Origin of the sequence: Ancylobacter sp. 3268, assembly GCF_031456575.1 — a bacterium.
GTDB lineage: Bacteria > Pseudomonadota > Alphaproteobacteria > Rhizobiales > Xanthobacteraceae > Ancylobacter.
In genome coordinates, this window is sequence record NZ_JAVDUX010000003.1 from 277,077 (window position 1) to 333,326 (window position 56,250).

Sequence of the window (56,250 nt, forward strand, 5' to 3'; positions counted from 1 at the left end):
TGCGCCTTGGCAAGGCCGGCCGGCACGGTGCCGTGGCCGGGCATGCGGATGGCCACCACCGCCCAGCCGGCCTCGGCATAGAGCCGGGCGATATGGCGCAGACTGTAGGGCGAATCGGTGAGGCCGTGCAGCAGCACCACCGCGCCCCTGGCCTCGCCCGGCGGGACGATCTCATAGGAGCGGTTGAAGTCGCGCGTCAGCCGCGGCGGGTAGACGACGCTGCCGGAGAAGTAGCGGTTGGAGGGGATGCGCTCCTCTTCCGGCAGCGTCTGCACGACGTTTTCCCACACCTCGTCGAAGGCGCGGTTCTCGGCCGCGAGGAAGCCGGCCCAGTCGGCGCGGTCCATCTCGCCGACCGTGAGCTCGCGCGGGGCGAAGGTGTGCCAGGGCTCCAGCGGCGCGCCGCGCTGCGAAAACCAGATGCGCGTGGCGAGGAAAGTCGCCAGCATCAGCGCGAGCGTGACGAGCAGCCAGAGGGTGAGGCGCTTGATGCGGCGAATGGCCATGGAAGACGCTTTCCTTCGATGTCGGCGGCGTCACGCGTCCGGCGCGCGCCCGGACAGGAGCCGGGCGACCCAGCCGGCGGAGGTGGTGTGGGCGCACAGGGTCAGTGCGGCGATGACGAGCGGCACGCCGATGAAGGCACCGGCCAGCCCCCAGAGGAAGGCGAAGAAGAACACCGCCAGCAGCACCAGGAAGGGCGACATGGCGAGCGCCTTGCCGGCGATGCGCGGCTCGACATAGGAGCCGAGGATGAACTGGATGACGTTCATGCCGGCGAACACCGCCACCGCCATCTGCCAGCTCTCGAACTGGGCGACGGCAAACAGGGTGGGCAGCAGCGTCGCCACCAGCGGGCCGATGAAGGGAATGTAGTTGAGCGCGAAGGCGATGACGCCCCAGGCGAAGGCGAGGTCCAGCCCGGCCACGGCGGCGAACGCCCAGACGGCGAGGCCGGTGGCGATGCTCATCGCCGTGCGCACCAGCATGTAGCGGCGGAACTTGTCGGCGATGTCGGCGCCGGCGGCGAGCAGCACCCGCCCGCCTTCGCCCGCCTCGCCGGCGGCGAGCTTGCGGCGGACGATGTCGACCTCGAGCAGGCCGAGCAGCACGAAGATGAGGGTGACGACGGCGAAGCCGACCATGCCGTTGAGCCGCGTCGCCACGCCCTGGAAGAAGCGGATCAGCCAGGAGACGTTGAAGGTCTCCATGAAGGTGCCGGCGGCATAGAGGCCGTGGCCCTCCAGCCATTCGGCGCCGGAAAGGTAGAGCGCCTGGAAGCGGCCGGCATTGGCGACCAGCCACTGCGCGGCGCGGCCGAAGCCCCATATGGTCATCGAGGTGAGCGCGAACAGCACCACGAGGCTGATCGCCAGGCTGAGGAACAGCGCCAGGAGCCGCGGCAGGCGCCGTGCCAGCAGCTGCTGCAGCGGCCAGACCAGGGCGATGAAGAACAGCGCGAAGGCCACCGGCGCGACGATCGAGGCGGCGAGATAGGCCGCGGCGCAGATCAGGATCGCGGCGATGATGCCGAGAAGGATGAGAATACCGCGCCCGTTCATGTCCCGCTCGCCAAAAGCTGCCCCATGCCGGATAAAGCCTCGCCCGATCCGCGACAAGGCCGTTGCGAATTCGGTGGGACGGCATGTGCGCTGCCTCCGGTTTTGGAAAAATCAGCCTATTGTGATCGCAGGACTATTCGTCATAGTGTGCTGTATAATAGTATCATTGGTCGTGACGGCCCAAAGGAGTGGTGAAGTGGTGAAGCTCGGCTACAAGGCCTCCGCGGAGCAGTTCGACGCGCGCCAGCTCGTCGATTTCTCGGTGCTCGCGGAACGCAAGGGATTCGATTCCGTCTTCATCAGCGACCATTTCCAGCCCTGGCGCCACACCGGCGGCCATGCGCCGGCCGCGATCGCCTTTCTCGGCGCGCTCGGCTCGGCGACCGCGCGGATCACCATGGGCACCAGCGTGCTCACCCCGACCTTCCGCCATCACCCCTCGATGGTGGCGCAGGCCTTCGGCACGCTCGGCCAGCTGTTCCCCGGCCGGGTGATCCTCGGCGTCGGCTCGGGCGAGGGGCTCAACGAGGTGCCGGCGACCGGCGCCCCGTGGCCGGAGCTGAAGGAGCGCTTCGCCCGGCTGCGCGAGGCGGTGCGCCTCATCCGCACGCTGTGGAGCGAGGAGCGCGTCAGCTTCGAGGGCGAGTTCTACAAGACCGAGAACGCCACTATCTATGATCGCCCCGAAACACCGGTGCCGATCTACATCGCCGGTGCCGGGCCGCAGGTGGCGAAGTTCGCCGGCCGCGCCGGCGACGGCTTCATCTGCACCTCCGGCAAGAAATGGGACCTCTATACCGAGACGCTGCTGCCGAATGTGGCGGTCGGGCTGGAGGGCTCCGACATGCCCGGCCGCCGCTATGAGCGGATGATCGAGATGAAGGTCTCCTTCGACACCGACCGGGCGCGGGCCATGGCCGATACGCGGCACTGGGCGGCACTGGCGCTCTCGCCGGAGGAGAAGCACTCGGTGGAGGACCCGCTGGAGATGGAGAAGCTGGCCGATGCGCTGCCGGTAGAGCGCGCGGCCTCGCGGTGGATCGTCTCCACCGATCCGGAGGAGCATGTGGAGAAGATCGCCTCCTATGTCGCTGTTGGTTTCGACCATCTGGTGTTCCACGCGCCGGGCGAGGACCAGCCGCGCTTCCTCGAACTCTATGCCGAGCAGGTGCTGCCGCGCCTGCGCGCCCGCTTCGGCTGAGCCATGGTCCAATCCGCCTCCCGGCCTGCCGCCCGGCTGGAGATTTTCGCGCTGCCCGACTTCCCGCTGGTGGAGGCCGGCGACGACCTCGCCGGGCTCATCCTCGACGGGGTGGCCCGGCTGGGGTTGGGGCTGGCGCCGCAGGACGTGGTGGTGCTGGCGCAGAAGGTGGTTTCCAAGGCCGAGGGGCGGCTGGTCCGCCTCGCCGAGGTGACGCCCTCGGCGCGGGCGACGGCCTTGGCGCAGGAGGTGCGCAAGGATGCGCGGCTGGTCGAGCTGATCCTCTCCGAGAGCGTGCGGGTGGTGCGCACCCGCCCGGACGTGCTGATCGTCGAGCACCGGCTGGGGCTGGTGATGGCCAATGCCGGCATCGACCAGTCCAATATCCGCCACGACGGCGGCGAGGCGGCGCTGCTGCTGCCGCTCGACCCGGATGCCAGCGCCGACCGCCTGCGCGCCGCCATCGAGCGGCGTACCGGCGTGGCGCCGGGCGTCGTCATCAATGACAGCTTCGGCCGGCCGTGGCGGCGCGGCACCACCGGCATCGCCATCGGCGCCGCCGGCCTGCCGTCGATGATCGACCGGCGCGGCGAGACCGACCTGTTCGGCCGCACGCTGCGGGCGACGATGATCGCCCATGCCGATGAGATCGCCGCCGCGGCGTCGCTGGTGATGGGACAGAGCACCGAGGCGACGCCGGTGGTGCTGGTGCGCGGGCTGGCGTGGAGCGCGGCCGACAATCCGGCGGCGACGCTGATCCGCACGCCGGAGGAGGACCTGTTCCGGTGACCGCGGAGCGGGGAGCCGGCGGCATCTGGGCGGTGGTGCCGGTAAAGCCGTTCGACCTCGCCAAGCAGCGGCTGGCGGCGACGCTGGCGCCGCCGGCGCGCGCCAGGCTGGCACGGGCGATGCTGGAGGACGTGCTGGCGGCGTTGCGGCAGGCCGAATCGCGGCCCGGCGGCACGCCCGATGGAGCTGGTGGGTCTGGTGGGCTCGCCGGCACGCTGATCGTCTCGGCGGAGCCGGCGGTTGCCGAACTGGCGCCGGCCTACGGGGCGGAATGGCTGGCGGAGCCGGCGGTGGCCGGGCTCAACGCGGCACTGGCGCGGACGGCGCGGCATCTGGCGGCGCGGCGGGCGGCCGGGCTGATGGTGCTGCCCGGCGACCTGCCGGGGCTGGCCGCCGCCGAGGTGGCGCAGGTGATCGCCGCGCATCCCGCCGGCGGGGTGAGTCTGGTGGCGGCCCATGACGGGCAGGGCACCAATGGGCTGCTGGCGACGCCGCCGGAGGTGATCGGCTTTGCCTTCGGGCCGGGCAGCCTGGCGGCGCATCGCGCCGCGGCGCAGGCGGCCGGGGTGCCGGTGCGGGTGCATGCGGCGGCGGCGCTGCCGGGGCTCGGCTTCGATGTCGACGCGCCCGGCGATCTCGCGCGGCTGGCCCGGCTGCCGGCGGAATCCCGCACGCGGCAGGCGCTCGCCGCCGAAGGCGTTTCGGTGGATCGGACCTAAGCTCGACAGGGGAGGGGCGGCATGGCGAATTTCGTTCTGGTGCACGGATCGTTTCACGGCGCCTGGTGCTGGCAGAAGCTGGTGCCGCTGCTGGAGGCGCGCGGCCACACCGTGCTGGCGCCGGACCTGCCGGGCAGCGGCGACGACCCGGCGCCGCCCGAGACCGCCGATCTCGACAGCTATGCCACGCGCGTGTGCTGGGCGATCGACCAGCTGCCCGACGACGTGGTGCTGGTCGGCCATTCCATGGGCGGCATCGTCAGCGCGCAGGCGAGCGAGCGCCGCCCCCACCGGCTGGCGGCAACCGTCTATGTCAACGGGCTGCTGCTCACCCATGGCGCCAGCCTCGTCAGCTTCCTCGACGCGCATGCCGGGCTCGGGGTCGAGGATCTGGTGCTGAAGAACATGCAGGTGGCGGCGGACGGGCAGACCGCGACCTTCCCGGCGGCGGCGGCGGGCGAGGTGTTCTACAACAGCTGCGCGCCGGAAGACGCGGCCTGGGCCGCCGCGCGGCTGACGCCGCAGCGGATGAAGATCTATGCCGACCGGCTCGATCTCAGCGCGGCGGGCTTCGGCCGGGTGCGGCGCTTCTATGTCGAGGGTACGCGCGACAAGGCGGTGTCGCTCGCCTATCAGCGGGCCATGACGACGGAGACGCCGTGCGAGGCGGTGTTCACCTTCGAGGGCGATCATTCGCCCTTCCTCTCGGCGCCGGCGGCGCTCGCCGGGCTGCTCGACACGGTGGCGGCGCAGGCGGGCGCCTAGGCGTGCCGGAGCGCACATTCTGACGGCACGAGGTGCCTTCCGGCTGCTTTTTTAAGCAGATGTTCAATGACGGGATCGGGTTTGCAGTCCCTATTAGCTAAAGTGTCTATACACCAGCACACTTTGGCACAGAACTTGGATTGTTCATCGGCATAGCCATTGGAGTGCCGGATGTCGTCCATCGCCTTTGAGTCGGTCTTCAAGCGTTACGGGGAGGTTGATGCCGTCAGGGAACTCAACCTCGCCTGCGCTGCCGGCGAGATGCTCGCCCTGCTGGGGCCCTCGGGCTGCGGCAAGTCGACCACATTGAAGATGGCCGCCGGCATCGAGAGCGTGTCGTCGGGCGAGATCTGGTTCGGCGACAAGCCGGTGTCGCGCCTCGCGCCCGGCGAGCGCAACATCGCCATGGTGTTCGAGGATTACGCGCTCTACCCGAACATGACGGTGTGGGAGAATGTCGGCTTCCCGCTGAAGGTGCGCGGCATCACCGGCCAGCCGGCCTCGCAGCGCATCGGCGAGGTGCTGCAACTGCTCGGCCTGCGGCAGATGGCGGACCAGCCGGTGCGCGGCCTGTCGGGCGGGGCGATGCAGCGCGTGTCGATCGGCCGGGCGCTGGTGCGCGACCCGGAGGTGATCCTGTTCGACGAGCCGCTGTCGCATCTCGACGCCGACCAGAAGGTGCAGCTGCGCGCCGAGATCAAGCGGTTGCAGAAGCTGCGGCAGGTGACCTCGATCCTCGTCACCCACGACCAGACCGAGGCGATCGCCATGGCCGACCGGGTGGCGGTGATGAACCATGGCGTGCTCCAGCAGGTGGGCGCGCCGCAGGACCTCTATGAGCGCCCGGCCAACCTGTTCGTCGCCAATTTCATCGGCGAGCCGCCGATGAACCTGATGAAGGCCGCCTATGCCGGCAACCGCATCGTCGGCGAGGGCTGGGAGGTGACGCTGGGCACCGCGCGGCGGGCGAGGCTGGCCGACGGCGCCATCGTCGCCGGCATCCGGCCGGAACATGTGAAGGTGCTGCCGCCGGATGGCGCGGGCGATGCGGGAGGGGCGGCGCGGGGCGTCATCACCTATCGCGAGCCGCGCGGCGATGCCGACGTGCTCACCGTGGCGCTCGACGCCGCCGGCGGGACCGGCGGCAGGCTGGTGGCGGAGATCGCCGGCCCGACGTCCTGGCGGGCGGGCGACAAGGTGTCGGTCGGGCTCGATGTCGACCGGCTGCTGGTCTTCGATGCCGTGAGCGAGAAGAACCTGGAGGTGGCGCCGTGAACGCTCCCATGAAAGCTCCCTCGCGCCTGTCCACCCATGCCGGGCTGATCGCCCGCGGCATTTCCAAGAGCTTTTCCTCCAAGGGCCAGCCGCACAAGGTGCTGGCGGAGATCGGCATCGAGGTGAAGCCGGGCGAGCTGCTGGCGCTCACCGGTCCTTCCGGCGCCGGCAAGTCCACCTTCTGCCGCATCCTCGCCGGGCTGGAGCGCCCGGATGCCGGCTCGGTCGAGCTCGGCGGCCGGGCCCTGGCCGAGGTGCCGGCCGGCCAGCGCGGCGTGGCGCTGATGTTCGAGAGCTACGCGCTCTATCCGCACCTCACCGTGCGCGGCAATGCGCTGTCGCCGTTGCAGGCGCCGGGCGGCCGGCTCGCACCCGCCGAGGCCAACAGGCGCGTCGACGAGGTGCTGGAGCTGCTGGAGATCCGCCATCTGCACGAGCGGCTGCCGGGCGCGCTGTCCGGCGGGCAGAAGCAGCGCGTGGCGCTGGCGCGCCTGCTGGTGCAGTCGCCGGCGCTCTATCTGCTCGACGAGCCGATCTCGCATCTCGACGCCAAGCTGCGTCACAAGCTGCGCGGCGAGATCCGCCGCCGGCTCTCCGGGCTGACCGTGCCGACCATCTGGGCGACGCCGGACGGGATGGAGGCACTGTCGGTGGGCGACCGGGTGGCGGTGATCGACCAGGGCCGCCTCGAGCAGATCGGCACGCCGGAAGAAATCTGGCTGCGCCCGGCGAGCGCGCGGGTGGCCAAGCTACTCGGCGATCCGCCGATGAACCTGATCGACGGCGAGCTGACCCGCGAGGACGGCGCCATCGTGTTCGTGCGCCGGGACGTGAGTCTGACGCTGACCGGCGCGCTGGCGCGGGCGGCCGAGCGCGCCAGCGGCGCGGCGGCCACGCTGGGCGTGCGGCCGGATGCCATCGGCTTCGTGGCGCCGGATGCGGTGGGGAAGGCATCCGGGGCTGTGCCGGCCGAGGTCTATTCCAACGAGCCGTTCGGCAAGCACGCCATCGTCACCATCGATCTCGGCAACCTGCTCGCCAAGGTGAAGACCTCGATGGCGGGGGCGGCGGCGCTGGGCGCGGATGGCGGCATCGGCCGCGGCATCGGCTTCACATTTCCCGGCGAAGGGATGGTGCTCTTCGACGGTGCGACGGGCCGGGCGCTTTCCGGCGACTGACGACTGACAGGCATAAGCCGCTAACGGCAAAACACAGAGGGAAAGAGCGATGAAGCGTAAGATTTGGTGTTTCGCCGCCGCCTTGGCGGCAACCACGGCACTCCCCGTGCCGATGGTGGTCTCCGGCGTGCAGCCGGTGCTGGCGCAGGATGCGGGCTTCTATGCCAAGGCGGCGGCGCCCTATAAGGGCACCACCATCCGCGTGCTCGACGAGATCACGCCGCTGCAGGAGACGCTCTCCAAGATCGTACCGGACTTCGAGAAGGAGACCGGCATCAAGGTGGAATGGGAACTGCTCAACCACTTCGAGGTGATCAACAAGGGCCAGGCCGACATGCTGTCCGGCCGCGGCCATTACGACGCCATCATGCTGCACGGCGCCCAGCTCGGCCCGATGCTCTCGGCCGGCGTGATCATGCCGCTCGACAAGTTCGTCGCCGATCCCAAGCTGTCGGATCCCGGCCTCAACGCCGCCGACTTCATCCAGGCGCCGTACAAGACCACCGCCTTCAGCGACGGCAAGCAGTACGGCTTCATCAACTGGAACTACAACCACGTCTACTGGGCGCGCGCCGACCTGCTGAACAATCCGGAGGAGAAGGCGGCGTTCAAGGCGAAGTACGGCTACGACCTCGCCCCGGCCAAGACCATCGAGCAGATGCGCGACATCGCCGAATTCTTCACCCGCAAGAAGGGCGAGAAGCTGGCCGGCGTGCCGCTGACCAGCGATTTCTACGGCATCGTGCTGGAAGGCATCAAGGGCGGCTCGACCTTCTCCAATCTCTGGGTGAACTTCATCCAGAACTATGGCGGCAACCTGATCGACAAGGACGGCAAGCCGGTGTTCGACAGCCCGCAGACCGTGGCGGCGCTGAAGATGTGGCGCGAGCTGTGGACCTTCGCCCCGCCCGGCATCGCCGAATACTCGCTCGTCGACGTGCCGACCGTGATGGGCAACGGCATCGCCGCGCAGTCGCTGGCCTGGTCGGACTTCGTGCTCGGCATCGACAAGCCGGGCGTCTCTCCCTATGCCGGCAAGTTCGTCTACGCCCCGATCCCGGCCAAGGCCGGCAACGAGGCGCATCGCCATGCCGATGCCGAGCCTTCTGTGACGGTGATCAGCGAGGCCTCGAAAAATCCCGAGGCGACCTTCCTGTTCCTGCAGTGGCTGGCCGACAAGAAGCAGCAGGACAAGCTGATCGAGATGGGCCAGGGAGGCGTGCCGATCCGCGAGAGCTCCTGGGCGGCGCCGGCGATCACCGGCAGCACCAACCCGACGCTGTTCGCTGCGATGAAGTCCTCGCTCGACGTCGCCACCGCGCGGCCGAAGATGGAAAAATATCCGGAGATGTTCGATGCCATGAGCGGCATCGCCCAGCAGGTCGGCCTCGGCAAGATGACCCCCGAACAGGGCGCCAAGGAAGGCCAGGCCGTCCTGGAGAAGCTCTGCGGCGGCAAGTCCTGCACGCTGTGACTTCCGGAGACGCCGTGACGTTCCGCACGCCCGCGCGGTGACGTAACGCTCCATGCACCGGGAGCCTCGCGTTTCTGTGCCCGATATGGCCGGCGCCCACCCGATCCGCCGGTCACCTGCCGGGACGCGTCCCCTCGCGTCCCGGCTCCTTCTTCCCGGTAGATGACCACGCAGCGAGACGGACAGGCAGAATGGCCAGCGCAAGCGAGACGATGACGGCGGCCGAGCCGCAAGCGGCGGGAATGCGCGAGCGGGCCTGGTATCCCTACCTGCTCATCGCCCCCTCGATGATCACCCTGGTGGTGGTGTCGCTGGCGCCGTTCATCTACGCCATCTATCTGAGCTTCCACGAGGCGAAGTTCGGCCGGGTGCGCGACTTCATCGGCTTCGACAACTACATCACGCTCTTGTCGGACCCGCGCTTCTGGAACTCCATCGGGGTGGCGGCCACCTTCGTGTTCATCGCGGTGCCGATCGAGTTCATGCTCGGGCTGATCGGCGCGCTGGTGCTGAACCAGAATGTGCGCGGGCGCTCGATCCTGATCCCGCTGCTGTTCATGCCGACCATGATGGCGCCGATCGTCGTCGGGCTGCTGTGGAAGATCATGCTCGCCGGATCGTGGGGGTTCTTCTCCTACAACGTGCTGGAGCGCTTCAACATTCTCGGCGAGACCTCGATCTTCGCCTCGCCGGAGCTGGCGCTCTACGCGCTGATCTTCGTCGATATCTGGCAGTGGACGCCGTTCATGATGCTGGCGTTCTTCGCCGGCCTGCAGGCGCTGCCGCTCGGGCCCTATCGCGCCGCCGCGGTGGACGGGGCCAACCCGGTGCAGATGTTCTTCCACATCACCCTGCCGATGATGACGCCGCTGCTCGCCGTGATCGGGCTGTTGCGCTTCATCGACGCCTTCAAGGTGTTCGACACCATCTACATCCTCACCAATGGCGGGCCGGGCATCTCGACCGAGACCCCCTCCATCCTCGCCAACAAGATGACCTTCGAGTTCTGGAACATCGGCGAGGCCTCGGCGCTGGCGGTGCTGGTGTGGATCGCCTTCTTCGCCTTCTGCTCGATTTTCTACCAGGTCGCCAAGAAGCGCCTGAACGCGTTCTGAGGCCTTATCGTCCCTCTCCCCGCCCGTATCCGGCTGGTGCCGGACACGGTTTCGGCGAGGTCGAAGCCGGAAATGTCCGGCTTCGACGGAGAGGTGGCCCGCGCAGCGGGTCGATGAGGGGGGACTAGATGGGGAAGCGAAGAAGGCCCCTCACCCCAGCCCTCTCCCCGACGGGGAGAGGGAGGCAGACCCTTCCTAACGGAAGGGAGAATTGAAGATCCGGTCTCCGGAACGAACGAGGAAAAAATGGCCGAAGCTTCAAGCCGCCCCGAAGGATCGCGTGGTCTGTTCTGGACCGCGATCGTCGTCGTCTATGCCGCCATCATGCTGTTCCCGATCTTCTGGATGGCCTCGATGATGGTGAAGCCCAACGACGCCATGTTCGCGCGGCCCACCCAGTGGCTGTTCGTGCCGACGCTCGACCACTTCTCCTATGTGATCGAGCAGGGCTTCCACTGGGCGCTGCTCACCTCGTTCCTGCTGTGCACCGTCTCGACCGCGCTGGTGGTGATCATCGGCACGCCGGCCGCCTATGCGTTCGCGCGCTTCGAGATGAAGGGCAAGGACGATTTGTTCCTGTTCATCCTCGGCTCGCGCATGGCGCCGCCGGTGTGCCTCGTCATCCCGTTCTACCTGATCTACGCCAAGGTCGGGCTGCTCGACAGCTTCCTCGGGCTGACGCTCGCCTACATGACCTTCAACCTGTCCTTCTATGTCTGGGTGCTGCGCTCCTTCTGCCGCGACCTGCCGGTGGAACTGGAGGAGGCGGCGGCGCTGGAGGGCTGGTCGAAGCTGCAGATCTTCCGCCGCGTGGTGTTCCCGCTGCTGCGCAACGGCATCGTCGCCACCAGCGTGCTGTGCTTCATCTTCGCGTGGAACGAGTTCCTGTTCGCCTTCATGCTCGGCGGCAAGGCGATGACCACGCTGCCGGTTTCCATTCCGAAGCTGATCACCAGCCAGGGCGTGCGCTGGGGCGAGATGGCGGTCGTCGGCATGACCGCCCTGCTGCCGGTGCTCGCCGTGGTGTTCGTGCTGCAACGTCACATCGTGCGCGGGCTGACGCTCGGCGCCGTGAAGGGCTGAGGACAAGGGCTGGGGGCTGAGGGACAAACGATGGCGGAGCATTATCTGCCGGCACGGCCGGACACGGTGAACTGGGGCAAATGGGACGCCGCCCTGCCGCCGGCGCTGACCATCAAATCCGGCGACCGGGTGGTGATCGACACCCTGTCCGGCGAGCCGGAGGACCTGCCGGACTTCGCCGCCACCGGCTTCACCCCGGTGCCGGGGCATGCCGAGGTGATGGCCAGCATCCATCGTGGGCCGGGGCCGCATCTGCTCACCGGGCCGGTCTTCGTAGAGGGGGCCGAGCCGGGCGACGTGCTGGAAGTGCGGATGCTCGACATCAAATTCCGCGCCGACTGGGGCTGGAACATCCAGCTGCCCTTCCTCGGCACGCTGCCGGAGGATTTCCCGGAGCTGCGGCGCATCCACATCCCGCTGGACCGCGAGAGGCTGATCGCCACCATGCCCTGGGGGCAGGAACTGCCGCTGGAGCCGTTCTTCGGCAATTTCGGCGTGGCGCCGAAGCCGGAATGGGGCCGGCTCTCCTCCACCGAGCCGCGGGTGTTCGGCGGCAACATGGACAATAAGGAGCTCGGGGTCGGCACCACCACCTATTTCCCGGTCTTCGCGCCCGGCGCGCTGTTCTCGGTCGGCGACGGCCATGGGCGGCAGGGCGACGGCGAGGTGTGCATCACCGCCATCGAGGCGGCGCTTACCGGCACGTTCGAGTTCCACGTTCGCAAGGACATGAAGCTGACCACGCCGCGCGCGGAGAAGCCCGACGAGTGGATCACCATGGGCTTCGATCCCGATCTCGACGACGCGGTGAAGGAAGCGCTGCGCGACATGATCGTGCTGATCCGCGAGCGGTCCGGCCTCTCGGCGCAGGATGCCTACACGCTGTGCTCGCTCTGCGCCGACCTGCGGGTCACCCAGACGGTGGACGGCAACAAGGGCATCCACTGCGTGCTGCCCAAGCGCTTCCTTCCGGTCCGGTGAGGGGGAGAGGATGAGAAAGACCCGCTTCGGCATCTTCATGCCGCCCTGGAACTCCCCGCCGACGCAGAACATCACCACCTCGCTCCAGCGCAACGTCGAGACCATCCAATGGATCGACGCGCTGGGCTATGAGGAGGCGTGGGTCGGCGAGCACCATTCCGCCGGCAGCGAGATCATCGCCGACCCCATGGTGTTCCTCGCCCATGTCGGCGCGCTGACGAAGAGCATCAAGCTCGGCACCGGCATCGTGCCGCTGCCCTATCACAACCCCTACCATGTCGCCGACCGGATGATACTGATGGACCACATGCTGCGCGGCCGCTTCATGGCCGGCTTCGGCCCCGGCGGGCTGCCGAGCGACGCGGCGATGTTCGGGCTCGATCCGCGCCAGCTGCGTCCCGCGCTCGACCACGATCTCGGCGTGCTGATGAAGCTGCTCACCTCGCTCGATCCGGTGAGCGTGAAGACCGACCGCTACGAGCTGGTCGACGCCTTCTGCCAGGTGGCGCCGTATTCCGACCCGATGTTTGACGTCTGCGTCGCCGCCACCCGCTCGGAGGCCGGGCCGCGCATCGCCGGCAAGCACGGGCTCGGCCTGCTCTCCACCGGCGTCGTGTCGCCGAAGGAAGGCATGCCGGCGCCGCCGCTGCATTGGGACGTCTATGCGCAGGAGGCGATCAAGCATGGCCATGTGCCCGATCCGTCGCGCTGGCGCCTTGTGGTGAACGTCCATGTCGCCGAGACCCGCGAGCAGGCGATCGCCGATATGCGGCACGGCTTCGACGCCTTCTGCGAGTACACCCAGAAGACCATCGCCATGCCCTCGATCACCGCGGTCGGCGAGACCTTCGAGGAGCGAATCGCCTGGATGAACGAGACCGGCATCGGCGTCATCGGCACGCCGGACGACGCGGTCGCCTTCCTCAAGCGGCTCGCGGCGCGGGCCGGAGATTTCGGCTGCTTCCTGATGCTGGCGCATGACTGGGCGAACCGCGAGGCGACTTTGCGCCATTACGAGCTGTTCGCCCGCCATGTCATCCCGCATTTCCAGCCGACGCGGCAAAGGCTGCTGATCGCCGAGGAGCGCTCGCGCGCCAGCCACGCCGCCGACCTGGTGAAGAACGCCGCCGCCATCAATGCCTGGCTGCCGCCAGGCGAACAATTGCCCTCGACGAACTGAGGAACGTGCCGATGACCGAAACGCCGATGCCCACCGCCTACAAGGACCCGAAGCTGCCGCCGCCGGTGGCCCTGCCGGAAGGGCCGGACTGGGTGGGCGTTTTGAAGGTGTTCGACGCCCACGTCGCCGAGACGCTGGTGTTGGCGGCACGCACGCTCTATCCGCACCAGGGCCTGCCGGAGCGGGTCTATCGCCGCACCATCGTCGCCTTTGACGGGCTGGCGTCGAAGCTGCCGGCGGTGGCGCAGGGCTTCGCCGAGTTCGTCGATCTCGTCGACGACGCCATGCCGGTGCCGTTCCGCGAGCTGTCGGAGAGCTACCGCGTCAACGGGCTGAAGGCGATCGAGGGCACCGCCGCCTTCCGGCTGGTGCAACGCACCACCGTGCGCTTCCTCTATGACGATATCGAGGTGTGGCAGGCCTTCGGCTATGAGGGCGCCTCGGTGCATCTCGGCGGCTATGTGAACCGCGGCTTCAACGATCTCGACTGGCTGCCCGAACCGCCTCCCGGCATCTGACGGCCCACCGCACACGGATACGCATGATGACACAGTATGAGCTCGATGATTCCGGCGTGGTGGTGATCGTCGGTTCCGGCGCCGGCGGCGGCACGCTCGCCCATGAGCTGGCCAAGCGCGGCGTCGAGGTGGTGCTGCTGGAGGCCGGCAAGCACCTGACCGCCGACGACTTCGTCAATGACGAGTGGGGCGGTTACGAGATGCTGTCCTGGCTGGACAAGCGAACCGCCTCCGGCACCTGGCGCGCCGCCAAGGACCACCCATTCTCGCCGAGCTGGAGCTGCCAGGTGGTCGGCGGCACCACCACCCACTGGTCGGCCTGCTGCTACCGCTTCATCGAGGACGAGCTCAGGGCGAAGACCGTCTATGGCGACATTGCCGGCGCCAGCCTGATCGACTGGCCGATCACGCTCGAGGAACTGAACCCCTATTACGACCTCGCCGAGGCCAAGATGGGGGTGACGCGCACCAACGGCCTGCCCGGTCTGCCGCCCAACAACAATTTCAAGGTGATGTATGCCGGCGCCAAGGCGCTGGGGCTCAACGTCTCCACCGGCCGGCACGCCATCAACTCCATCCCCTATGACGGCCGGCCGGCGACCACGCAGGACGGCTTCACCATCACCGGCGACAAGGTCGGCTCGCGCTGGTCGACGCTGAATGTCGAGATCCCGCGTGGCCTCGCCACCGGCAAGCTGGAGCTGCGGCCGCGCGCGCGGGTGACGTTCATCGAGCATGACGCGGCCGGCAAGGCCTCCGCCGTGGTCTATGTCGATGCGGACGGCGTCACCCATCGCCAGAAGGCGCGGGCGGTGGTGCTGGCCGGCAATTGCGTCGAGACCTCCCGGCTGCTGCTGCACTCCAAGAGCGCGCGCTTTCCGGACGGCATCGCCAATGGCTGGGGCCATGCCGGCCGCCACTATCTGCGCCACATCATCCAGACGGTGTGGTCGATCTTCGACAAGCCGGTCTACATGCACCGCGGCGAGATCATGGGCGGCATGATCGACGATTTCGTGCGCCATGACCCGGCGCGCGGCTATGCCGGCGGCTACTATATCGAGATGAACTCGATGGGGCTGCCGACCACCGCCGCCTTCCTCGATCCCGGCTGGTGGGGCCGCGACTTCGTCTCGGTGATCGAGCAGTACCGCAACATGGCCGGCATCTTCATGTCCGGCGAGGACATGCCGCAGCCGGGCAACCGGGTGACACTGGGCGAGGAACTCGACGCCTTCGGCGTGCCGGTGGCCAACATCCATTACGACGACCACCCGAACGACCTGAAGCTGCGCGTGCACGGCTACAAGACGCTCTCCGCCATCCATGCGGCGGCGGGGGCGAAGCGCTCGATCGAGGCGCCGTCCTATCCGGCGAGCCACAATCTCGGCTCCAACCGCATGGCGGCCAAGGCGGAGGACGGCGTGCTCGACGGCAATGGCCGCGCCTGGGAGGTGCCGAACCTGTTCATCGCCGACGGCTCGACCTTCTCCACCGGCGGCGCCTGCAACCCGACGCTCACCATCGTGGCGCTGGCGATCCGGCAGGCGGATTTCATGGCGAAGCAGATGGCGGCGGGCGAGCTGTAGGGGCCTGTGTGGATAGGAGAAGCGGGCGCCTTTTTGCGGATGAGGGGAAGCGCCTGCGTGCCTGGAAGGATGGGTCCCGGACAGCCGGGGTGGCGGGACAGGCGTCCCGCCGGCACGCCGTCATGGCCGGGCCGAGCTTGGACGTGACGGTGCTCTGATGGGTCGGGAAGGCTTCCATGCCGCATGAGGAAGACGGCTTCTTCACCGAGCCGACGCTGCCCTATTGGCAGAAGCTGACGGACCAGGTGCCGCAGCGCTTCTCGGCGGTGCCGCCTTATCGTTTCGGCTACCCCGTCCGATTGGCCGATGGCCGCGTGCTGGTCCTGCCGCTGCGGGCGCTGCCGGATGGCGCGCATGCGGTGGCCTCGCTGATCGCCAACCAGGCGTCGCATGCGGTGGTGGCGGCGCTGGCGGAGGCGATGGCGGAAGCCGCCGGCGATCTCGGCGCCGAGATGGTGGCCGGGCTGCCGACGCTGGGGCTTTCCTTCGCCGCGCTGGTGGCAGAGCGGCTCGGCCAGCCACGCTACGTACCGCTCGGCTATTCGCGCAAGTTCTGGTACCGCGACGACCTCTCCGAGCCGGTCTCCTCCATCACGACCCCCGAAGCGGGCAAGCGGCTGCGGCTCGATCCGAATCTGCTGCCGCTGGTCGAAGGGCGACGGGTGCTGCTGGTGGACGACGCCATCTCCTCCGGCGCGACGGCGGCGGCGGCGTGCCGGCTGCTGGCGCGGGCCGGGGCGCAGATCGCCGGCATGGCGGTGGCAATGAAGCAGACCAATCGCTGGGTGGCGGCGATGCAGGACGTGCTGCCGGCGGAGCGGGTGAGGGCGGCCTATGGCTGCCCGCTCTTCGCGCGCGGGGAGGGCGGCTGGCGGCCGGTAGAGGGAACAATGCCGGAGGTGCCATGAGGGCCTTGATGGATCGCGGCGCCGCGATAGTTAGGCAGTTGCAACCTTCGAGGTCATCATGCGGCGCGCATCACTCTCCGGGGCCTGTCTCGGCCTTGCCTTGATCGCTTCAACCGTTGGAGCCCAGGCAGGGCCGCTGCAGAAACTCCTCGATGACGGGTTCAAGGTGGTCGGCACCACCACCACCAACAGGGGCCGGACGCTGGTCCTGATCCTCCAGGGCACGCGGAACGACAGGCCCCTCGTCTCCATGTGCCTGTTGCATCAGGGCGCGCGGGAGCTCCGCAGCGAGAAGTGTGTGCCGGCGACCTGACCGGGCCACGTCACGCCGCCGCGCTTTTCCCCGCCTTCGCCGCCTCGATCGCCTCCCACACCCGGAACGGGGTGAGCGGCATGTCGAGCTCGGTGATGCCGAGCGGCGACAGGGCGTCGATCACCGCGTTGACGAAGGCCGGCGGCGCGCCGATAGCCCCCGCTTCGCCCGCGCCCTTGATGCCGAGCGGGTTGGTGGTGCAGGGCACGTTCTGCGTCGAGACCTCGAAGAAGGGCAGGTCTTCCGCGCGCGGAATGCCGTAATCCATGAACGAGCCGGAGAGGAGCTGGCCGCTATCCGCGTCATAGACCACGCGCTCCAGCATCGCCTGGCCGATGCCCTGGGCGATGCCGCCATGCACCTGGCCCGACAGCACCAGCGGATTCAGCACCCGGCCGAAATCGTCGACCACGGTGTAGCGCTCGACCCTGATCGAACCGGTTTCGGGATCGACCGCCACCTCGCAAATATGCGCGCCATTGGGGAAGGTGCCGATCAGCTGCTCGAAATCGCCGACGCCGGTGAGGCCACCGGTCTTCGCCGCGATTTCCAGCAGGCCGACATGGCGGTTGGTGCCGGGCACGTGGAAGGCGCCGTCGTCGAACTCCACCTCGCGCGGGTCGCTGTCGAGCAGCTTCGCCGCCTGCGCATGCGCCTTGCCGATGAGGTCGCCATTGGCGAGGCGCAGCGCGCCGCCGCCATGCACCATGGAACGCGAGGCCACCGTGCCGCCGGCCGAGGGCAGCGGCTGGTCGGTGTCGCCGGTCTTCACCGTGATGCGCGCGACGTCGAGGCCGAGCGTCTCGGCGGTCATCTGCACATAGGTGGTCTCGTGGCCCTGGCCGGTGGACTGGGTGCCGACATGCACGGTGACGCGGCCGTCGACGGAAATCTCCACCACCGCGCCTTCCTTGCCGGGAACGCCGGTGCGCTCGATGTAGTAGCCGAGGCCGATGCCGCGCAGCAGCCTGTCCGCCTGTGCGCGTCGGGCGGGGAAGCCGGCCCAGTCGGCCGCCTGCATGGCGGTATGCATCACGGCGGCGAAATCGCCGGAATCATAGGTGACGCCGGCACCCGTCTTGTGCGGCATTTCCTCGGGCGCGATCATGTTGAGTTCGCGCAGCGCGTCCGGGGCCATGCCCAGCTCCCGCGCCGCCTTGTCGACGATGCGCTCGATGAGATAGGCCGCCTCCGGCCGGCCGGCGCCGCGATAGGCGTCCATCGGCGCGGTGTTGGTGTAGGCGATGCGCACATCGGTCGCTACCACCGGGATACGGTAGACGCCCGGTGCCATGGGCGGGCCGGAGAGCGTCGGGCAATAGACGCCGAAGGCCGAGAGCGCGCCGCCGCAGGGCGCCATGGTCTCCACCATGAGCGCGGTGAAGCGGTTGTCGGCATCGAGGCCGAGCCGGGCGCGCGTGAGGTTGTCGCGGCCCTGCGTGTCGGACAGGAAAGCCTCGGTGCGGCTCGACTGCCAGCGCACCGGCCGGCCGAGCTTGCGCGCAGCGTGGAGCACCAGCCCCTGCTCGGGATAGGGGATCGCCTTCATGCCGAAGCCGCCGCCGACATCCGGCGTGATCACCCGCAGCTTCTCGGCCGGCTCGCCGAACAATTGCTCGAACAGCCAGCCGCGAATCATGTGGCTGCCCTGCGATCCGGTGACGAGGGTGAAGCTGTCCGCATCCGCGTCATAGAGGCCGATGGCGTTGCGCGGCTCCATCGAGGCGACGACGATGCGATTGTTCACCACCTCGATCTCGACGACCCGGTGCGAGGCGGCGAGCGCCGCTTCGGCCGCGGCGACGTCGCCATGGGCCCAATGCAAGGCCAGGTTGCCCGGTGCTTCCGGGTGGAGCAGCGGCGCGTCCTCGGCGAAGGCGGCGACGGGATCAACCACCGCCGGCAGGTCCTCGATGTCGAGCGCCACCGCCTCGGCGGCCTCCAGCGCCGCGAGTGCGGTCTCGGCGACCACGAAGGCGACCGGCTGGCCGAGATAGGTCACCTTCTCACGCGCCAGCGGATGATAGGGCGGGGTGGGCATGCGCTTGCCCTCGACGTGGTCCAGCACGATGACGGCCGGCAGCGTGCCGATGCCCTCGGCGGCGAGATCGGCGCCGGTATAGACCGCGAGCACGCCGGGCATCTCCCGCGCCGTCTCGGCATCGACGCCGTTGAGGACGCCATGCGCGACCGGCGAGCGCACCACGAAGCCATAGGCCTCGCCATCATAATGGATGTCGTCGGTGTAGCGGCCGGTGCCGGTGATGAAGCGCTGATCCTCGACGCGCCGGAACGGCTGGCCCACACCGAATTTCATCGCTCTCGCCCCCTTCGATCCCGTCGCCGCAGCTTAGAACCGCTCTGCGCTCTTGCCAATGATACTGTTTGTGTAAAGATCAGCACATATCGTGTGATAATCTCGATAATCGAATAGGATAGTGCATCAGACAAGATGCTTCCGTCAGGGGATCGGTCGGGCGTGAACATGCAGGAAACGAGCCATGAGGCGAAGGGTGGGCGCGGCGTCGGCGCCTCGCTGCGCCGCAAGGAGGATGCGCGCCTGCTCGCCGGCCGCGGGCGGTTCATCGGCGACATGCGCTTTCCTGGGCAGCTGGAGGCGGCCTTCCTGCGCTCGCCGCTCGCCCATGCGCGCATCCGGGCGATCCACATTCCCGCGCATCTGGAGGGCCGGGCCTTCACCCATGCCGACATGGCGGGCGTGAAGGACATTCTCGCCAAGACCGGTCTGCCGGGCTTCCGCGTCTCCGCCCAGCCCTCGCTCGCCAGCGGCAAGGTGCGCTTCGCCGGCGAGCCGGTGGTGATGGTGCTGGCCGACACCCGCGCCGAGGCCGAGGACCTCTGTGAGGAGATCCGCGTCGACTATGAGGAACTGCCGGCCAATCACGACATGCTGCGCGCGGTGGAGCCCGGCGCCGCGCTGGTGCATGACGACTGGCCGGACAACGTGTTCCTGGTCTCGCAGACCGACAGGTCGTTCGACGACGCGAAGCTGGCGCAGGCGCCGATCAAGGTGACGCGCGAGGTGCGCACCAGCCGGCAATGCATGTCGCCTTTGGAGGGCAAGGGCTGCGTCGCCGTCTTCGAGCGCTATCTCGAACAGCTCACCTTGTGGACGGCGACGCAGATGCCGCACATCGTGCGCTCCGGCCTCGCCGAATGCCTCGACCTCGACACCCGCAAGATCCGCGTGGTGGCGCCCGATGTCGGCGGCGGCTTCGGCTGGAAGGGGCTGCTGCAGCCGGAGGAAGTGTGCTGCGCCTGGGCGGCACTCAAGCTCGACCGGCCGGTGAAATGGCTGGAGGACCGCCGCGAGCACCTGATCGCCGCCGCCAATTGCCGCGAGCATCATTATGTGATGACCGCCTATGCCGAAGCGGACGGCACGCTGCTCGGGCTCGAGGCGGTGGCGCATGTCGATGCCGGCGCCTATTCGGTCTATCCGTTCTCCGCCTGCCTCGAAGGCGCGCAGGTGGTGTCGAACCTGCCCGGTCCCTATAATTTGCCGGCTTATCGCTGCCGCACCTATTCCGTGTGCTCCAACAAGCCGCCGATCGTGCCCTATCGCGGCGTCGCCCGCACCGGTGTCTGCACGGCGATGGAGCTGATGATCGACGCCGTCGCCCGCGAGGCCGGGCTCGACCCGTACGACGTGCGCCTGCGCAATCTCGTCCGGCCGGAGCAGATGCCGTTCACCTCGATCACCGGCAAGGATTTCGACATGGGCGACTATCCCGAGAGCCTGCGCCGGGCGCGGGAGATGATCGGCCATGACGCGGTGCGCACGCGCCAGCAGGCCGGGGAGGCGGATGGCCGCCGGATCGGCCTCGGCTACGCCACCTATTGCGAGCAGGGCGCGCACGGCACCTCAGTCTATCATGGCTGGGGCATCCCGATGGTGCCGGGCATTGAGAGCTGCGGCGCCCGCCTCACGCCGGACGGCACGCTGGAGGTACGCATCGGCGCCCAGAGCCATGGCCAATCGATGGAGACCACCATGGCGCAGATCGCCTGCGAGGTGCTGGGCATCGATCCCGGACTGGTAAACGTCGTGCATGGCGATACGGCGATGACGCCCTATTCCACCGGCACCTGGGGCTCGCGCTCGGCGGTGATGGCCGGCGGCGCGGTGGCGAGCGCGTGCGAACGGCTGGCCGAGCGGGTTAAGAAGATCGGCGCGCATCTGCTGCAGGCGCCGGAGGAGGCGGTGACCGTGCGCGACGCCGAGGTGGTGGGGCCGAACGGCTCCGTCACCTTCAGGGAGGTGGCGAAGACCTGGTATCTGGCGCCGCAGAACCTGCCGGCCGACATCCATCCGGACGGGCTCGACCTCGTCGCCGGCTACAAGCCGACGGTGGATACCGGCACCTTCTCCTATGCCAGCCATGCCGCTGTGGTGGCGGTGGAGCCGGAGACCGGCGAGGTGGAGATCCTCGACTATGTCATCGTCGAGGATGGCGGCGTGCTGATCAACCCGATGGTGGTCGACGGCCAGATCTATGGCGGCACCGCGCAGGGCATCGGCACCGCGCTCTATGAGGAGATGACCTATGACGAGCATGGCCAGCCGCTGGCCTCGACGCTCGCCGACTATCTGCTGCCCGGCGCCGGCGAGATGCCGATGGTGCGCATCGCCCATATGGAGACGCCCTCGCCCAATACCCGCTTCGGCCAGAAGGGCATCGGCGAGGGCGGCGCCATCGCCCCGCCGGCGGCGCTCGGCAACGCCATCAACGACGCGCTGAAGGGGATGGGCGTCGAGCTCTCCATGTCGCCGATGACGCCGCGCCGGGTGCGGATGGCGGTGGCCGCCGCCCGCGAGGGAGCCGTCTCGTGAAGGCGGCGCGTTTCGACTATCTGCGCCCCGCGACGGTGGCGGAGGCGGCGGCGGCGCTTGCCGGCGATCCCGCCGCCAAGCCGGTCGCCGGCGGCCAGAGCCTCGGGCCGATGCTGAACCTGCGCCTCGCGCGGCCCTCGACGCTGGTCGACGTGGCGAAGCTCCCGGAGTTGCGCCGCGTCGAGGAGCGGGCGGATGGCGTGTTCTATGGCGCCGCCATCACCCATGCCGAGTTCGAGGATGGCGTGGTGCCGGACCCGACGCCGGGCTTCCTCGCGTGGATTGCCCACGGCATCGCCTATCGCGCGGTGCGCAATCGCGGCACGGTGGGCGGCAGCCTCGTCCATGCCGACCCCGCCGCCGACTGGCCGACCACGCTCACCGCGCTCGGCGCGCGGGTGGTGCTGGCCGGCCCGTCCGGCGCCCGCGAACTGGCGCTGGAGGATTTCGTGCTCGGCGCCTTCTCCACCGCGCTGGAGGAGGGGGAGGTCGTCACCGGCGTGTTCATACCGCGCTGCTCGGCGGGCGCGCGCTTCGGTTATCGCAAATCCTGCCGCAAGGTCGGCGAGTTCGCGGAGGCGATGTGCGCGGTGCTGTCGGATGAGGTGCGCGGCGTGCATCGGCTGGTGGTCGGCGCCACCGAAGGCCGGCACATCGTCGTCGCCGAGGCCCGCGACGCGCTCGCCGATCCCTCCCTGCTCGACGACCGCCTCGCGCAGGCCGGCCTTGCCGCCGATCCCCCGACCTTTCGCCTGCACCGGAAGGTCATCCGCGAGGCCATTGCCCAACTCGCCGCCGTGCCGGAAACCGAAAGCCTGCCCGCATGATCCCGATTTCGCTCGAAGTGAACGGCCGCCGCATCGAGGCACGCGTCGAGCCGCGCCAGCACCTCGCCGATTTCCTGCGCGAGGAGATGCTGCTCACCGCCACCCATCTCGGCTGCGAGCACGGGGTCTGCGGCGCCTGCACGGTGCTGATCGACGGCGCGCCCGCGCGCTCCTGCATCACCTTTCCCGCCACGCTGGACGGCGCCCGCATCACCACAGTCGAGGGGTTGGCGGACGATCCGGTCGCCGCGGCGCTGCGCGAGGCGTTCATGGACGAGCACGGGCTGCAATGCGGCTTCTGCACGCCCGGCATGCTGGTGATGGCGCGCGACATCGTGCTGCGCCGGCCGCAGGCCGACGAGGACACCATCCGCCACGAACTCGCCGGCAATCTCTGCCGCTGCACCGGCTATGTCGGAATCGTGCGGGCGATCCGAAACGTGGCGGCGACGCGCGGCGAGGCGGTGGCGACGCGCGGCACGGTGCTGGAGCCGCCCGCCTATGCCTCGCCGCTCGCCTTGCCGCTGTCGCCGGCCCGCGTGGCGCGGGAGCAGGCGCCGGCGGCGGCCGTCGCTGCGCCCATTCCCGCCGAGGCTTCAGCGGAGCTGGAACCGCTGCGCAATCCGGTGGAGATCACGCAGGTCTTCGACGTGCCGGCGCCGCGCGCCGAGCTGTGGGCGCTTTTCCAGTCGCCGGAGCGGGTGATCGGCTGCCTGCCAGGCGCCCGGCTGACGGCGCCGAGCGACGGGCATACGCTCGCCGCCGAGATGGTGGTGAAGCTCGGGCCGATGCAGGCGGCGTTCGGCGGCGCGGGCACCATCGCGCCCGATCCTGCACGCTGGTCCGGCACCATGGACGGGCGCGGCGTCGATGCGCGCAGCGCGACGCAGGTGCGGGCGCGACTCGCCTATCGCCTCGATGAGTTGGGGGACGGGGCGGCGACGCGCGTCACCGTCGAGGTCGCCTATGTGCTGCAGGGGCCGCTGGCGCAGATGAGCCGCGGCGCCATCGCCCGCGACGTCGCCGCGCGGCTGACACAGGCTTTCGCCGCCAATCTCGCCGCAACGATCAAGGGCGAGGCGCCAGCGGCGCAGAACGCTTCGCTCGATGCCGGCGCGCTGGCGTGGAGCGTGGTGAAGAGCTGGCTGGCGCGGCTGTTCGGGCGCGGGTGAGAGGTAGCCATCCGGCTCCACCTGCGCGACGCAAGGAATCGCAAAAGCCTTCCCTCTCCCCGGTGGGGAGAGGTGCCCCGCGCAGCGGGTCGGTGAGGGGGAACGCGGCTATGGAAGCTTGGAGCGTCGGCTCCCTCACCCCATCCATCTCCCCCGCGGGGAGAGGGAACACTGCCACTTTATGTCGTCGGCCTCAGCCCCAAAACGCTACCGCAGCAGATCGACATCCAGCTGCACGCAGTCGCCGCGATAGATGATGTCGGCGACATAGATCACCGTGTCGCTGTCATCGGTGACCACCAGATGCGCCTCCACGGTGGGGAAGCCGATGCCGATGGCGAGCAGATTGGCGACGCGCGGCTCCACCGTGCCGACGATGAAGGACTGCCGCGCCCGCGTCACCTTGATGGCGTCCAGCGTCGAGACCACGCTGATAGTGGGCTCGCGGTCGAAGCGGGCGGGGGCGAGCCTGTAGATGTTCTCGTCGAAATGCACCCGCGCGAAGGAATAGGGCTGGCCGCGCCGCGACTGCACGCTTTCCAGATAGCGGTACTGCGTCGCCGGGTTGCCATCCTCCGGACGGATCTGCGGCGGGGCGGCCGGCGCGGCGCCGGACACAAAGCGCGGCACGTTGGCGCCGATGATGCTGGGGATCGAATCCCATTTCAGATCGAGCTTGAGCCAGCGCTTTTCCTCGACCGAGCCGGAGACGAACGTGCCCTTGCCCTGGATGCGGCGCACCAGACCCTCGCCCTGCAGCACCTCCACCGCCTGGCGGACGGTGACGCGGGCGACCTGGAATTCGGCCTCCAGTTCCTGCAGTGTCGAGATCTTCTCGTTCGGCCCCCAGACGCCGTCCTCGATGCGGCGGCGGATGACGCCGGCGATCTGCAGATAGCGCGGCACGGGGCTCCGGCGGTAATCGGGATTGGCCAGTGCGGCCGTGTTGTCCTTCAGCATCGGCCTGTGTCGTACCCATCGCGGCCGCTTCAACCTGCGGCAGAATCAACGAATGATCTTATCTTCAGTATCACATAAACTTATTCCAGCGCCTGTTACTCGGGATCGCACGCCGTCACCACCCCGGAAATCAGATTGGCTGCGTAAAGCGCCGCGAGGTCGATCTCCGCCGCCGCCCGCACCGGCGTCAGCGACGCGATCAGGCTCACCACCTCCCGCTCCAGCGCCCGGCGCGCCTCTTCCGCCTCGCCGACGCCCACCGCCTTGAAGCGCAGCTCGGCGCCGGGGAGCAGCCGGCCGGCGCGGGGCAGGTCGGCGGAGATCACCGTGGCGATCTTGGCATAGCCGCCGACCGTCTGGTGGTCGGCGAGCAGCACGATGGGAAGGCCCGAGCCCGGCACCTGGATCGCGCCGGTGGCGATGCCGTCGGAGGTGATGTCGGCGCCGGCGCGGAAGGCGAGCGGGGCGCCGTCGAGGCGGATGCCCATGCGGTCGGCCTCGCGCGAGACGCGGTAGGCGGTGCCGAGGAACGCCGCGAGGCCCTCCTCGGTGAAGGAGTCGTCCTGCGGGCCGAGCACCACGCGCAGCACGCCGTCGAAAGCGAGGGAGGGCGGGCGCGGCAGTTCGAGGCATGGTCCTGCCGGCGTGCCGGCAACGACCGCCACGCGGTCGCCGGCCTTCAGCGCCCGGCCATCGAGCCCGCCGAAGCCGCCCTTGAGATCGGTCGCCCGCGAACCCAGCACGGCGGGCACGTCGATGCCGCCCGCCACCGCCAGCACCGCCGCGCCGCTGCCGCGCAGCGCGCCGATGCGCACGCTGGCGCCTTCCGGCACGTCGATTGCCCGCCAGGCGGGGTAGCTGCGCGTCTCGCCCTCGCGCGTCACCTCGATGGCGGCCTCGGCACCGGCGATGGCGAGGCGCACCGGCCCGCCCTCGACCGTGAAGGAGGGGCCGATGAGCCGGCATTCCAGCGCCGCGGCGTTCGGTTCATTGCCCGCCAGCGCGTTGGCGAGCCGTAGCGCGACGCCGTCGAGCGCGCCGCAGACCGGCACGCCATAGGCCTGCGCGCCGGTGCGGCCGAGATCCTGCACCGTGGTCTGCGGGCCGGGCTGGGTGACGAGAAGGCGGGCGCTCATCGGCCGGCCTCCTGCTCGGGCCTGTAGTCGCCGCGCGCGACCGCCTCGGCTATGGCCGCATGCTCCCCGGCGGCGGCAGGCCGGAAACGCACCCCATCGCCCGGCGCGAACAGGGTCGGCGGCGCGGCGGCGTGGTCGAAGAATCGCAGCGGCGTATTGCCGATCAGCCGCCAGCCACCGGGCGATTCGACCGGATAGACGCCGGTCATGCGCTGGGCGATGGCGACCGAGCCCGGCGGCACCCGCACCCGCGGCGTGGCGAGGCGCGGCAGCTCCAGCTCCGGCGGCAGCACGCCAAGATAGGCGAAGCCCGGCAGGAAGCCCTGCACATAGACGCGGTAGAGCGTGCCGGCATGGCGGGCCACCACCTCCTCCGGTGCCAGCCCGGTCGCGCGGGCGACCTCTTCGAGGTCCGGCCCCGCCGTTCCGCCATAGAGGGTGGGAATCACCCACACCCGCTCGGGAGCGCTCACCACCGCCTCGCCGAGGTCGAGACCCTCCATGGCCTGTTGAAGCACCGCGGCGCTGGTGACGAGCGGGTCGTAATGCACCAGCAGCGAGCGGAAGCTCGGCACGGTCTCGGTGATGCCCGGCAGTGCCGCCTCGAGGATCCGTGCGGCGGCGCGGTGCACGCGGGCATTCAGCACCGGATCGATGCCGGTGCCGAACTCGATGGCGAAGGCGGTGTCGCCGACGCTGAGGAAGCGGGCGAGGCGGCCGAGGCGGTTGTCGTCCGGCACGGGAGAGGTCGCCACCATGGCACTCCGATATAAGCAGCGGTCAGGGACGATATTGCCTTGCGGCAATCATCCTAATGTTAGTATGTTTCAGCTTGAAAGGCATGATAATTTAATGCCTTAATGGAACGACTGTCGAGAGGGCAAGGGCTCTCCCTGGGGCTCATCGGTTAAGGAGGCGTCTTTGGCAACCCGCATCAACATCAATGCCGATATGGGCGAAGGCTACGGCCATTATGACATCGGCAACGATGCCGCGATCCTGAAGATCGTGCAGAGCGTCAATGTCGCCTGCGGCCTGCATGCCGGCGACGCCACGGTGATGCGCGACGTCTGCCTGAAGGCCAAGGAGAACGGCGTCTCCGTCGGCGCGCATCCCGGCTTCAACGATATTTGGGGCTTCGGCCGCCGGCAGATCCGCATGAACGCCAACGACCTCGAATATCTCGTCGCCTACCAGCTCGGCGCGCTGGCCGGCATGGCCGCCTATGCCGGGGTGAAGGTGACGCATGTGAAGCCGCATGGCGCGCTCAACAACATGGCCGCCATCGACAAGGACTACGCGCTGGCGATCGGCCGGGCGATCAAGACCGTCGATCCGAGCCTGTACTATCTCGCTCTGTCCAATTCGGAGATGGAGAAGGCGGCGCTGGCGCTCGACGTGCCGCTGGCGCGCGAGGCGTTCATCGACCGCCTTTATGACGACGAGGGCAATCTGTTCACCCGCACCGACCCGCGCGCGGTGATCAAGGACCCGCAGGTGGCGGCCGAGCGCACCGTGCGCATGGTGCTGGATGGCGAAATCATTTCGGTGAACGGCAAGAAAATGCCGACGAAATTCGATTCGCTGTGCGTACATGGAGACGAGCCGACCGCGATCGCGGTGGCCGGCGCGGTGCGCGATGCGCTGAAGGCGGCGGGGATCGAGCTGCTCACCCTGCCGGAAGTGATGGAAGGCTGACGAGCATGCACGACGCGGCGGCGCGGTGGGACGAACTTGCCCGGCAGGTGCTGGAGGAAGGCGGCCTCGACCGCGACGCCGCGCTGGCGCTGGCGGCCGAAGGCGATGTCGCCGGCCTGATGCGCGCGGCGGCGGCGGTGCGAGACGCCGGCTTCGGCGGCGTGGTCACGGTCTCGCGCAAGGTGTTCATCCCGCTCACCCAGCTCTGTCGCGACGTCTGCCACTACTGCACCTTCGCGCATCCGCCGCGGCAGGGACAGCGCGCCTTCCTCACCCCCGACGAGGTGCTGGAGATCGCCCGTGCCGGCGCCCGCGTCGGCTGCGACGAGGCCTTGTTCACCCTCGGTGACAAGCCGGAGCGGCGCTACAAGGTCGCCCGCGAGGAGCTGGCGGCGCTCGGCTATGCCAGCACGGTTGAGTATCTCGCGGCGATGGCGGAGCTGGTGCTGCGCGAGACCGGCCTGCTGCCGCATCTCAATGCCGGCGTGCTGAGCGTCGAGGAACTGCGCAGGCTGCGGAAGGTCTCCGCCTCGCAGGGCATGATGATCGAGACCACCGCCGAGCGGCTGTCGGCGCGGGGCGGCCCGCATTTCGGCTCGCCGGACAAGCTGCCGGAAGCGCGGCTGGCGACGCTGGAGGCAGCGGGCGAGGCTGGCGTGCCCTTCACCACCGGGCTGCTGATCGGCATCGGCGAGACGCGGGCGGAGCGGGTGGAGGCCCTTCTCACCATTCGCGATTCCCACGCCCGCCACGGCCATGTGCAGGAAGTCATCATCCAGAACTTCCGCGCCAAGCCCGGCACCCGCATGGCCAATGCGCCGGAGCCGAGCCTCGACGAGCATCTGTGGACGATTGCCGTCGCGCGGCTGATCCTCGGACCGGCGATCTCCCTCCAGGCGCCGCCCAATCTGCGCGCCGACGAGCTTGGCCCGCTGATCGCCGCCGGCCTCAACGACTGGGGCGGCGTCTCGCCGGTGACGCCGGACCATGTGAACCCGGAGGCACCGTGGCCGGCGCTGGCCGCGCTCGCCGCCGCCACGGCGAAGGCTGGCAAGGTTCTGGCGCCCCGGCTCGCGGTCTATCCGGCCTATCTGTTCGACGCGCCGCGCTGGCTCGACAAGGCGGTGACGCCCCACGTGCTGCGCCGCGCCGATGCCGGCGGCCTCGCCCATGAGAGCGGCTGGCGGGTGGGCGAGGGCGAGAGCTTCGAGAACACGGTCGTCGAGTGGCCGGCGAGCCCGGTGATCGCTCGCCCCGCCATTGCGGGGGAGGGGCGCGAGCTCGACGCGCTGTTCGACAAGGCGTTCGACGGCCGCGGGCTGGACGAGGCCGAAATCGTGCGGCTGTTCGAAGCGCGCGGGCACGAGGCACGCCGCGTGGCCGAGGCGGCGGATGCGCTGCGGCGCCGGGCGGTGGGGGACACCGTCTCCTATGTCGTCACCCGCAACATCAACTACACCAATGTCTGCGCCTATCGCTGCGGCTTCTGCGCCTTCTCAAAGGGCAAGCACAACGAGCATCTGCGCGGAAAGCCCTATGAGCTCGACCTTGGCGAGATCCAGCGCCGCACCATCGAGGCATGGGAGCGCGGCGCCACCGAAGTGTGCATGCAGGGCGGCATCCACCCGGATTTCTCCGGCGAGACCTATCTCTCCATCGTCCGCGCGGTGAAGCGGGCGGTGCCGGACATGCATGTCCACGCCTTCTCGTCGCTGGAGGTGCGGCACGGCGCGGCGACGCTCGGCCTGTCGCTGACGGAGTTCCTCATCGCGCTGAAGGAGGCCGGCCTCGGCACGCTGCCCGGCACGGCGGCGGAAATCCTCGACGACGAAATTCGGGCGATCATCTGCCCGGACAAGCTGAACACCGCCGAATGGCTGGAGACCTTGGGCGCCGCCCATCGCGTCGGGCTGAAGACCACCTCCACCATCATGTTCGGTCATGTCGACCATTACCGCCACTGGGCGCGGCACCTGATCCGGCTGCGCCAGCTTCAGGAAGAGACCGGCGGCATCACCGAATTCGTGCCGCTGCCCTTCCTCCACATGGAGGCGCCGCTCTATCTCAAGGGCGGCACGCGGCAGGGGCCGAGCCGGCGCGAGGCCCTGCTGATGCACGCGGTGGGGCGGCTCGCCTTGCACCCGGTGATCCCGAACGTGCAGGCGAGCTGGGTGAAGCTCGGCGAGGGCGGCATCGTCGCGGCGCTGAAGGCGGGTGCGAACGATATCGGCGGCACGCTGATGGACGAATCGATCAGCCGCGCCGCCGGCGGCGCCCATGGCCAGGAATTCCCGCCGGACCGGATGGAAGGCGCGATCCGCGCCGCCGGCCGCCTCGCCCGCCAGCGCACCACCACCTATCAGGACGCTCCCTCGCGGCAGAAGCAGCGCTCCTATGCCGCCAACGCGCTCACCCCGCGCATTGAGGCGCCGGCCGGCAAGTTCGCCAGGATCGGCAGCCTGTCCGCGCGGCGGGGCTGAGGCACCCGCCGCACGCCATCGTGCGGACCGATCAGTCGATCGGCATCATCGGCCCCCACGGGCCGTCGCCCCAGGGGCTGTAATCAAAGGCGGCCTGCTGGTTCATCATGGCAGTCATCTGCTGCTCGTTGACCATGCGCTGCTGGAACGCCATCTGCTGGTAGTTCTGGAAGTTTTCTTGCGTGCCGACATAGAGGCAGCCGCACACGGTCGGGTCGGCATAGAGGAACACCGGCTGGCCGTTCTGGCTCTGGACGGTGAATTTGTGCGGCGGCAGCTTCTGCAGCGAGGCCACCTTCTCCGGCGTGTTGGCGAGGCGCATCTGGAAGCCGGCGGCGGAGAGCATGTTCTCCTTGTCCTGCGTCGCGGTCACACAGGCTGCGGCAGTCACACTGACGAGCATCAGCGCGGCGATCGAAGGCAGTTTCACGGCTATTCTCCTGACGAACTTCGCGAAATCCCGGCGCCGCAAGGTAACAGCCGGGATTCGTGAGTCGAGTCGTCGACGGCTGCGATCGCGGGAAATGCTTTCCGACCTCTTTCCGCGCCCGTGCCTCACTTCCTCAGCAGCGGCAGCACCTCGTGGGCGAGCAGGTCGATCTGCTCCTTCTCGTAGCGCCAGGGCACGAAGACGATCTTCTTCACGCCGGTCGCCATATGGGCGGCGATCTGCTCGGCGCATTCGGCCGGGGTGCCGACGATGGCGCTGTCGAAGGTGGAGAGCGAGCCCTTCGACAGGTCCCATTCGGCATGCAGCCACTCGTTCATCTTGGGAAGGCCCTCCTCGCGCGGGCCGACATAGATCGGCAACTGGTTGAGGCTGTAGAGCGATGCCGGGTCGCGGCCCTCTTCCTCGGCGAAGGCGGAGATCTTGGCCCAGGCCTCGTTGTAGCCTTCCGGCGTGTAGAAATAGGTCAGCCAGCCGTCGCCGCGCTTGGCGACGCGCTTGAGCACCGCATCGACATAGCCGCCGATCAGGATCGGCGGATGCGGCCGCTGCACCGGCTTGGGGAACATCACCGCTTTGCGCAGGCTCAGCTCGTCCCAGTCGCCGGTGACGCTGTCCTCGGTCCACAGGCGTTTGATGATGTCGAGGTTGCGGTCCATGATCTTGCCGCGGCGGTCGTGGGCGATGCCGATGGCGTCGAATTCGCGCTTGTACCAGCCCACCGCCGCCCCCAGCATCAGCCGGCCGCCGGAGATCTGGTCCATCGAGGCGAGCTGCTTGGCGAGGATGACCGGGTTGCGCAGCGGCAGCACCAGCACGCCGGTGCCGATCTTGATGGTCTTGGTGCGCGCCGCCACGGCGGTGAGCAGCGTCAGCGAATCGATGATCGGGAAATGCGGGTCGGTGCCGAGCAGGATGTGGTCCCACACCCAGAGCGAGGAGAAGCCGAGCTCTTCCATCCGCACCCCGTATTCCACCAGCGCAGGCGCGTCCGGCAGCTCGGGGAAGCGGGTGAAGTTGCGCATCGCGATGCCGAAGGCGACGGGAGCGGACATGGGAGAGGAACCTTTGCTTTTCAGGCTTCCCACAAGGGAGCGCGATATCCTTTACCTCTCCCCGCCGGGGAGAGGTCGCCGCGTAGCGGCGGGTGAGGGGCTCTAGCGATTGCGGAGCAAGGGAAGGCCCCTCACCCCATCCCTCTCCCCCACGGGGAGAGGGCGAAAAAAGCGCGCGTCACCACCCATCACGCCGTATAGAGCCGCGCGGGGTCGAGCTCGCGCAGGATGGACAGTTCGAGATCGCCCGGCGCCTCGGTCACCGGCACGTCGGCCGGCACCGGCAGCTCGAAGCCGGTGTTGTCGCGGATCGCCTGCGGGGTGACGCCGGGATGCAGCGCCACCACCGTCATCGCCTTCGTCGCCTCATCGAAGCCCATGATGCCGAGATCGGTGACGACGCGGAACATGCCGCCCGCCGGCAGACCGGCATCCGCCCGGCTAGTGCCGCCCGAGAGGAAGCCCGGCGAGGTGATGAAGTCGACCTTCTCCACGAAGCGGCGCTTTTCGTGCTTCATGGCGACGATCATGTCGGCCAGGGAGGCGATGTCGTTGCCGCCGCCGGTGCCGGGCAGGCGGATCTTCGGGTTGTCGGCGTCGCCGATGAACGACGAGTTGAGGTTGCCGTAGCGGTCGATCTGCGCGCCGCCCATGAAGCCGACATCGACATAGCCGCGCTGCAGCATCAAGAGGACTTCGGTGATCGACACCAGCATGTTGGCGCGGCGCGTGCAACGCTGCTCGTTGGTGGAGGGGGGCAGCTTGCCGGCCTCGACGAAGGGGCCGATCACCCCGCCCTCGAACAGGATGGTGAGGCCGGGCGCATGGGTCTTCTGCGCGAGGATGGCGGCGAGCAGCGGGATGCCGACGCCGGCGAACACGGTCTGGCCGTCCTTCAAGAGGCGGGCGCTCATCACAGCCAGCAATTCGGAGGCGGTGTAGGCGGGCAAGACCTTGAGAGTGCTTTCTGCGAGCGTCGCGCGCGCGGGTTCAGTCGTCATAGATGCCACTCCCGCGACGCCGGGCGTCGAGCAATTCGGCCATGCCGATGCGGCTGAGATAATCGGCCCAGTCCTTCGGCCCGTAATGGAAGCGTTCGAGATAGTCCGTCGCGCCCTTGTCCGGGTCCCTGGAGGTCATCTCGGCATAGAGGTCCATATGCGAATAGAACGGCTCGTAGAGGCCGTAGCATTCGTGCGGCGCGCAGCCGAACGGCACCTCCACCACCGCATCGACGGTGAAGAAGCCGATCTTGGTCTGGTCCGGCTGGCGGCGGATCTGCTCGTTGGAGACGATGCGCTCGGTGGTCAGGATCACCCTGTTCGCCGCCATGGCGATGTCGATGTCCATGAAGGTGAGGCCGTCGAGCTGGGCGTTGCCATAGGCGTCGCAGCGCTGCACATGGATCAGCGCCACGTCCGGGTTCAGCGCCGGCACCAGCAGCAGCGTCTCGCCGGTGAACGGGCACTCCATGGTCTTGGCGCCCGGCGCGCGGTCGAGCACGCTCGAGCCCATCATCGAGCGCATCGGCATGAAGGGCACGCCCATGGCGCCGGCGCGGTAGCGCAGGCCCATCGCCATGTGGCTCCATTCCTCGAAGGTGGCGCGCTTCGATTCCGTATAGGCGCGCATCACCTTCGACACGCCCCACACGATGCCTTGGCTGAACCAGCTGGTGATCAGATGCGTGGAGAGACCGGAGGCGTAGAGCAGGTCGCCCTCGGTCGACATGATCGAGCGCGAGACGGTAAGCCCCTGCTTGCGCGCGCGGATCAGCGCCCACAGCATCGCCATCGGGGTACGCGAGGCGGTGCAGCCGCCCAGCGCCACCGAGGCGCCGTCCGGCACCAGCTTCGCCGCCTCCTCCAGCGACATCACCTTGTCGCGCAGGCTGCGGTCACGCTCGCGGGTCTTCTGCCGCAGGTCGAGATAGGACTGGGTCACGCCGTCACTCCCTCACGCGGCATTTCTCAAGCGGCCTGGGCGATGCCGACATCGCGGTTCAGGCGGGCGATCAGTTCGTCGAAGCCGGCGAGATGCGCGGTGAGCCCCTTCCAGAAGCTCTGGTGGCGCCGGCGGTCGAAATCCTCCACCGAGACGCCCTGCTGCTCGACCCAGGTGTAGTAGCCGAGGTTGAACACACGCTGGCGCTCGCGGTGGTCGAGTTCGAGCACATGGTCGGCGTCGCCGCCGAGCAAATGCTGGCCGAACGCCTCCGCCGCGTCGATCCGGTCGAAGCGGCCGCCCTTGCGCGCGAGGTGGCCGGCGAGCTCGCTGGGATAGAGCTCCGAGCCGTCGGTGGCGATGGTGAGGATGACGTCGGTCTCGGAGAGGTCGAGCCGGCGGGCGGTCTTGATCGCGGCGAGCACGTTGCCGATGCCCGACAGGCCCAGCGAGGCGAGCCCGGCGATGTCGGCGTCGGCGAGGCCGCGCCGCTCGGCGAGATAGGCGCGGCCCTCGGGCGAGCCGAACAGCAGCGCGAGGTCGTCGGTGGCGGCATCGGAGACGCCGGCGACGATGTCGGTGTTGGTGACGTTGTGGATCAGCGGCACGTGCTTGTCGCCGATGCCCTGGATGTTGTGCTCGCCGAAGCCGTTATAGAGCAGCGTCGGGCACTCCACCGGCTCCATGGCGACGATGCGGGCGCCGAACTCTTCCTTCAGCCTGTCGCCGGTCCCCAGCGTGCCGGCCGAGCCGGTGCCGGCGACGAAGGCGGCGAGGTTGAGCTTGCCGGATGTGTTCAGCCCCTCGAACAGCCGTGCGGCCGCCGCGCCGGTGACGGCGTAGTGGCCGAGATAGTTCGGGAATTCGGAGAACTGGTTGAGGATGAAATTGCCCTCGTCCTTCGCCATCACCGCGCAGGCGTCGTAGATCTCCTTGACGTTCGATTCGGTGCCGGGCGTGCGCACGATGTCCATGGGGTCGGTGACCCACTGCTCCAGCCAGTTGAAGCGCTCGGCGCTCATGCCGCCCGGCAGCACCGCCACGCCGCGGCAGCCGAGGATGCGCGAGATCGCCACCCCGCCGCGGCAGTAATTGCCGGTGGAGGGCCACACGGCGCGGTGATGCGTCGGGTCGAAGGCGCCCGAGGCGAGGCGAGGCGCGAGGCAGGCATAGGCCGCCAGCACCTTGTGGGCATGGATCATCGGGAAATGCCGGCCGAGCATCACCACGATGCGGGCGTCGACGCCGGTCACCGCGCTGGGCAGCTCGATGAAGTCCGGCACGCTCAACCCGCCGAGCTCGCGCGCCTTGTTGTACCAGTGCACGCCGAACAGGTTGCGCGCGTCCGGCGCATTGGTGTCGGCCGCCTGCGCCGCCGCGCGGGTGGCGGCTGGAATGGTTTCGGGATCGGCGAGCTCGGAGAAGCGCGGCAGCACGATGCCGCGCGCGCGCAGATGCGCGACGGTGCGGGCATAGATGCCGGAATCGACGACGGCGGACGGAAGCTCGAAGGGATTCATTCTCACGACCTGGTTGGGGCCGGCGCCACGCGCCATCACCTTATTTTCCATGATACTAATGATAGTATCACTTTGGCAAATTCTTCTTTTGTATCACGCATATCATATCGACAGGTAAGCCTCGCTCACCGTCGGGTCGGCCATCAGCTCGGCGGAGGCCCCCGCCCGCGCGACCTTGCCGTTCTCGACGATATAGGCGCGGTGCGAGAGCTCGAACGCCGTCATCACGTCCTGCTCGACCAGCAGGATGGTCTGCCCGGCCTTGTTGAGCTGGGTGAGCGCGCCGCTCAGATGCTCGACCATGCGCGGCGACAGGCCGAGCGACAATTCGTCGATCATAAGCAGCTTCGGCCGCGACATGATCCCGCGCCCCACCGCGCACATCTGCTGCTCGCCGCCCGACAGGGTGGTGGCGTCCTGCCGCTGGCGCTCCGCGAGGATGGGGAAAAGTTCGAACACGTAAGCGAGGTCGCGGGCGATGTCGTCCTTGTCGCTGCGCAGATAGGCGCCGAGCAGCAGATTGTCGCGCACCGTCAATCCGCGGAACAGCCGCCGTCCCTCCGGCACATGGGCGATGCCCGCGGTGAGCACCGCATCCGGCCGGGCGCCGCCAATGTCGCGGCCGGCGAAGCGGATGGTGCCTTCGCGCGGCGCCAGCTGGCCGGAGATGGTGCGCAACAGCGTCGACTTGCCGGCGCCGTTGGAGCCGACCATCGCCACCACCTCGCCCGGATGCACCGCGAGGTCCATGCCCCACAGGACTTGGATCTGGCCGTAGCCGGCGGTGACGCCGGCAAGTTCCAGCAGCGGTTCAGCCATGGTGCAGCTCCTTGAGCTTGGCTGCGTATTTCTGGCCGAGATAGGCCTCGATCACCCGCTCGTCGGCGACGATCTCGCGCGCCGGCCCGTCGGCGATCATCCGGCCGTGGTGCAGCACCAGCAGGCGCTTCGACAGCGACAGCACCACCTTCATCAGGTGCTCGATGATCAGCACGGTGACGCCGCGCTCCGCGATCCTGCGGATCAGCGCCAGCGCGCCGTCGATCTCGGAGGAGTTGAGCCCGGCATTCACCTCGTCGAGCATCAGCACCTTGGGGTTCATCGCCAAACTCTTCGCCAGCTCCAGCCGCTTGCGGGCGGCGAGCGCGAGCTGCGCCGCCGGCCGGTCGGCCAGCGGGGCGAGGCCGACGAAGTCGAGGCTCCTGCGCGCCATGTCGCGGGCGTCGGCGACCGAGGCGGCGCCGCCGCCGAACAGCGCGCCGGCGGTGACGTTCTCGAGCACGGTCATCTGCGGGAAGGGCTGGACGATCTGGAAGGTGCGGGCGAGCCCGCGCCGCGCCGCCTCATGAGGCTTCTGCGCCGCCACGTCCTTGCCCTCGAACAGGATCCTGCCCCAGGAGGGGCGCAGATTGCCGGTGACGACATTGACCAGCGTGGTCTTGCCGGCGCCGTTCGGCCCGATCAGCCCGACCACCTCGCCGGGCTGGAGCGCGAAGGAGACGTCGGTCAGCGCCTTCAGCCCGCCGAAGGTCTTCGACACGCCTTCGAGCCTCAGGATCGGTTCGGTCATGCCGCGCCTCCCGAGCCCGCCTTGGACTTCGCCTTGCGCGCGAGGCTGAGCAGCCCGCCCGGCAGGAAGAACACCAGAAGCACGATGACGACGCCGAGAATGGCGCGGTTCCAGTCGAGGAAGTTGGCCCAGAACAGCTCTTCGAGCAGCACGAAGGCGGCGGCGCCGAGGAAGGGGCCGGCCAGCGTGCCCGCCCCGCCGAGCATCGCCATCACCGGCACCTTCACCGTCATCAGGATCTGGAAGGATTCGGTCGGGTCGATATAGCCGGTCCACGAGGCATAGGCCGCCCCGGCGGCGGCGCAGAACACCGCCGACAGCGTATAGGCGGCGACCTTGTAGCGGGTGGTGTCGATGCCGACCATGGCGGCGGCGTCCTCGTTCTGGTGGATGCAGCGCAGGCCGAAGCCGAGCCGGGCGCGATCCACCAAGAAAGTGGCGATCAGGCTCAGCATGAGGATGCCGAGCATGACGAACAGGAAGAAGCGCATCAGCTCCTCCGGCGCCCAGTGCAGCAGCGGCAGGTTCAGCCCGTCGCCGCCGCCGGTGAGGCTCGACCAGGAGGAGACCACCAGCCGGCACACCTCGACCACCGCGATGGAGCCGATGGCGAAATAGTGCCCCCTCAGCCGCAGGATGATCGCGCCCAGCAGCGCCGCGAAGGCGCCCACCATCAGCGTGGCGATCAGCCAGGCCAGCATCATCGGCACGCCGGCGCGCTGGCAGATGGCGCCGACATAGCAGCCGAGCCCGAAGAAGGCGGCGGTGGAGAAGGAGGGGTAGCCGGTGAAGCCGCCGATGAAGTTCCACGAGGTGGCGAGCGCGCCATACATGGCGACTATGGCGGCGGTGCGCACCACGTAATTGTCGGCATAGAGCGGCGTGGTCGCCAGCACAAGGATGCCGGCGGCGAGGAGCGCATAGGCGAGGGGGCCGGATTTCATTCATACCCCCTGACGCCGACGAGGCCGGTGGGACGGGTGAGCAGGATGACCAGCATCAGCACGAAGCCGGCGGTGATCGCCTGCTGCGGGCCGAACCAGTGGCCGGCGAGACTCTCGACGAGGCCGAGCACCAGCCCGCCGACCAGCGCGCCGGGCACCGAGCCGAGCCCGCCGACCACGCAGACCACGAAGGCCTTGCCGAGATAGGTGCCGGTGACGTTGGTGGTGATCGGGAAGATCGAGGCGAACACCACCCCCGCCACCCCGGCCATCAGCGCGCCGATGCCGAAGGTGATGGCGTAGATGCGCTCGGTGCGGATGCCCATCAGTTCGGCGGCCGAGCGATCCATGCGCACGGCGACGATGGCGCGGCCGATATTGGAGCCGCGCATCACCGCGTAGAGCAGCAGGGTCAGCGCCAGCGCGAGGGCGGTGCCGAACAGCCGGTCCACCGGCAGCGTCACCGGGCCGAGGCTGACGGCGCCGAGATCGAGCTGCACCCGGCGCGGCGTTGCCGTGAACCAGTAGGTCATGACGTTGTAGAGGATCATGTCGAGGCCGAAGGTCAGCGTCAGCGTGGTGAGCACGGGGGCGCTGACCACCCGGTTGATCACCAGCTTCTGCAGCGCGAAGCCCAGCGCGAACAGCAGGGCGCCGACCACCGGCAGCATGACGATCGGGTGGATGCCGAAGGCGTGCCAGGCGAAATAGGTGAGGTAGCCGCCGAGGATGATGAAGGAGCCGTGGAGCATGTTGATCACGTTCAACACGCCCCACACCAGCGAGAAGCCGACGGCAAGGCAGGCATAGAGCGCGCCCAGCATCAGCCCGTTGGCGAGGATCTGCGAATAGATGGCCATGGATCAGGTGATCCGTTGGAGCTTGGCGGCGGCGTCTTTCAATTGATCGCCTCGACGTAGGGCGTCCGGTCGGACACGTTGCATGGCGTTCTCCTCGGTATCCGGTTCTTGCTTTCCTCTCCCCGCCCGAACTCGGCTGTTGCCGGGTTCGGCTCTGCAGGGCCTCGTCCGGAAGCATCCGGCTCAGGCGGAGAATTGGCCCGCCAAGCGGGTCGGTGACAGGGAACGCCGCTGCGAGTCTTGGAGCGTTGCTCCCCCTCACCCCCACCCCTCTCCCCGCCGGGGAGAGGGAGAAGACGAGCCATGTCGCCGGCCGTGCTGTCGCCGGCGATTCCGGCGAGGCAAGGCGAAGTTGGCCGGCGGACCAGAGGGGGGTCTGTCAGCGTCCGCCGGCCTTTTCACGCGGCGGGGCGGTGCCCGTGCCGCGTGCAAGCCATCCCCGCCGCGATCCTCACTTCGGCATGGCGACCAGATCGGCGTTCTTGATATCGGCGGGGGCGAGCACCTTGATGGTTTCGTCCTGCACCTGGATAATCGGCAGTTCGCGCGGCAGGTTCATGCCGGTGGGGCCGAACTTAATCGGGCCGTAGAAGGTCTGGATGTCGGTCGCCGCGATGGCGTCGCGCAGCTTGGCCTTGTCGAGCGAGCCGGTGCGCGCGAGCGCATCGGCGACCACCTCGCCGGCGGCGGCGCAGGAGCCGTGGACATAGTCCGGATCGGCGCCGTTGGCCTTGGCCTGGAAGTCCTTGTAGAAATCTGCCGTGGTCGGCCACACGCCCTGGCCGGAATAGTTGGTGGCGTGGTGCCACCAGCTCGACGAGGTGATGCCGTTGGCGAGCTTGCCCAGCCCCTCGGTATATTCCTTGTAGGACGGGCCGGTGACCATGGTGACGATCGGCGCGGTGACGCCGAGGTCCTGCATCTGCTTGCGGGCGAGGATCAGGTCCTGGGTGTAGCCGGTGACGTAGATCCAGTCCGGCTTGGCCGCCTTGATCGAGGACAGCGCGGCGGCGTGGTCCATGGTGCCGACCGGGTACAGCTCCTTATAGGCCACCGTCAGGCCCTGCGCCTCGGCCGCCTTGGCGATGCCTTCGGCCATCGATTTGGGGAACACGTCGTCGCGGCCGAGCACGGCGATGGTCTTGGTCTCCGGGAACTTCTCCTTGAACATCTTCACCATGGCGGTGGTCATGCCCCCATTGGGGGAGAGGGTGCCGAACAGATGCTTCAGGCTCTGGTCGAACACGCTTTCGGAGGAGGCGACGCAGGCGATGGTCGGCACCTGGTAGCGCTCGCCCACCCCGCCGACGATCTTGGTGTGGCCCGAGCCGAACGGCGCGAACAGGAACTGCACCTTGTCGTCGTTGATCAGCTTCTCGGCGAGCTGCGAGGCGCGCTGGCCTTCCGACTGGTAGTCGTACTCGATCAGCTCCACCTTCATCGTCTTGTCGCCGACCTTCAGCCCGCCGGCGGCGTTCACCTTCTCAACCCACATCTTCCAGACGAGATCCTGCTTGTGGCCCTCGTCGGCGAGGCCACCCGTGAGCGCCAGCGGTGCGCCGATCTTGATCACCTCCTGCGCGAAGGCCGGAGCCGCCGCGGTGCCGGCAAGCGCGGCGATCAGCGCCGCCGCCAGCAGGCTGGTGCGGCGCGAGGGGGAGAGGGCGCGGCGGCGAGGATCTCGTTCGAACATGTGCCTGTTCCTGTGCTCTGGGCCGTGGGTGCTGTGGGGCGGCGACGATCGCGCCCTGCTCGGAGGCCTTACATGCGCGGTGCCATCGGAGGAGGTCGCTTCCGCCGTGATGGTATGGTGTGCTATGTGACCATACCAATATGGGTGAATTCCTCAATGCGTCAGGTAACTTAAGGGTGCGCGAATTTTATGCGGCGCCTGCCTCTCCTGGCGGCATTCCCATGCCGGGGGCGACCGGCGGGCGGCCATGGACGGCGCCGTTGCAGGCGTGGCATGGTCGTTGCTGTCCGGGGCTGTCGTCCTGGTCGCGGCACGCCGGCCGCGCCGTCGCCGGTCCACTCGTTGCCGGTCCACACGTCGCCACCCGCGGTCCGGCGGGCGGCGGCCTCGCCTTTCCTCCGGCCGATGGCCGGCGTCCTCGCTTCAGGTGACTACATGGAATTTTCCGGCTCGCACCGCATCGCCGCCCCCCGCGCCGCCGTCTGGGCGGCGCTCAACGATCCCGAGGTGCTGCGCCAGTGCACGCCGGGCTGCCAGGAGGTGGTGCAGGTCTCGCCGACCGAGTTCACCGCGAAGATGGTGCTGAAGATCGGGCCGATGAAGGTCGCCTTTGCCGGCAACGTCACGCTGACCGAGCTCGATCCGCCGGCCTCCTGCCGCATCGTCGGGGAGGGGCAGGGCGGTGTGGCCGGCTTCGCCAAGGGTTCCTCGCTGGTGCGGCTGGACGAGGAGGGGGAAGAGACGGTGCTCACCTATCGGACCGAGGCCAAGGTGGGCGGCAAGATCGCCCAGCTCGGCGCCCGGCTGATTGACGGCACGGTGAAGAAGCTGACCGGCGAGTTCTTCGCCGCCTTCGCGGCGGTGGTGGTGCCGGTGCCCCAGCCCGCCGAGGGAGCGGCGGGCGAGGCCTGATCCATCGTCGACTTGCCGACCAGCGTTGCCTTGCCGACAAGCGTTGCCTTGCCGACCAGCGTTGCCTTGTGACGCGTCCCCTGAATCCGGGAGAGGTTCGATGCGAGACGTGACTTTGACCATCAACGGCGCGCCGGTGCGCGTCGCCGTCGACGAGCGCACCTTGCTCGTCCAGCTCATCCGCGACGATCTGCGGCTCACCGGCACGCATGTCGGCTGCGACACCAGCCAGTGCGGCGCCTGCAACGTGCTGGTCGACGGCGAGGCGGTGAAGGCCTGCGCGGTGCTGGCGGTGCAGGCGGAGGGCGCCGAGATCGTCACCGTCGAGGGGCTGGCGGCGGGCGAGACGCTGCACCCGATGCAGGCCGCGTTCCGCGAGCATCACGGCCTGCAATGCGGCTTCTGCACCCCGGGCATGATCGTCGCCGGCATCGACATGGTGCGCCGCCTCGGCCCGGAACTCGACGCGGCGACGGTGCGCGCGGAGCTGGAAGGCAATCTGTGCCGCTGCACCGGCTACCACAACATCGTCAAGGCCATCCAGGCCGGCGCGCTGGCCATGGCGGGAGCGGTGCCCGGCTCCGGCGCCGTGCCGGTCGCGGCCGAGTGAGAGGAGCGGGAGATGTTCGCCTTCGCCTATCACCGTCCGTCCGAGCTGGCCGATGCGCTGGCGGCGCTGGCCGCTTCCGAGGAAGCCAAGCCGCTCGCCGGCGGCCAGACGCTGATCCCGACGCTGAAGCAGCGTCTCGCCAGCCCGTCCAACCTCGTCGATCTGTCGGGCGTGGCGGCGCTGAAGGGCATCGCGCTCCACGGCGACGTCCTCGTCATCGGCGCGATGGCGCGCCATGTCGAGGTGGCGACCTCGCCGGTCGCCATCGCCCGCCTGCCGGCGCTGGCGGCGCTGGCCGGGCTGATCGGCGATCCGGCGGTGCGCAACCGCGGCACGCTCGGCGGCTCGATCGCGAATAACGATCCTTCCGCCGATTATCCCGCCGCCTGCCTCGCGCTCAAAGCCACCATCGTCACCGACCGGCGCGAGCTGTCGGCCGGCGACTTCTTCACCGGCCTGTTCGAGACGGCGTTGCAGCCGGGCGAGATCGTCACCGCCGTGCGCTTCCCGCTCGGCGGCGAAGGAACGTATGAGAAATATCCCAACCCCGCCTCGCGCTATGCCATGGCCGGGGTGTTCGTCTGGCGCCGCGGCGACGAGATTCGCGTCGCCGTCACCGGCGCCAGCCAGCAGGGCGTGTTCCGCTGGGCCGAGGCCGAGGCGGCGCTGGCGGCGGAGTTCGGCCCCGCCGCGCTGGACGGCCTCAAGCCGGATGCCGACGACATGATCGCCGACATCCATGGTTCCGGGGCCTATCGAGCCCAGCTCGTCGCGGTGATGGCCAGGCGGGCGGTGGCGAGGCTGGCCGTGGCAGGCTAGAGCGTTTCCGGTGAAATCCGGTTCACCGGAAACGCTCTAGCTCTTTATTTCTACGCAATTCTTTTTGCAAAACCGCTGCGCACTTTTGCGGAAATTGCTCTAGACCAGCCGCAGCACATCAGCGGAGGCGCGCCATGGCTGCGACGATCTACGGCATCAAGAACTGCGATACCATGAAGAAGGCGCGCGCCTGGCTCGACCAGCACGGCGTCGCCTATGAATTCCACGACTACAAGGCGGCCGGCATCGACCGCGAGCGGCTCGGCGGCTGGATCAAGCAGCTCGGATGGGAGGTGCTGCTCAACCGCGCCGGCACCACCTTCCGCGCATTGCCCGACGCCGAGAAGCAGGACCTCGATGGCCCCAAGGCGTTGGCGCTGATGCTGGCGCAGCCCTCGATGATCAAGCGCCCGGTGCTGGAGGACGGCGACAGGCTGATCGTCGGCTTCAAGCCGGAGATCTACGCGGCGGAGTTTTCCAAGTAGCGGGCGCTGCCCCCTCTCCCCGTCGGGGAAAGGGGTCTTCTTGGCTTCCCAATGTGGTCTCCCCTCACCGACCCGCTGCGCGGGCCACCTCTCCCCAGCGGGGAGAGGGACGGAAGATGAGGCGCTTCAAGTCTCCGGGCGCCGGAGCCGTCCATCTTGCCCTGACCCGCCAAGCGCGATGGTCACCTCTCCCTGCCGGGGAGAGGGATGAGATGTGAGGCCTTCAGCGCCTCCCGATGTCGTCTCCCTCACCCACCCGCTATGCGGCCACCTATACCCAATGGGGAGAGGGAGGGAAGATGAGGCGCTCCACCGTATAAGGTCGGATCTGCCCATTCCGCCCGACATTGCGAGATTCCGTGGCTCCCTCTCCCCGCCGGGGAGAGGGGCGGGTGAGGGGTCTTCGACCCTCTCCAATTGCGTATCGCGCCGATCCGCGGCCCCCGGCAAAGAGCGGCATGCCGGCCCGGACGCTCGGCATGAGAGCGTTTGCATCGGCCGTTCCCACCGTCCGCCTCTTGATAAGCCGCGCCATCCCTGCCACATCCGCGCGCATGAACGCTCCGTCCAACGCTCTCTCGAATTCCGCCGCCTCGCCGATCGCGCTCGAAGTCGCGCGCCGGCGCACCTTCGCGATCATCTCGCATCCGGACGCCGGCAAGACCACGCTCACCGAAAAGCTGCTGCTGTTCGGCGGCGCGATCCAGCTCGCCGGCCAGGTGCGCGCCAAGAAGGACCGGCGCTCCACCCGCTCGGACTGGATGGCGATCGAGCGCGAGCGTGGCATCTCCGTCGCCACTTCGGTGATGACCTTCGAGTTCGACGGCCACGTGTTCAACCTCTTGGACACGCCGGGCCATGAGGACTTCTCGGAAGACACCTACCGCACGCTGACCGCCGTCGACGCGGCGGTGATGGTGATCGACGCCGCCAAGGGCATCGAGGCGCGCACCCGCAAGCTGCTGGAAGTGTGCCGGCTGCGCGACATCCCGATCATCACCTTCATCAACAAGATGGACCGCGAGAGCCGCGACCCCTTCGAGATCCTCGACGAGATCGAGAAGACGCTGGCGCTCGACACCACGCCGATGACCTGGCCGGTCGGGCGCGGGCGCGATTTCGTCGGCACCATGGACATCGCCACCGGCGGCATGCGCCTGCTGGACGGGGACGAGGGAAAGACCGGCCCCTTGCGCGAGATGAGCATGGCGGCGATCGCCGGGCTCAACAAGTCGCTCGACGAGGCCACGCTGACCGAGGAACTCGGCCTGGTGCGCGAGGGCTGCAACCCGTTCGAGCTCGACAGCTTCCTCGAAGGCCATCTGACGCCGGTCTATTTCGGTTCGGCGCTGCGCAATTTCGGCGTCGGCGACCTCTTGGAGGGCCTCGGCCGCTATGCCCCGCCGCCGCGGGCGCAGGAGGCCGACAAGCGCCGGGTCGAGGCGGAGGAGCCGCGCATGTCGGCCTTCGTGTTCAAGATCCAGGCGAACATGGACCCCAACCATCGCGACCGCATCGCCTTCGCCCGGCTGTGCTCGGGCAAGCTGACGCGCGGCATGAAGGCGAAGCTGGTGCGCACCGGCAAGCCGATGGGCCTGTCGACACCGCAATTCTTCTTCGCGCAGGACCGCCAGCTGGCCGAGGAGGCCTATGCCGGCGACGTGGTCGGCATTCCCAACCACGGCAATCTGCGCATCGGCGACACGCTGACCGAGGGCGAGGAGATCAACTTCGTCGGGGTGCCGAGCTTCGCGCCGGAAATCCTGCGACGGGTGAAGCTCGCCGACGCCATGAAGGCCAAGAAGCTGAAGCAGGCGCTGCAGGAAATGGCGGAAGAGGGCGTGGTGCAGGTGTTCCGCCCCAATGACGGCTCGCCGGCACTGGTCGGCGTGGTCGGCCCGCTGCAGCTCGACGTGCTGAAGAACCGGCTCGATGCCGAATACAGCCTCGACGTCGGCTTCGACATGAGCGAGTTCCAGCTGGCACGCTGGGTCGCCAGTGCCGACGCCAAGAAGCTCGACGACTTCATCGCCGGCAACCGCTCTTCCATGGCGGAGGACCTCGACGGCGACCCGGTGTTCCTCGCCTCTTCGGCGTTCATGATCGGCTACACCGGCGAGCGCTGGCCGGGCATCGTCTTCACCGACATCAAGGACGTGAAGAAGAAGGCCGCGTGATCATCCCCGCCTCGTCGGCGTCTTGCCCGGCGAGTGCGGTGCGGTTGCGTCCGCTCCTTTTGGCCTTGTAGAGCATCTGGTCGGCGGCGTTCAGGGTGGCTTCGAAGTCGCGCCCGGTCGCCCGCCCATGCGCGACGCCGGCGCTCGCCGTGCAGGCCATGCCCAGTTCGGCCATCGCCAGCTGGGCGAAGCTCGTGCGCACCGCCTCGGCATGGGCGAGGGCGGTCTGCGGCCCGGTGTCGCCGAGCACCAGGGCGAATTCCTCGCCGCCGAGCCGCGCCGCGAGCTGGCCCTTGCCGAGATGCTGGCGCAGCGCGCGGGCGAACAGCGCGATCACCCGGTCGCCGGTGGCATGGCCGCGGGCATCGTTGATCGCCTTGAAGCGGTCGATGTCGAACAGGATGACGGCGATCTCCCGCCCCATCGCCATGGCGCCGACCAGATCGAACAGCGCCCGGCGGTTGAACAGACCGGTGAGCGGATCGGTCATGGCGTCGCGCTTGTGCAACTGGGTGATGCGGCTCTGGTTGAGGATCATCGTCATCGCCCCGACGCCGGGAATGCCGATGACGGCGGAGATGACATTCAGGTGCTCCGCCCAGTTGGAGGGCGCGCCGTCCAGCACCAGCCGGCCCTCGAGCACCAGCACCGCCCCGCACAGCACGAAGGTGGAGGCGATCAGCAGGTAGAAGCCGCACAGGCCGGCGATGGCGGCCGGCGCCTCCTGCCGGGCGCGCCAGTATTCGCGGGCGGTCAGCACGATGATGGTGGCAGCCGCTGCATTGAAGAGAATGGCGCTGATCCCGTCATAGCCGCCGCTGATCGGCGGCAGCACGATGGCGAGGCTGACCGCCGCGACGCTCACCGCATGCGGCCAGGGGGACCGGCCGGTGCGGAACTGCCGGGCCGCGCCGTAGAGCACGCCGAGCGCCACCAGGAGGAAGCCGAAGCCGAGGCACAGCAGCGCCGGCTGCGGGTGGCTGGCAAAGGCGGCATAGGTGAAGGCGTGGCAGACGACGAGCAGGGCGCCGATCGAGCAGGTCAAGAGATACCGGTCGGCTCGCGCCGTCATCCATGCGGTGAACAGCAGAGCCGACAGGCAGACGGCGGAAAAGCCGATGGCGACGAGCAAGGACGGGTAGTCGAGCAGCATGATGGATCCGCGGTCGGGCCTCCGGTCGATCGTCGCGCCGACGAGCAGCCGCGAGCATAGCACTGTCGCCACGGTTGTGGAGCGCGGCGCTCAGCGGGTGATGACGATGCGGGTATCGGCACGGCCATATTGGCGGATCAGCCGGTAGAACGTCCCGGCATGGGCGGGGGCGAGGCGAATGCAGCCATGCGAGGCCGGGCGGCCGAGCCGGCGCAGGTCGTTGGTGCCGTGGATCGCCCAGCCGCGATGGAAGAACACCGCATAGGGCATCGGCGCATTGTCGTATTTCCGCGAGAAATAGCTGCGATGCAGCCGCTGCGGCCGGAAGCTGCCGGTGGGGGTGAGATAGCCCGTGCGGGCGGTGGAGACCGGCCAGCTGAATTGCCGGGCGCCGTCCACCCAGACATTCATGCGCTGGCTGCGGATGTCGACATAGGCGACGACGCCGTTGGCCCGCGCGGGGCTCGCCATGAACAGCAGCGCCCCGAACAGCGCGGCGAGCACCGGTTTCATCTGCCTCGCGTCCCCCGGAGCGGTCGACCGAGGCTACTCTGCCACGGCCCCGCATGGCGCGGCAGTGTGGTTGCTACGCATGGCCGGCAATGGCGGCGCGGCTCAGGGCAGCGCCCTCGGTGCCGGCGCCGGCGGTGCCGCGCTCGCCGGCGGGGATGGGACCGGCCGCGCGGCCGCCGGCTCCGGAGCGGCGGCGCTGTGCACGATGTGCGGCGGAGTGCGGAATTCGCGGCTCTGCCAGTTGCGGGCGGTGTGCTTGTAGGAGACCCGGCAGCCCGACACGCAGAAGCGGGTGATCTCGGGCTGGTCGAGCACCAGCAGGTCGCGACCCAGCGCCTCCACCCGGCGCGGATCGTCAACGAGATGCGTTGCCACCGTCCGGGTCATCAGGCCGGGGCCGGTGGATAGCCAGATGGATTCGCGGTCGCCGCGCAGCACCGCCGACACCGCGTCTTCCAGCGCCTGCCCGATGATCGGGTGGTGCGGGCGCACGGCGATGAAATTGTTGCCGATGGACCCATAATGCTCCTGCCGCAGCACCAGGCCGCGCCCGGCGATGACGGAATCGAGCGGGGCCAGGCAGCGGTCGTCGGCGTCGGCATAGACGCCGCCCTCGGCGAACAGCACCGCCAGCCGCAGCAGGTCGACCTTGCCGGCGATGGTCGGCATCTGCCGGAAGGCGCGCAGCAGCTGGCTGTCGGAGATCTGCCGGAGCCATTCCCTCGCCGAATCGAGCGAGTGCAGCGTGTAGCTCCAGCCGGGATTGCGCGCCCGCCAGCTGCCCATCAGCGTCATCACGTCGTCCGGAATCTCGGGGGTATCCCAGAACTGGTGGATGTGGCGCGGAATGGCGGCGCGGTCGCCGGGCTCGGCCGGTTTCTCGGCGAAGGCGCCGGCCTGGCGCAGATGGATCATGAAGCCGATGGCGCAGCCGGTATGGTGGCGATGCGCGTCGACCGTGGCGATCCAGTTTTCCAGCTTGTCCTGTTGGCGGGCGGCCTGGCCGGCGGCCAGGGCCTGCGGGTCGGTCCAGAAATCGTTGACGATCTCGCCCGCCAGCCCCTGGGACACGTTCAGCATCCGCCGCTGCGGGGTGCGCCGGTTGGCTTCGCGCAGACACCGGCGGGCTTCGACGACGTCGAGCGCCATCAGGTGGATGTCGGCGAGAAGACGATAGGTCGAGGCGTCCAGCTCCGGCAGGTTCGGGCCCCGGTAGAGGTCGCGGGCCTCCTCGACCCGCCATTGGGCTTTGAGCAGCCCGGCCTTCAGCCGGTTGTGCAGCCAATGGTCCTTGCGGGTCTTCCGGGGCAGGCGCGCCAGATGGGCGAGGGCGGCCTCATAGCGGCCGGTGATGACGTCGAGCCGGAAGCCAAGCCTCTGGAGATCGAGGTCGCCGGGAAACCGGCCGACGGCGGAGGACGCCACCATTTCGGCCTCGGCGAGGCAACCGATCTGCAGCAGATGGTTGGCCAGCGCGAAATGCACGTCCGGGTCGTCGTGCTTGGCCGCCAGCGCCTCGGCCAGCTTCTCCAGGGCCAGCCGGGTGGAGACCAGCCGGCCCGAGGCGCTCGCCAGTCCCAGCCAGGCTTCGGTCGGCGATTCCGGGGTTTCGATGGCGCGTTCGAAGGTCTTGATCGCCTCGGCGTCCCGATGGGCAGCCGCTTGCTGCTTGCCCAGGGCGACCAGCAATTCGGGGTGGGCGGGGGCCGCTTCCAGGGCCTGCACCAGCACGGTCTCGGCTTCCTCGGCTCGGCCGGCGCGCGCCAGCAGCTTGCTCAGTTCGAGCACAGGGGTAATGGCGGAGGGGTGGCGCGAGCATGCTTGCCGCAGCAGCGCTTCCGCCTCCGCGGCGTCGCCCTGGCGGCGCCGGAGCTCGGCAAGCTGGAGCTGCAATTCGAGCGTGTCGGGGTCGGCTTCCAGCAGCCGACGCAGCACCGCTTCCGCTTCCGGCAATGCCTTGCGCGCCATCAGCATCTCGATGAGGGGCAGGCCGATCCGCGGCTCGCCGGGGGCGAGCGACCAGCCCTGCTGCAGCAGCGCCTCCGCCTCCTGCAGGTCACGCTGCTTGCGCCGCAGATCGACGAACAGCAGGCGCGCCTCGGTCTGGTCGGGCACCCGGTCGAGCACCTGCCGCAGCACCGTTTCGGCCTCGTCCAGCTGTTTGGCGGCGACCAGCAGTCTCGCGAGGCTGAGGCCGGCTTTGGAAGGGCCGGTGCCGGCCGACCACAGCCGGGCGAACAGCTCCATGGCTTCGGTGCTGTCGCCGGCCTTGCGCCGCAGTTCGGCCAGCATCTGCAGCGGGAGCGGTTTGCCGGGAGCGGATTTCAGTATCTGCCGCAGCAGCGCTTCGGCCTTGCCGCGTTGGCCGGCGGCGATCAGCGCCTTGGCCTGGCCCAGGCGGTCGGTGGGCTGCGAACTCATGGCGCCACCCACGGCGTCACCCGCGGAATCGCCAGCGCCTGCCGAGCGTCGGTGGTGGCGCACGGAATCCAGATTTCCCGCGAGGCGCAGGGCCGGCGATGCGGGCGGGGAAATGGTCGGCGGCCTGCGCAGGCGTCCGGCGAAAGATCAGAACGGGAAGGCACCATTATAATAATCAGCGCGAACTAGGATCAGGGTGTGAATGTGCGGCGGAGTTTGGACGGACGTCTTCTGCTTGTCCAGTGGTCGGTTGCTGAATTGGCTGATCCGGTCGGAATGAAGATAATAATATGTAATAGTCATCGGGCGATGGATTTACTATTCGCTTTCGCAAGTCTTTCTGTCGATGTGTTTCGTATCCGCATCCGGTGGATCGAATCAGTTGATCAATAGGCGCATATCACCCGCAATGTCGAAATGACGGTGGCGATCTGCCCCGGCCAAAGGGTGGCGGGTGGCTCTCATCGCCTGCGGCGGTCGTAGCCTGTCCTTCGCGCGCCTTCATCCACGGCACGAAGGTCGGGCGGCCAGGCCGGGAGGCGGGAGAGTGCCGCTTTCCTAGTCTGGACTCGTTCAATTCCGGTCCGGCTTGCTCTAGCGTGGCGCCGCTTCGCATGAAGAGGGGATCGCGACATGCTGTTGATGCTGGCCGGGCTGGTGCTGTTTCTCGCCGTGCATGTGTTCACCACCTTCCGCGAGGCCCGGGCCGGGGTGGTGGCCCGCCTCGGGCCCGGTCCCTATCGGGCGGTCTATTCGCTGGTGTCGGTCGCCGCGGTACTGATGATCGCCTATGGCTTTGGCGCCTGGCGCGCCAGCGGCCCGGCGCAGCTCTGGGAGCCGCCGGTGGCGATGCGGCACATCGCGCTCACCCTCATGCTGCTCTCCACCATCGCCATCGGCGCCTATCTGGTGCCGAGCCACATCCGGGCATGGCTGAAGCATCCGATGCTGGTCGGCGTGAAGCTGTGGGCGCTGGCGCATCTCCTCGCCAATGGCGACGCTGCCACCATGACGCTGGCCGGCGCCATCCTGGCCTGGGCGGTCTATGACCGCATCTCGGTGAAGAGGCGCGGCGTGCCGCTGCCGGTCGCGCCGAAGGGGTGGGGCGGGGACGTCGTTGCGGTGCTGGTCGGCCTCGTGCTTTATGCGGCGCTCGCCTTCTGGTTCCACCCGCATGTGGTCGGCGTGCCCGTCATGATGCCCTAAGATCGACGCCGGACGCCAAGAACCGGCCGAAATGAGGAAGTGCCCGATGTCCGTCCAGTCCGCCGCGCGCCGGCTCACCGCTCCCGACATCCGCGCCCGCAAGGGCGGCGAACCCATCGTCTCGCTCACCTCCTATCACGCCCACACCGCCCGGCTGATCGATCCGCATGTCGATTTCATGCTGGTCGGCGATTCGCTGGGCATGGTCATGCATGGCATGGAGACCACGGTGCCCGTCACCGTCGAGATGATGATCCTGCAGGGGCAGGCGGTGATGCGCGGCTCGTCGCGGGCGCTGGTGGTGGTGGACCTGCCATTCGGCTCCTATGAGGGCTCGCCGCAGCAGGCCTTCGCCACCGCCTCGCGCGTCCTGAAGGAGACCGGCGCCGGGGCCATCAAGCTCGAGGGCGGCCGCCGCATGGCCGAGACCGTGCGCTTCCTCGCCGATCGCGGTGTGCCGGTGATGGGCCATGTCGGCCTCACCCCGCAGGCGATCAACACGCTCGGCTCGTTCAAGGCGCTGGGCCGCGACGAGGCGAGCGCCGAGCTGATCCTCAACGATGCCCGCGCCGTCGCCGATGCCGGTGCCTTCGCCATCGTGCTGGAAGCGATCTCCGAGCCGCTGGCGCGCCAGATCACCGCCGAGGTCGCTCCGCCGACCATCGGCATCGGCGGCTCGCCCGCCTGCGACGGCCAGATCCTGGTGCTGGAGGACATGCTCGGCCTCAGCGACCGGGTGCCGCGCTTCGTCAAGAAGTTCGCCGAGATCGGCCCGGCCATCGGCGCCGCGGTGGAGGCCTATGCCAGCGAGGTGCGTTCGCGCAGCTTCCCCGCCGCCGAGCACGTCTACGCGCCCAAGAAAGTGTGACCGGGGCAAACCGTGCCGGTCCGGCGCGGTATTTGCCTTGCTGAAGCCGCATCGCTAGTTTACGCGGCTTTTTCCGGTGCCGGAACGCCGCCGCTCCCCGCGCGGCTCCGGTGCTTCCCGACAGTTTTCCCACGGATCGCGACATGGCTGACATTTTCCACGAAATCGACGAGGACCTTCGTCGCGAGCGGTTCGCCCGCCTGTGGAAGCGCTATGGCGGGCTGCTCATCGCGGTGGCGGTGCTGATCGTCGCCGGCGTCGCGGTCTGGCGCGGCGTCGAATGGTGGAACCTGCAGCAGCAGCAGGAATCCAGCCTCCGCTTCGAGGCGGCGATGAAGCTTGCCGCAGACGGCAAGAACGGCGAGGCGGAGGCCGCCTTCGCCGCGCTGGAGAAGGACGGCACCGCCGGCTACAGCGTGCTTGCCCGCTTCCGCGCCGCTTCCGCCCTGGCCCCGACCGACCGCGCGGCGGCGGTGGCGGCCTATGACGCCGTCGCCAACGATACGAGGGTCAGCCCGCTGATGCGCGACCTCGCCCGGCTGCGCGCCGGCTTCCTGCTGGTGGACACCGCCCCGGCGGCCGACATCGCCGCGCGCATGCAGCCGCTGGCCGATCCCGCCGGAACGTTCCGCAATTCCGCGCGCGAGATCATCGGCCTCGCCCAGTACAAGGCCGGCGACTATGCCGCCGCCGCCAAGACCTTCGAGGCGATCCTCGCCGACGGGCAGGCGGCGCCGGGGCTGCGCCAGCGCGCCGATCTGATGCAGAAGCTCGCCAGCGCGAGCGCTCCCGCCGAAACGACGCCGCCTGCCGAGGCGGCGCCCGCCGCCGCGCCGGCGGCTCCGGCCGTACAGTAGGAGGGGTAGGGATGCCGTCCAGTCCACGTGTTTCCGGGCGCTGCGTGCGCCGCGCCGTCCTGGCGCTCGCCGCGCTGTCGCTGGCCTTCGCCGCCGCCGGCTGCGGATCGATGGATATCGACAAGCTCAATCCCTTCGCGGAGAAGGAAAAGAAGCTGCCGGGCGCGCGCACGGCGGTGTTTCCGGAAGGCGTGCCGGGCGTCGATTACAACGCGCCGCCGCAGCAGCCGGCCAATTCCGGCTATGATTATTCCACGTCGGCCGCCGCCAGCCCGTCTGCCGCCGGCCAGCCGGCCACGCCGCCGGCCCAGTAGAGCAAGGCGCGGGGGCGCCATCCGATGACCATGACCGTCGCCATCGTCGGCCGCCCGAATGTGGGCAAGTCGACGCTGTTCAACCGCCTTGTCGGCAAGCGCCTCGCGCTGGTCGACGACCGCCCGGGCGTGACCCGTGACCGGCGCGAGGGCGAGGCCCGGCTCGGCCATTTGTCGTTCCGCGTCATCGATACCGCCGGGCTGGAAGAGGCCAAGGCCGAGAGCCTCGAAGGCCGCATGCGCGCCCAGACCGAGGCGGCGATCGACGACGCCGACGTGCTGTTGTTCCTCATCGACGCCCGCGCCGGCCTCACCCCCACCGACCGCGCCTTTGCCGAGCTGGCCCGCCGCTCCGGCAAGCACACCATCCTGGTCGCCAACAAGAGCGAGGGCCGCGACGCCGTCGCCGGCGCGCTCGATGCCTATTCGCTCGGCCTCGGCGATCCGGTGGAGCTTTCCGCCGAGCATGGCGAGGGCATGGGCGAGCTGGTGCGGGCGCTGATGGCCTGCTTCCCCGATGACGCCGAGGACGAGGAGGCCGAGCCGGAGGTCGAGGAAGGCAATCGCCGCATCCGTGTCGCCGTGCTCGGCCGCCCCAATGCCGGCAAGTCGACGCTGATCAACGCGCTGCTCGGCGAGGACCGGCTGCTCACCGGCCCAGAGGCCGGCATCACCCGCGATTCCATCGCGGTGGATGTCGAGCGCCACGGCGTGAAGCTGAAGCTGTTCGATACCGCCGGCATGCGCAAGCGCGCCCGCGTCGAGGACAAGCTGGAGAAGCTGTCGGTCGCCGATGGCCTGCGCGCCGCGCGCTTCGCCGAGGTGGTGGTGGTGATGATGGATGCCACCCATCCCTTCGAGGAGCAGGATCTGCGCATCGCCGACCTGGTGGTGCGCGAGGGTCGGGCGCTGGTGCTGGCGATTTCCAAGAGCGATCTGGTGCGGGACCAGGCCGGCATCGCCAAGAAGATGCGCGAGGAGGCCGATCACTGGCTGCCGCAGGCGCGCGGCATGCCGGTGGTGATGGTGTCCGGCCTCACCGGCGACGGCCTCGACCGGCTGGTGAGGGCGATCGAGCAGGCCCACGAGGTGTGGAACCGCCGCGTCGCCACCAACCCGCTCAACCGCTGGCTCATCGAGACCACCACCGACCATCCGCCGCCGGCGGTGTCGGGCCGCCGCATCAAGCTGCGCTACATCACCCAGCCCAAGAGCCGGCCGCCGAGCTTCGTGCTGTTCTGCTCGCGGGCGGATGCGCTGCCGGAGAGCTATATCCGCTATCTGGTGAACGGGCTGCGCGCCACCTTCGACCTGCCCGGCGTGCCGATCCGGCTGACGCTGCGCGAAAAGGACAATCCCTACGCCGAGAAGGATTGAAGGCAGGGCAGAACGTCGAGGCGGCCCCTCTCCCCGAGGGGGAGAGGAAGGACCGGCGCCGCCCGAACGGTCATGGCGCCGCGTGTATTGGCTCCACCCTTGGGGATGTCGGAACGCCTCGACCCGCAAGATGACGGCCGCTCCCTCTCCCCGAGGGGGAGAGGGGTGGGGAGAGGGGGCTCCACGCTCGGCAATATCGTCACCCCACACCCATCCGCAGCACGGGCAGTTTTCCCCAATGGGTAGAGGTACATATCCGAGCCGCCGCATCGGCGATGGTGTCGGCGCGCGTTTGCGGCCCCCGATGGCCCGCCCGCCGGATAGGCTCGTCAGCGCAGCGGCGGCAGCCTTCGGCGCACCGCCTGCGACTTGATGACCGCCGTCGAGGTCACCGCATGTTCGGCGAGCGCCTCCAGCACCCCGTCCATCTCCTCGATGTCGCGCACCACCAATTGGGCGAGGAACGGATCGTCGCCGGTGATCTTGTGGCACTCGACGATGTTCGGGCAGGCGTCGATCAGCTTCTCCACCAGATGCAGCTTGCCGGGCAGCGGCCGGATGCGGACCATGGCGCGGATGGCATAGCCGAGCGCGCGCGGCTCGATCTCCGCCGAGAAGCCCTTGAGCACTCCCGCCGCTTCTAGCCGCCTCACCCGTTCGGCGACGCCGGGTGCGGACATGCCCACCAGGCGGGCGAGTTCGCTCATCGTGATCCGCGCATCCCGATCCAGCGCAGTGAGAATGCCGGCATCGAGCGCATCGAGCCCCGGTTCGGTTCCTTGAAGCCGCATGGCCGCTCTCCCCTCGGATAGAAAAGCATATTCGCCAGATCGGCTTCGATTCTCCATTCGAATCGGCGGCGGTGAATGCCATGCTCGCCGCCTCTCGAATCGGATCCTCCGACATGCTCATCGGCATCCTCGCGGGCCTCGCCACCGGCGCGCTGTGGGGTCTTTCCTTCGTGGCGCCACGGGCGGTCGTGCCCTTCACCGCGCTCGAACTGTCGGCCGCGCGCTATCTGCTGTTCGGCGTCGTCTGCGTCCTGCTGATGGCGGATGCCCGCTTCCGGCCGACCGGTCTCAGCCACAGGCAGAAGCTGATGGGCTTCGCCCTCGGCGCCTTCGGCTATTTCGGCTACTTCCTCGCCATCTCCTATGCCGTGCTGCTCGCCGGGGCGGTGGTGCCGCCGCTGATCGCCGGTACCGCGCCGGTCGTGCTGGCGGTGATCGGCAATCTGCGCGAGCGGGCGGTGGCCTGGCGCCGGCTGGCGGCGCCGCTTGGCCTCATCGCCGCCGGGCTGGCGGTGGTGAACGCCGCCGGGCTGGGCCAGGCGCCGCCGGATGACGCGCTGGCCATGCTGGCCGGCATCGGCCTGTCGGTGGTAGCGCTGGCGGTCTGGGTGGTCTACGGGCTGGCCAATGCGATGGTCATGCGCACGGACGGCGCGCCCTCGGCGCTGCGCTGGACCGGGCTGCAGGGCCTTGGCGCCGGCACCGCCGCGGTGCTGCTGCTGCCGGTGGTGCTGCGGGCGCCCACGCTGCCGGCGGAGCCCGAGGACGCGATGCGTTTCCTCGTCTGGGTGCTGCTGATGGGCGGCGTGGTGTCCTGGTTCGGCACCTATTGCTGGATGGTGGCGTCGCGGCAGCTGCCGCTGGCGCTGTCGGCCCAGCTCATCGTCGCCGAGACGGTGTTCGGCCTCGGCTACGGCCTCGCCTATGAGCAGCGCCTGCCGAACTCGGCGGAGGCGGTCGGCACGCTGCTGCAACTGGTTGGCGTGGTGCTGGCGGTGACGATCTTCACCCGCCGCGGCAGGGAAGCGGAGCGGCCGATCACGCCGGAACCGGGAATTCCTTGAGGCTGCGGGTGGGGAAGTCGTAGAGCGTGCCGGTCTGGGTGAAGCTCGGCAGGCACAAAGCGAGGATCGCCTGCGCCACGTCTTCCGGTGCCGGCAGGGTGTTCGGGTCCTCGCCGGGAAAGGCCTTGGCCCGCATGCGCGTGCGGATCGGGCCAGGATTGATCAGGTTGACCTTGAGCGCCGAGATGTTGGCGACCTCCGCCGCCCAGGTGCGGGCCAGCACTTCCAGCCCGGCCTTGGTCACCGCATAGGCGCCCCAGAAGGCGCGCGCCTTGTGCGCGGCGCCGGAGGAGACGAACACCGCCCGCCCGGCATCGGATTGCCGCAGCAGCGGGTCCATCGAGCGGATCAGCCGCCAATTGGCGGTGAGGTTCACGTTGAGCGGGCCTTCCCAGTCCTTGGGGTCGATCTGCGCCAGCGGCGTCATCGGGCCGAGCACGCCGGCATTGCCGACGAGTATGTCCAGCTTGCCGAAGCGCTCGAACAGCGCGCCGCCCAGCCGGTCTATGGCGGGAAAATCGATGATGTCGAGCGGCACCAGCGTGGCGGTAGAGGCGGCGGCGGCGATGGCGTCGTCGAGTTCCTCCAGCGCGCCCTGGGTGCGGCCGGTGGCGATCACATGCGCGCCGGCTTCGGCGAGGGCGAGAGCGGTGGCACGGCCGATGCCGCGGGTCGCCCCGGTGACGAGGGCGAGGCGGCCTTCCAGCGGCCGCGCTTGGTTGTCGGTCATCCGGCGTTCCTTGGCAGATGGTTGCTCGGCGATGTCAGGTGTCGTCGGTCAGGACCACGGAGGGCGCCGAGCGTTTGGCCGGGCCGTGGTTGACGGCCTCGATATTATTGCCCTCGGGGTCGAGGACGAAGGCGGCATAAT

General features: G+C 68.9%; 53 protein-coding genes (2 of these 53 running past the window's edge). 31 read left to right on the plus strand and 22 right to left on the minus strand.

The genetic code is table 11. The features are described from left to right. Positions 1-506 carry the 5' portion of an alpha/beta fold hydrolase gene (locus J2X65_RS05800; protein WP_310199194.1) on the minus strand. The gene continues 958 nt to the left of window position 1, outside the view, so the window shows 506 of its 1,464 coding nt (coding positions 1-506); it begins with the start codon at positions 504-506; its stop codon lies beyond the left edge, outside the window. Positions 507-536: 30 nt separating this feature from the next. Then, positions 537-1,562: an AI-2E family transporter gene (locus tag J2X65_RS05805; protein ID WP_310199196.1), complete on the minus strand. Its 1,026-nt coding sequence runs from the start codon at positions 1,560-1,562 to the stop codon at positions 537-539. Positions 1,563-1,758: 196 nt separating this feature from the next. Between J2X65_RS05805 and fgd the strand changes: the two genes are divergently transcribed. The 15 genes from fgd to J2X65_RS05880 all read left to right on the plus strand — a co-directional run bounded on the left by fgd (position 1,759) and on the right by J2X65_RS05880 (position 16,650). Further along, the gene (gene fgd, locus J2X65_RS05810) at positions 1,759-2,763 is read left to right on the plus strand and encodes a glucose-6-phosphate dehydrogenase (coenzyme-F420) (RefSeq protein WP_310199198.1); all 1,005 of its coding nucleotides are present in this window, start codon (positions 1,759-1,761) and stop codon (positions 2,761-2,763) included. 3 nt (positions 2,764-2,766) lie between these two features. Next, positions 2,767-3,552, plus strand: a complete 786-nt coding sequence (gene cofE, locus J2X65_RS05815; RefSeq protein WP_310199200.1) for a coenzyme F420-0:L-glutamate ligase — start codon at positions 2,767-2,769, stop codon at positions 3,550-3,552. Next, on the plus strand, positions 3,549-4,271 hold the full coding sequence (cofC, locus tag J2X65_RS05820; RefSeq protein WP_310199202.1) for a 2-phospho-L-lactate guanylyltransferase: 723 nt from the start codon (positions 3,549-3,551) through the stop codon (positions 4,269-4,271). The genes cofE and cofC overlap by 4 nt, the downstream gene beginning before the upstream one ends. A 21-nt stretch (positions 4,272-4,292) precedes the next feature. Further along, entirely contained in the window at positions 4,293-5,036 is a 744-nt protein-coding gene (locus J2X65_RS05825; protein WP_310199204.1) for an alpha/beta fold hydrolase, read from the plus strand. Between the two features lie 171 nt (positions 5,037-5,207). After that, the gene (locus J2X65_RS05830; protein WP_310199206.1) at positions 5,208-6,311 is read left to right on the plus strand and encodes an ABC transporter ATP-binding protein; all 1,104 of its coding nucleotides are present in this window, start codon (positions 5,208-5,210) and stop codon (positions 6,309-6,311) included. Continuing rightward, the gene (locus J2X65_RS05835) at positions 6,308-7,489 is read left to right on the plus strand and encodes an ABC transporter ATP-binding protein (protein WP_310199209.1); all 1,182 of its coding nucleotides are present in this window, start codon (positions 6,308-6,310) and stop codon (positions 7,487-7,489) included. Before J2X65_RS05830 ends, J2X65_RS05835 begins: the two co-directional genes overlap by 4 nt. 49 nt (positions 7,490-7,538) lie before the next feature. After that, positions 7,539-8,963 carry an extracellular solute-binding protein gene (locus J2X65_RS05840; protein ID WP_310199211.1) on the plus strand — a complete coding sequence of 475 codons (1,425 nt, stop codon included), beginning with the start codon at positions 7,539-7,541 and terminating at the stop codon, positions 8,961-8,963. A gap of 191 nt (positions 8,964-9,154) precedes the next feature. Then, positions 9,155-10,078 carry a sugar ABC transporter permease gene (locus J2X65_RS05845; RefSeq protein ID WP_310199213.1) on the plus strand — a complete coding sequence of 308 codons (924 nt, stop codon included), beginning with the start codon at positions 9,155-9,157 and terminating at the stop codon, positions 10,076-10,078. 246 nt (positions 10,079-10,324) lie between these two features. Further along, positions 10,325-11,161, plus strand: coding sequence for a carbohydrate ABC transporter permease (locus J2X65_RS05850; protein ID WP_310199216.1), 837 nt, complete (start codon positions 10,325-10,327; stop codon positions 11,159-11,161). 30 nt (positions 11,162-11,191) lie between these two features. Then, positions 11,192-12,142 carry an acetamidase/formamidase family protein gene (locus J2X65_RS05855; protein ID WP_310199218.1) on the plus strand — a complete coding sequence of 317 codons (951 nt, stop codon included), beginning with the start codon at positions 11,192-11,194 and terminating at the stop codon, positions 12,140-12,142. 10 nt (positions 12,143-12,152) lie between these two features. Then, positions 12,153-13,322, plus strand: a complete 1,170-nt coding sequence (locus tag J2X65_RS05860; RefSeq protein ID WP_310199220.1) for an LLM class flavin-dependent oxidoreductase — start codon at positions 12,153-12,155, stop codon at positions 13,320-13,322. An 11-nt stretch (positions 13,323-13,333) separates the two neighbouring features. Then, positions 13,334-13,840: a hypothetical protein gene (locus J2X65_RS05865; protein ID WP_310199222.1), complete on the plus strand. Its 507-nt coding sequence runs from the start codon at positions 13,334-13,336 to the stop codon at positions 13,838-13,840. 26 nt (positions 13,841-13,866) lie between these two features. After that, a complete protein-coding gene (locus J2X65_RS05870; protein WP_310199408.1) occupies positions 13,867-15,429 on the plus strand; it encodes a GMC family oxidoreductase in 1,563 nt (520 codons plus the stop codon). A gap of 176 nt (positions 15,430-15,605) precedes the next feature. Continuing rightward, positions 15,606-16,337 carry a phosphoribosyltransferase gene (locus J2X65_RS05875; protein ID WP_310199224.1) on the plus strand — a complete coding sequence of 244 codons (732 nt, stop codon included), beginning with the start codon at positions 15,606-15,608 and terminating at the stop codon, positions 16,335-16,337. A gap of 58 nt (positions 16,338-16,395) precedes the next feature. Beyond that, a complete protein-coding gene (locus J2X65_RS05880) occupies positions 16,396-16,650 on the plus strand; it encodes a hypothetical protein (RefSeq protein WP_310199226.1) in 255 nt (84 codons plus the stop codon). A 10-nt stretch (positions 16,651-16,660) separates the two neighbouring features. On the opposite strand, the gene J2X65_RS05885 is transcribed toward J2X65_RS05880, so the two are convergent. Beyond that, positions 16,661-18,967, minus strand: coding sequence for a xanthine dehydrogenase family protein molybdopterin-binding subunit (locus J2X65_RS05885; RefSeq protein ID WP_310199228.1), 2,307 nt, complete (start codon positions 18,965-18,967; stop codon positions 16,661-16,663). Between the two features lie 168 nt (positions 18,968-19,135). Between J2X65_RS05885 and J2X65_RS05890 the strand changes: the two genes are divergently transcribed. From J2X65_RS05890 to J2X65_RS05900, 3 genes are read left to right on the plus strand one after another with little or no spacing between them, the layout of a single operon-like run. Next, on the plus strand, positions 19,136-21,505 hold the full coding sequence (locus J2X65_RS05890) for a xanthine dehydrogenase family protein molybdopterin-binding subunit (protein ID WP_310199409.1): 2,370 nt from the start codon (positions 19,136-19,138) through the stop codon (positions 21,503-21,505). Then, complete coding sequence (locus tag J2X65_RS05895; protein WP_310199230.1) at positions 21,502-22,332, plus strand: FAD binding domain-containing protein; 831 nt, start codon at positions 21,502-21,504, stop codon at positions 22,330-22,332. The genes J2X65_RS05890 and J2X65_RS05895 overlap by 4 nt, the downstream gene beginning before the upstream one ends. After that, a complete protein-coding gene (locus J2X65_RS05900; protein ID WP_310199232.1) occupies positions 22,329-23,504 on the plus strand; it encodes a 2Fe-2S iron-sulfur cluster-binding protein in 1,176 nt (391 codons plus the stop codon). Before J2X65_RS05895 ends, J2X65_RS05900 begins: the two co-directional genes overlap by 4 nt. A gap of 207 nt (positions 23,505-23,711) precedes the next feature. On the opposite strand, the gene J2X65_RS05905 is transcribed toward J2X65_RS05900, so the two are convergent. The 3 genes from J2X65_RS05905 to pxpB form a co-directional block, all read right to left on the minus strand. Next, positions 23,712-24,464, minus strand: a complete 753-nt coding sequence (locus J2X65_RS05905; protein ID WP_310199234.1) for a GntR family transcriptional regulator — start codon at positions 24,462-24,464, stop codon at positions 23,712-23,714. Positions 24,465-24,559: 95 nt separating this feature from the next. Next, the gene (locus J2X65_RS05910) at positions 24,560-25,600 is read right to left on the minus strand and encodes a biotin-dependent carboxyltransferase family protein (protein ID WP_310199235.1); all 1,041 of its coding nucleotides are present in this window, start codon (positions 25,598-25,600) and stop codon (positions 24,560-24,562) included. Then, positions 25,597-26,355, minus strand: a complete 759-nt coding sequence (pxpB, locus tag J2X65_RS05915) for a 5-oxoprolinase subunit PxpB (protein ID WP_310199236.1) — start codon at positions 26,353-26,355, stop codon at positions 25,597-25,599. Before pxpB ends, J2X65_RS05910 begins: the two co-directional genes overlap by 4 nt. Positions 26,356-26,521: 166 nt before the next feature. Between pxpB and J2X65_RS05920 the strand changes: the two genes are divergently transcribed. Further along, on the plus strand, positions 26,522-27,298 hold the full coding sequence (locus tag J2X65_RS05920) for a 5-oxoprolinase subunit PxpA (protein ID WP_310199238.1): 777 nt from the start codon (positions 26,522-26,524) through the stop codon (positions 27,296-27,298). A 5-nt stretch (positions 27,299-27,303) separates the two neighbouring features. Further along, positions 27,304-29,778 (plus strand): 5-amino-6-(D-ribitylamino)uracil--L-tyrosine 4-hydroxyphenyl transferase CofH, encoded by a 2,475-nt coding sequence (gene cofH / locus J2X65_RS05925; RefSeq protein ID WP_310199240.1) that lies wholly within the window; start codon positions 27,304-27,306, stop codon positions 29,776-29,778. A 31-nt stretch (positions 29,779-29,809) separates the two neighbouring features. On the opposite strand, the gene J2X65_RS05930 is transcribed toward cofH, so the two are convergent. The 10 genes from J2X65_RS05930 to J2X65_RS05975 form a co-directional block, all read right to left on the minus strand. Further along, positions 29,810-30,208, minus strand: coding sequence for a hypothetical protein (locus tag J2X65_RS05930; protein WP_310199242.1), 399 nt, complete (start codon positions 30,206-30,208; stop codon positions 29,810-29,812). 125 nt (positions 30,209-30,333) lie between these two features. Further along, the gene (locus tag J2X65_RS05935; protein ID WP_310199243.1) at positions 30,334-31,281 is read right to left on the minus strand and encodes a TIGR03619 family F420-dependent LLM class oxidoreductase; all 948 of its coding nucleotides are present in this window, start codon (positions 31,279-31,281) and stop codon (positions 30,334-30,336) included. Positions 31,282-31,469: 188 nt separating this feature from the next. Beyond that, a complete protein-coding gene (locus J2X65_RS05940; RefSeq protein ID WP_310199244.1) occupies positions 31,470-32,282 on the minus strand; it encodes a CoA-transferase in 813 nt (270 codons plus the stop codon). Beyond that, entirely contained in the window at positions 32,272-33,156 is an 885-nt protein-coding gene (locus J2X65_RS05945) for a CoA-transferase (RefSeq protein ID WP_310199411.1), read from the minus strand. The genes J2X65_RS05940 and J2X65_RS05945 overlap by 11 nt, the downstream gene beginning before the upstream one ends. 95 nt (positions 33,157-33,251) lie before the next feature. After that, on the minus strand, positions 33,252-34,745 hold the full coding sequence (locus J2X65_RS05950; protein ID WP_310199246.1) for a pyridoxal-phosphate dependent enzyme: 1,494 nt from the start codon (positions 34,743-34,745) through the stop codon (positions 33,252-33,254). Between the two features lie 102 nt (positions 34,746-34,847). Continuing rightward, entirely contained in the window at positions 34,848-35,564 is a 717-nt protein-coding gene (locus tag J2X65_RS05955; protein ID WP_310199248.1) for an ABC transporter ATP-binding protein, read from the minus strand. Then, positions 35,557-36,315: an ABC transporter ATP-binding protein gene (locus J2X65_RS05960; RefSeq protein ID WP_310199250.1), complete on the minus strand. Its 759-nt coding sequence runs from the start codon at positions 36,313-36,315 to the stop codon at positions 35,557-35,559. The genes J2X65_RS05955 and J2X65_RS05960 overlap by 8 nt, the downstream gene beginning before the upstream one ends. After that, a complete protein-coding gene (locus J2X65_RS05965; RefSeq protein WP_310199252.1) occupies positions 36,312-37,259 on the minus strand; it encodes a branched-chain amino acid ABC transporter permease in 948 nt (315 codons plus the stop codon). The genes J2X65_RS05960 and J2X65_RS05965 overlap by 4 nt, the downstream gene beginning before the upstream one ends. Continuing rightward, entirely contained in the window at positions 37,256-38,119 is an 864-nt protein-coding gene (locus J2X65_RS05970; RefSeq protein WP_310199255.1) for a branched-chain amino acid ABC transporter permease, read from the minus strand. The genes J2X65_RS05965 and J2X65_RS05970 overlap by 4 nt, the downstream gene beginning before the upstream one ends. A gap of 451 nt (positions 38,120-38,570) precedes the next feature. After that, a complete protein-coding gene (locus J2X65_RS05975) occupies positions 38,571-39,812 on the minus strand; it encodes an amino acid ABC transporter substrate-binding protein (protein WP_310199257.1) in 1,242 nt (413 codons plus the stop codon). 435 nt (positions 39,813-40,247) lie between these two features. On the opposite strand from J2X65_RS05975, the gene J2X65_RS05980 reads away from it, so the two are divergent. From J2X65_RS05980 to J2X65_RS06000, 5 genes are all read left to right on the plus strand, one after another. Further along, on the plus strand, positions 40,248-40,724 hold the full coding sequence (locus tag J2X65_RS05980; protein WP_310199259.1) for a carbon monoxide dehydrogenase subunit G: 477 nt from the start codon (positions 40,248-40,250) through the stop codon (positions 40,722-40,724). Between the two features lie 100 nt (positions 40,725-40,824). Beyond that, positions 40,825-41,334, plus strand: coding sequence for a 2Fe-2S iron-sulfur cluster-binding protein (locus tag J2X65_RS05985; RefSeq protein ID WP_310199261.1), 510 nt, complete (start codon positions 40,825-40,827; stop codon positions 41,332-41,334). 12 nt (positions 41,335-41,346) lie between these two features. Then, the gene (locus tag J2X65_RS05990) at positions 41,347-42,153 is read left to right on the plus strand and encodes an FAD binding domain-containing protein (RefSeq protein ID WP_310199262.1); all 807 of its coding nucleotides are present in this window, start codon (positions 41,347-41,349) and stop codon (positions 42,151-42,153) included. A 134-nt stretch (positions 42,154-42,287) separates the two neighbouring features. Next, positions 42,288-42,638 carry an ArsC family reductase gene (locus J2X65_RS05995; RefSeq protein WP_310199264.1) on the plus strand — a complete coding sequence of 117 codons (351 nt, stop codon included), beginning with the start codon at positions 42,288-42,290 and terminating at the stop codon, positions 42,636-42,638. A 554-nt stretch (positions 42,639-43,192) separates the two neighbouring features. Continuing rightward, positions 43,193-44,815: a peptide chain release factor 3 gene (locus tag J2X65_RS06000; protein WP_310199266.1), complete on the plus strand. Its 1,623-nt coding sequence runs from the start codon at positions 43,193-43,195 to the stop codon at positions 44,813-44,815. Here J2X65_RS06000 and J2X65_RS06005 read toward each other — a convergent pair. The 3 genes from J2X65_RS06005 to J2X65_RS06015 all read right to left on the minus strand — a co-directional run bounded on the left by J2X65_RS06005 (position 44,787) and on the right by J2X65_RS06015 (position 48,902). Continuing rightward, positions 44,787-45,968 (minus strand): GGDEF domain-containing protein, encoded by a 1,182-nt coding sequence (locus tag J2X65_RS06005; protein WP_310199268.1) that lies wholly within the window; start codon positions 45,966-45,968, stop codon positions 44,787-44,789. The genes J2X65_RS06000 and J2X65_RS06005 overlap by 29 nt on opposite strands. Before the next feature lie 90 nt (positions 45,969-46,058). After that, on the minus strand, positions 46,059-46,481 hold the full coding sequence (locus J2X65_RS06010) for a L,D-transpeptidase (protein WP_310199270.1): 423 nt from the start codon (positions 46,479-46,481) through the stop codon (positions 46,059-46,061). Positions 46,482-46,583: 102 nt separating this feature from the next. Further along, a complete protein-coding gene (locus J2X65_RS06015) occupies positions 46,584-48,902 on the minus strand; it encodes a tetratricopeptide repeat protein (protein WP_310199272.1) in 2,319 nt (772 codons plus the stop codon). A gap of 633 nt (positions 48,903-49,535) precedes the next feature. Here J2X65_RS06015 and J2X65_RS06020 point away from each other — a divergent pair. The 5 genes from J2X65_RS06020 to der all read left to right on the plus strand — a co-directional run bounded on the left by J2X65_RS06020 (position 49,536) and on the right by der (position 53,524). Beyond that, entirely contained in the window at positions 49,536-50,108 is a 573-nt protein-coding gene (locus J2X65_RS06020; RefSeq protein ID WP_310199274.1) for an NnrU family protein, read from the plus strand. Positions 50,109-50,154: 46 nt separating this feature from the next. Continuing rightward, positions 50,155-50,976 carry a 3-methyl-2-oxobutanoate hydroxymethyltransferase gene (panB, locus tag J2X65_RS06025; RefSeq protein WP_310199276.1) on the plus strand — a complete coding sequence of 274 codons (822 nt, stop codon included), beginning with the start codon at positions 50,155-50,157 and terminating at the stop codon, positions 50,974-50,976. 143 nt (positions 50,977-51,119) lie between these two features. Then, positions 51,120-51,833 (plus strand): tetratricopeptide repeat protein, encoded by a 714-nt coding sequence (locus J2X65_RS06030; protein ID WP_310199278.1) that lies wholly within the window; start codon positions 51,120-51,122, stop codon positions 51,831-51,833. Between the two features lie 11 nt (positions 51,834-51,844). Continuing rightward, positions 51,845-52,147, plus strand: coding sequence for a hypothetical protein (locus J2X65_RS06035; RefSeq protein WP_310199280.1), 303 nt, complete (start codon positions 51,845-51,847; stop codon positions 52,145-52,147). A gap of 24 nt (positions 52,148-52,171) precedes the next feature. Beyond that, entirely contained in the window at positions 52,172-53,524 is a 1,353-nt protein-coding gene (der, locus tag J2X65_RS06040; protein WP_310199282.1) for a ribosome biogenesis GTPase Der, read from the plus strand. A 329-nt stretch (positions 53,525-53,853) separates the two neighbouring features. Here the strand turns inward: der and J2X65_RS06045 are convergent, their stop codons facing one another. After that, positions 53,854-54,315, minus strand: a complete 462-nt coding sequence (locus J2X65_RS06045; protein ID WP_310199284.1) for an Lrp/AsnC family transcriptional regulator — start codon at positions 54,313-54,315, stop codon at positions 53,854-53,856. 113 nt (positions 54,316-54,428) lie between these two features. On the opposite strand from J2X65_RS06045, the gene J2X65_RS06050 reads away from it, so the two are divergent. Continuing rightward, complete coding sequence (locus J2X65_RS06050; RefSeq protein WP_310199286.1) at positions 54,429-55,379, plus strand: DMT family transporter; 951 nt, start codon at positions 54,429-54,431, stop codon at positions 55,377-55,379. On the opposite strand, the gene J2X65_RS06055 is transcribed toward J2X65_RS06050, so the two are convergent. Continuing rightward, on the minus strand, positions 55,354-56,109 hold the full coding sequence (locus J2X65_RS06055) for an SDR family NAD(P)-dependent oxidoreductase (protein ID WP_310199287.1): 756 nt from the start codon (positions 56,107-56,109) through the stop codon (positions 55,354-55,356). The genes J2X65_RS06050 and J2X65_RS06055 overlap by 26 nt on opposite strands. Before the next feature lie 34 nt (positions 56,110-56,143). Beyond that, positions 56,144-56,250, minus strand: the end of a protein-coding gene (locus J2X65_RS06060) for a VOC family protein (RefSeq protein ID WP_310199288.1). The gene runs 310 nt beyond the window's last position; only the last 107 of its 417 coding nucleotides appear in the window; its start codon lies off the right edge, out of view; it ends in the stop codon at positions 56,144-56,146.

Coding starts and splice junctions, on each gene's coding strand:
- J2X65_RS06055 (WP_310199287.1), bottom strand. CDS start 56,109: ATGACCGACAACCAAGCGCGGCCGCTGGAAGGCCGCCTCGCCCTCGTC.
- J2X65_RS05890 (WP_310199409.1), top strand. CDS start 19,136: ATGCAGGAAACGAGCCATGAGGCGAAGGGTGGGCGCGGCGTCGGCGCC.
- J2X65_RS06035 (WP_310199280.1), top strand. CDS start 51,845: ATGCCGTCCAGTCCACGTGTTTCCGGGCGCTGCGTGCGCCGCGCCGTC.
- J2X65_RS05950 (WP_310199246.1), bottom strand. CDS start 34,745: ATGAATCCCTTCGAGCTTCCGTCCGCCGTCGTCGATTCCGGCATCTAT.
- J2X65_RS05875 (WP_310199224.1), top strand. CDS start 15,606: ATGCCGCATGAGGAAGACGGCTTCTTCACCGAGCCGACGCTGCCCTAT.
- J2X65_RS05940 (WP_310199244.1), bottom strand. CDS start 32,282: ATGACGACTGAACCCGCGCGCGCGACGCTCGCAGAAAGCACTCTCAAG.
- J2X65_RS05860 (WP_310199220.1), top strand. CDS start 12,153: ATGAGAAAGACCCGCTTCGGCATCTTCATGCCGCCCTGGAACTCCCCG.
- J2X65_RS06010 (WP_310199270.1), bottom strand. CDS start 46,481: ATGAAACCGGTGCTCGCCGCGCTGTTCGGGGCGCTGCTGTTCATGGCG.
- J2X65_RS05990 (WP_310199262.1), top strand. CDS start 41,347: ATGTTCGCCTTCGCCTATCACCGTCCGTCCGAGCTGGCCGATGCGCTG.
- J2X65_RS06045 (WP_310199284.1), bottom strand. CDS start 54,315: ATGCGGCTTCAAGGAACCGAACCGGGGCTCGATGCGCTCGATGCCGGC.
- J2X65_RS05870 (WP_310199408.1), top strand. CDS start 13,867: ATGACACAGTATGAGCTCGATGATTCCGGCGTGGTGGTGATCGTCGGT.
- J2X65_RS05840 (WP_310199211.1), top strand. CDS start 7,539: ATGAAGCGTAAGATTTGGTGTTTCGCCGCCGCCTTGGCGGCAACCACG.
- der (WP_310199282.1), top strand. CDS start 52,172: ATGACCATGACCGTCGCCATCGTCGGCCGCCCGAATGTGGGCAAGTCG.
- cofH (WP_310199240.1), top strand. CDS start 27,304: ATGCACGACGCGGCGGCGCGGTGGGACGAACTTGCCCGGCAGGTGCTG.
- J2X65_RS05965 (WP_310199252.1), bottom strand. CDS start 37,259: ATGAAATCCGGCCCCCTCGCCTATGCGCTCCTCGCCGCCGGCATCCTT.
- J2X65_RS05910 (WP_310199235.1), bottom strand. CDS start 25,600: ATGAGCGCCCGCCTTCTCGTCACCCAGCCCGGCCCGCAGACCACGGTG.
- J2X65_RS05975 (WP_310199257.1), bottom strand. CDS start 39,812: ATGTTCGAACGAGATCCTCGCCGCCGCGCCCTCTCCCCCTCGCGCCGC.
- J2X65_RS06020 (WP_310199274.1), top strand. CDS start 49,536: ATGCTGTTGATGCTGGCCGGGCTGGTGCTGTTTCTCGCCGTGCATGTG.
- J2X65_RS06015 (WP_310199272.1), bottom strand. CDS start 48,902: ATGAGTTCGCAGCCCACCGACCGCCTGGGCCAGGCCAAGGCGCTGATC.
- J2X65_RS05960 (WP_310199250.1), bottom strand. CDS start 36,315: ATGACCGAACCGATCCTGAGGCTCGAAGGCGTGTCGAAGACCTTCGGC.
- J2X65_RS05905 (WP_310199234.1), bottom strand. CDS start 24,464: ATGCTGAAGGACAACACGGCCGCACTGGCCAATCCCGATTACCGCCGG.
- J2X65_RS05970 (WP_310199255.1), bottom strand. CDS start 38,119: ATGGCCATCTATTCGCAGATCCTCGCCAACGGGCTGATGCTGGGCGCG.
- J2X65_RS06005 (WP_310199268.1), bottom strand. CDS start 45,968: ATGCTGCTCGACTACCCGTCCTTGCTCGTCGCCATCGGCTTTTCCGCC.
- J2X65_RS05830 (WP_310199206.1), top strand. CDS start 5,208: ATGTCGTCCATCGCCTTTGAGTCGGTCTTCAAGCGTTACGGGGAGGTT.
- J2X65_RS05980 (WP_310199259.1), top strand. CDS start 40,248: ATGGAATTTTCCGGCTCGCACCGCATCGCCGCCCCCCGCGCCGCCGTC.
- J2X65_RS05995 (WP_310199264.1), top strand. CDS start 42,288: ATGGCTGCGACGATCTACGGCATCAAGAACTGCGATACCATGAAGAAG.
- J2X65_RS05825 (WP_310199204.1), top strand. CDS start 4,293: ATGGCGAATTTCGTTCTGGTGCACGGATCGTTTCACGGCGCCTGGTGC.
- J2X65_RS05935 (WP_310199243.1), bottom strand. CDS start 31,281: ATGTCCGCTCCCGTCGCCTTCGGCATCGCGATGCGCAACTTCACCCGC.
- J2X65_RS05805 (WP_310199196.1), bottom strand. CDS start 1,562: ATGAACGGGCGCGGTATTCTCATCCTTCTCGGCATCATCGCCGCGATC.
- cofE (WP_310199200.1), top strand. CDS start 2,767: ATGGTCCAATCCGCCTCCCGGCCTGCCGCCCGGCTGGAGATTTTCGCG.
- J2X65_RS06000 (WP_310199266.1), top strand. CDS start 43,193: ATGAACGCTCCGTCCAACGCTCTCTCGAATTCCGCCGCCTCGCCGATC.
- J2X65_RS05900 (WP_310199232.1), top strand. CDS start 22,329: ATGATCCCGATTTCGCTCGAAGTGAACGGCCGCCGCATCGAGGCACGC.
- J2X65_RS05865 (WP_310199222.1), top strand. CDS start 13,334: ATGACCGAAACGCCGATGCCCACCGCCTACAAGGACCCGAAGCTGCCG.
- panB (WP_310199276.1), top strand. CDS start 50,155: ATGTCCGTCCAGTCCGCCGCGCGCCGGCTCACCGCTCCCGACATCCGC.
- J2X65_RS06030 (WP_310199278.1), top strand. CDS start 51,120: ATGGCTGACATTTTCCACGAAATCGACGAGGACCTTCGTCGCGAGCGG.
- J2X65_RS05985 (WP_310199261.1), top strand. CDS start 40,825: ATGCGAGACGTGACTTTGACCATCAACGGCGCGCCGGTGCGCGTCGCC.
- J2X65_RS06050 (WP_310199286.1), top strand. CDS start 54,429: ATGCTCATCGGCATCCTCGCGGGCCTCGCCACCGGCGCGCTGTGGGGT.
- J2X65_RS05885 (WP_310199228.1), bottom strand. CDS start 18,967: ATGAAATTCGGTGTGGGCCAGCCGTTCCGGCGCGTCGAGGATCAGCGC.
- J2X65_RS05955 (WP_310199248.1), bottom strand. CDS start 35,564: ATGGCTGAACCGCTGCTGGAACTTGCCGGCGTCACCGCCGGCTACGGC.
- J2X65_RS05855 (WP_310199218.1), top strand. CDS start 11,192: ATGGCGGAGCATTATCTGCCGGCACGGCCGGACACGGTGAACTGGGGC.
- J2X65_RS05850 (WP_310199216.1), top strand. CDS start 10,325: ATGGCCGAAGCTTCAAGCCGCCCCGAAGGATCGCGTGGTCTGTTCTGG.
- J2X65_RS05880 (WP_310199226.1), top strand. CDS start 16,396: ATGCGGCGCGCATCACTCTCCGGGGCCTGTCTCGGCCTTGCCTTGATC.
- J2X65_RS05945 (WP_310199411.1), bottom strand. CDS start 33,156: ATGTCGCTGGAGGAGGCGGCGAAGCTGGTGCCGGACGGCGCCTCGGTG.
- J2X65_RS05845 (WP_310199213.1), top strand. CDS start 9,155: ATGGCCAGCGCAAGCGAGACGATGACGGCGGCCGAGCCGCAAGCGGCG.